The following is a 57523-nucleotide window of genomic DNA, read 5'->3' as shown; positions in this document are numbered from 1 at the left end:
TTGATGCTGAAAGGTATGTTTATGGACTGTTTGCTGACCTGATCGAGGAAGAGGAAGCTGCGGAAGAATCTTGATATACCAGCAAATTGGTGTAAAGAACTTTTCTTGACAGGGAAGATGATCGTGTGTAAACTCTTAATGTAAAGGTATTTCACTTAACATGGGGGAATCGAAATGCTTGAGAAAACGAACCGCATGAATTATTTGTATGACTTTTATCAGGCATTGCTGACTCCAAAACAAAGCAGTTATATGGCTTTATACTATCTTGATGACTATTCCCTCGGGGAGATTGCTGAAGAGTATGATGTTAGCCGGCAGGCTGTATACGACAACATCAAACGTACGGAAGCGATGCTCGAGGAGTATGAAAAGAAGCTGTTGTTGTTCGAAAAATTCCAGAGAAGAATCGAGCTGATTTCTAAAATGAAAGAGCTTGCGGGCAATGAAGAGAACAGCCGTACTTTAATTGAAATGATAGCCGAGCTTGAGAAATTAGACTAGGGAGGCACATGATATGGCATTTGAAGGATTGGCCGACCGACTGCAAAATACGATGCAAAAGATCCGCGGAAAAGGCAAGGTCTCCGAAGCGGATGTAAAAGAAATGATGCGAGAGGTCCGTCTGGCTCTTCTAGAGGCTGACGTTAACTTTAAAGTTGTTAAAGACTTTGTCAAAAAAGTCACTGAAAGGGCAATCGGCCAAGAAGTTGTTAAGAGTCTGACTCCAGGACAGCAGGTCATTAAGGTTGTTAAAGAAGAACTTACCGAGCTGATGGGCGGAGAGCAAAGCAAGATCGCTGCCTCCAATCGACCGCCGACAGTCATCATGATGGTCGGACTTCAAGGTGCAGGTAAGACAACTACAACTGGAAAGCTTGCCAATCTTCTGCGCAAAAAATATAACCGAAAGCCTTTGCTTGTAGCGGCGGATATCTATCGTCCTGCTGCCATCAAGCAGCTGGAAACGCTTGGCAAGCAATTGAGCATGCCGGTTTTCTCACTTGGAGACCAGGTCAGCCCAGTTGAAATCGCTAAGCAGGCAATTGCCAAGGCGAAGGAAGACCACAATGATTATGTCCTGATCGATACTGCGGGCCGTCTTCATGTGGACGAAAACTTGATGGATGAGCTTAAGCAGATCAAAGAGCTTTCAAAGCCAGATGAAATCTTCCTTGTCGTCGATGCGATGACAGGTCAGGATGCCGTCAATGTTGCCCAGAGCTTCAATGAACAGCTAGGCTTGACTGGTGTCGTCCTGACAAAGCTTGACGGTGATACACGAGGTGGTGCCGCGCTGTCAATCCGCGCTGTTACCAATACTCCTATCAAGTTTGTTGGTCTTGGTGAAAAGCTTGATGCTCTCGAAGCATTCCACCCAGAAAGGATGGCTTCAAGGATCCTGGGCATGGGTGACGTCCTGACGCTGATTGAAAAAGCTCAGGCAAACGTCGATGAAGAAAAAGCGAAAGAGCTCGAGAAAAAAATGCGCACAGCATCATTTACCCTTGATGACTTCCTGGACCAGCTTGGTCAGGTGAAGAAGATGGGGCCATTGGATGAAATCCTGAAAATGATGCCGGGTGCGAATAAGATCAAGGGCATGAACAATCTTCAAATCGATGAGAAGCAAATCTCGCATGTTGAGGCGATCATTCAGTCAATGACGGCCAACGAAAAGACTCATCCGGAAATCATCAACGCCAACAGGCGGAAACGGATCGCGAAGGGTAGCGGTACATCCATCCAGGAAGTTAACCGCCTGCTCAAGCAATTCGAAGACATGAAAAAGATGATGAAGCAGATGACGAACATGCAGCAAAAAGGCAAGAAAAAGGGCGGTTTCAAGATGCCGTTCAACCCTTTTTAACTTGTAATTTCAGGTATTTTCAGTCTGTAAAGAAAAAACCCTTTACAAGCTGTTTTCAATTTGGTATTATTCTATCTTGTGTGAAACTATTCGGAGGTGCTTATTTAAAATGGCAGTAAAAATTCGTTTAAAGCGTATGGGAGCTAAAAAGTCTCCTTTCTATCGTATCGTAGTAGCTGATTCACGTTCACCACGTGACGGCCGTTTCATCGAGTCTGTAGGAACTTACAACCCGGTTGAACAACCAGCAAAGGTTGAACTTAACGAAGAGTTGGTTCTTAAGTGGTTGAACGACGGTGCAAAACCATCTGATACAGTGCGTAACTTGTTCTCTAAGCAAGGTATCATGGAAAAATTCCACAACTCAAAGCTTAGCAAGTAATTGTGGACATGCCCATGAAAGAATTAATCGAGACGATCGTGAAGCCACTTGTTGATTTTCCTGAAGATGTCCATGTAAATGAACATGAAGAGGATCAGCGCGTTACCTATAAGCTTTCCGTTAACAAAAGTGATATGGGCAAAGTAATTGGTAAGCAGGGACGCGTTGCAAAGGCGATTCGAACAGTAGTCTATGCAGCAGGCTCATCACAGCAAAAGAAGATTTTCTTGGAAATCGTCGAATAACAATCATCTGCGCAAGCAGGGTATAGAAAATTCTATAGTTGATTGTACTAAAAAGGGAGGGGTAACCCTCCTTTTTTCTATTTCCAGAGAATTAAGGTATAATGAATTACCGTAGAGCACAGAGTTATATTGGTGTCCGGGCAGATTTAGTTAACGACTTATTCATTAGAGCGAGTGATTCAATAGGAGAATGAGTTATTGCAACATGAAAGAGAATACTAGGATAGAAAATGTGTCTCAATACGGGTTATTGGAACACAAAATCAAAGGGCTGGTCGAAAAAGGTGTCTTAATACAGGTAATTGGAACACGAAACTAGATGACCGTTTGAAAAAAGTGTCTTAATACAGGTAATTGGAACACGAAACTAGATGACCGTTTGAAAAAAGTGTCTCAATACGGGTTATTGGAACACAAAATCAAATGGCTGGTCGAAAAAAGTGTCTCAATACAGGTAATTGGAACACGAAACTAGATGTCCGTTTGAAAAAAGTGTCTTAATACGGGTTATTGGAACACGAAACCAAATGGCTGGTCGAAAAAAGTGTCTCAATAAAGCCTGTATGAACACGAAACCAAAATAACCGTTCTAAGAAGAACGAAAATGGTGCCCCAATAACTTCATGCTTCTTAATAAACCGAGTGTCCGGAACAAGTCATAAGGATAAAAGCATTGGCGCAGCCATAAAGGAAAATGCTTTGCCAGCTTGGCTTTAAGGAGGAAATGCTTTGAAGGTACTGCAAACAATCGTTGTCAAACAGGTACTGACAGAAGAGAGCAAGGAAAGAATCCACCAAAAATATCACTCCAGAAAGCTCCAGCTGCAGAAGGAATGCGATCAATTGAGATTTGAATTGAAGAAGCTCGAAAAATCCAGGAAGTTTCCGCCTGAAACATTGAAGAAGCATTTTGAGCAAGAAATTAAAGTCCATAAAGAAAAAATCAAGCTCCTGGATTTTCAAATAGAACAACTACATATTCTTCCGCTTGGGAGTGAAATTAAAGAAACGGAGCTGCAAGGGATTGTCGAGGTTGGTGTTGGCGACCAATGGGATGAGTTTCTTTCAGGAAAGACTATTATTGTGAAAGATGGTATCGTGGCCGAAATACGCGAGAGGTGATTGGATAATGGAAAAGTATTTTAATGTCGGAAAGATTGTTAATACACATGGCATCCGCGGGGAAGTTAGAGTGATATCAAGGACTGACTTTCCGGAGGAACGGTATAAGATAGGGAATACTCTATTCTTATTCATGCCCGGTTCAAAGGAGCCGGAGGAATTGGTAGTGAAAAGCCATAGGACCCATAAGAATTTCAACCTGCTGACATTTGAAGGCTTCGACAATGTCAATCAGGTAGAGAAAATGAAGGGCGGCATCCTTAAGGTTCCAGAGACACAGCGCGGCATCCTTGCGGAAGGCGAATTTTATTTCCAGGATATTATTGGCTGCAACATGGTAACGACTGACGGTGAAGAACTTGGCAAGGTAATTGAAATCCTCACTCCGGGTGCCAATGACGTCTGGGTTGTTAAGGGAGCAAATGGCAAGGAACTCCTGATTCCATATATCGAGGACATCGTGAAAAAGGTAAACATCAAGGAAAAGATTATTGAAATTGAGCCAATGGAAGGGCTGCTTTCATGATAAACATCGATGTCCTGTCTATTTTTCCAGAAATGTTTGAGGGTGTGTTTGGCTCTTCAATCTTGAAAAAGGCTGCTGAAAAAGGAGCTGCCGGGTACAATGTCGTCAATTTCCGTGACTTTGCCGATAACAAGCACCAGACAGTGGATGACTATCCATATGGCGGCGGTGCTGGCATGGTGTTAAAGCCTCAGCCGATTTTCGATGCCGTATCCAATTTAAAGGAGCGCGCAAAAAGCACTTCCCCAAGGGTAATCCTTATGTGCCCTCAGGGTGAACGGTATACGCAGAGGAAAGCGGAAGAGCTGGCAAAGGAAGATCATTTGATTTTTATTTGCGGCCATTATGAGGGGTATGATGAGCGAATTCGGGAACATGTCATCACTGACGAGATTTCAATCGGAGATTATGTCCTGACCGGCGGGGAGCTTGGCGCGATGGTTGTCATCGACAGTGTCGTGCGCCTGCTTCCAGGTGTACTTGGCAGCGAAGAGTCCCATATCCAGGATTCTTTCAGCACTGGTCTGCTTGAGCACCCCCATTATACAAGACCGGCAGACTTCCGCGGATTGAAGGTCCCGGATGTTCTGGTCTCTGGCAACCATAAGTTGATCGATGAGTGGCGGACAAAGGAGAGCTTAAGAAGAACCCTGCAGCGCAGGCCAGATCTTTTTGATGAGGCAGAGCTGACAGAACAGCAAAAAAAATGGCTTGATGAACTGATAAAAATGATTGAATAATATTGCAGTCAGGCCCTGTTTATGTTAAGATACTTCTTGTGGCTAAAAGCAAACGTGCTGAATGCCACTTATAACAATGTTCCGCTGCAATGAAAGTGTGCAAGAGCATTCGTGGGAGGAGTTGAATACGATGCAACAATTAATCGAAGAAATCACAAAAGCACAACTTCGCACTGATCTTCCATCTTTCCGTCCTGGTGACACTGTACGTGTACACGTTAAGGTTGTTGAAGGAACTCGCGAACGTATCCAGTTGTTTGAAGGTGTAGTGATTAAGCGTCGTGGCGGTGGAATCAGCGAAACTTTTACAGTACGTAAAGTTTCTTACGGAGTAGGCGTAGAGCGTACTTTCCCTGTTCACACACCAAAAATTGCGAAGCTTGAAGTTATCCGCCGCGGTAAAGTCCGCCGTGCGAAACTTTACTACCTGCGTAACCTGCGTGGTAAGAAAGCTCGTATCAAAGAAATTCGATAAGAATGAATGTCAAAAAGGAGCTTGCCTAGCCAAGCTCCTTTTTCATTCAGTTTCTTTTCCTGGCGAAATGCTAATAAAATGAAACCGCATATGGGCTCTTTTCAAGGAGCGTTTAAATTAGTGTGGCATACATACTCGTAAAAACCAGGTGCCGGTTTTTACTTTGGTCGTACCTAGAACAAAGTTTTCGAAAAAGAGCTTTATTAAATTTATTTTAAAAAATTATCGCCCATCGTGTTTATCTTGTCTGACTTATGTAAAATAAAGTTATGTACTCAAACAACATTTATATCGGAATGGTGGGAAAAGAATGGCCGAGAAAAAGAAGAATGAACTATGGGAATGGACGAAGGCACTCCTGATTGCTGTCGTGCTGGCAGCAGTTATTCGATACTTTTTATTTGCTCCAATAGTGGTAGACGGATTATCCATGATGCCTACGCTCCATGACCAGGACCGGATGATCGTTAACAAGCTCAGCTATAAAATTGGGGAGCCAGAAAGATTCGATATCATCGTCTTTCATGCACCCGAGAACAAAGATTACATAAAAAGAGTAATCGGCCTTCCAGGCGATAAAGTAGAATATAAAAATGATACGCTGTATGTGAATGGGAAAGCATACGAAGAACCATACTTGGAAGAATATAAAGAACAAGTGATTGATGGACCGCTGACAGATCCATTCACACTGGAAGAGAAGATCGGCAGGGAGACTGTTCCTGAAGGCCATCTTTTCGTCATGGGCGATAATCGCCGTTTCAGCAAGGATAGCCGCCACATTGGCACTGTACCATTTGATGAGGTGCTGGGCAAGACTAGCATCATCTACTGGCCAATTGAGGATATACGTACGATAGACTAGGGAATAATAGCACTCCAAAAGGCATACGAAAGTTTACATAATAGATGGGAGGTGACTGCTTTGACGATCCAATGGTTTCCAGGCCATATGGCGAAGGCTCGCAGAGAGGTCACGGAAAAATTAAAGCTCGTGGATGTCATTTATGAATTGGTGGATGCGCGGATCCCGTATTCGTCCAGAAATCCTATGATTGATGAAATCATACAGCACAAACCAAGAATCGTTTTACTGAATAAAGCGGATATGGCCGATAAAGCTGTTACAGAACAATGGCTGCGGTATTACCGTAAAAAAGGTATCACGGCTCTTGCGATCAACTCTCAGGCCGGTACTGGGCTTAAGCAAATCGTCCAGGAGTCCAAGGTCCTCCTGAAGGACAAGTTTGACCGCCTGAAGTCAAAAGGGGTCAATCCGAGGGCAATTCGGGCGATGATTGTCGGAATCCCTAACGCTGGGAAATCGACGCTGATCAACAGGCTTGCCGGAAAAAATATTGCCCAGACCGGTAACAGGCCTGGCGTCACAAAATCACAGCAATGGATCAAAGTGGGCAAGGAGCTGGAACTGCTCGATACTCCGGGAATTCTTTGGCCGAAGTTTGAGGACCAGGAAGTAGGTGCAAAGCTTGCAGTAACAGGAGCAATCAAGGATACAATCCTTAATCTTCAGGATTTGGCCGTATATGCTTTAAGATTCCTGGAAAAGCATTATCCAGAACGCCTCCAGGAGAGATATAAGCTTTCCGAGCTCCCCGAGGAGATTGTGGAGCTCTTTGATCAGATTGGCGATTTCCGCGGCTGCAGGATGCCCGGGGGATACGTTGATTATGACAAAGTCGCAGAGCTTGTGATCAGGGAAATACGAACAGAAAAACTAGGTCCGCTATCCTTTGAACGACCTGAGGATTTAAACTCTGTGGATGAGATAGAAAGTTAAACCCCAAAAATAAAGGTCCTGAGCTCAGGGCCTTTATTTTTGGTTTAAACTGCCGATACATAATAAAGAAGTATTTTAGGAGAAAATTTTCATGGAGAAATATACAATTGGTGAAATTGAACATCAGCTATTCGGGGAAGAGGAAATAAACAAGGAATTCCTGAAAAGCTTAAAAAAAGACAGCCGCAAAGGCGTGCAAAAACTTGTCTTAAAATGGGAAAAACAGGAAGAGTTGAAGAAGCAAGTCCATGAGCAATTCATCAACATGACTTCCTTTGAAAGGAAATACCGATCCGAAGGTTTCCGGAATATTGCTGGAATCGATGAGGCCGGACGGGGACCGTTAGCCGGGCCAGTCGTTGCAGGTGCCGTCATCCTGCCGGAGAGTTTTTATCTTCCAGGTCTCAATGATTCTAAAAAACTGTCAGAATCAAAAAGGGATGAATATTTTGAGGTCATCATGGCTGAAGCTCTTGCTGTCGGAGTCGGAATAATCAGTGCCGGGGAGATAGATGAAATCAATATTCTCCAGGCCAGCAAAAAAGCGATGCTTACTGCTGTCAACCAATTAGGGGTCACTCCCGATTATTTATTGATAGATGCCGTAAAGCTGGACACACCTTATCCGTATGAAGCATTGATTAAAGGTGATTCCAGAAGCATATCCATCGCGGCAGCTTCCATTATTGCCAAAGTAACAAGGGACAGGCTGATGAAAGAACTAAGTTTGGATTATCCCCAATATGGATTCGGGGCAAATATGGGGTATGGAACCGCTGAACACTTGAATGCCCTCAGAGAGTATGGTGTGACGGAGCACCACAGGAAGACTTTCGCTCCTGTAAGAGAGTGCATTCAGTAAAACTTGCAAAGCAGGTGGACCATGGAAACTGGAGCGCTTCAAGGCCTATTTAACCAGAAAACAACACAACAAATAACAACAGCTGAATTCCGGCCCGGACAAATTATCAATGGAAAAATCCTGAAGCTGTACCCTGAGCAGGTAGCTGAAGTGCAGATCGGGAACCAAAAAATGATTGCCCAATTAGAAGCGCCATTGTCAGCAAATCAACGTTATTGGTTCCAGGTACAGCCTGGAGATGGGAAGGTCCATTTAAAGGTGATTGGTTCAGGTACTGAGGATAAGGGCCAGCCGGGAAGCCTGGCAAAGATCCTTGGAGAATTTTCAATCCAGCCGACAAAGGAAAACATTGAGCTGGTACGCTTTTTTATTAAGGAGCAGCTACCGGTAAACCGTGAACTTTTAAAGCAGGCATCAGAGTGGTTAAGTTCGGTGGATTCACGCAGTGCCGGCCAGGATGCCATGAAGTTGATCCTGACGAGGGGCATTCCAGTTACACAGGCGGCGTTTGAGGCCGTGTATACCACCACAAAAGAACAATCACTTGTCCTCTTGATGGACAAGCTTGAAAAGGCCTTAGATCCAGCGTTGAATTCAGATGCAGGTGCAAGTCTCAAAAAACTACTGAATGAAATGCTTCCGTCCAATAAAATACTGACTTCTGAAGCAGCCCTGAATAATTTAGCAGCAATCTGGCTTAAACAGGACGGCAAGGAGAGTCAAGGTGCTCTCGAACTGCTAAAACAGCTTGGGGCGATTAGTTCAAGAGGCAGTGAAAGCCTTGTTTTGCAACAGATGCTTGCGAAGCTTCAAAGCTATGGCACATCCGGAGATGAACTTCCAGAAGGGCTGAATTATGTTAAAAATATCATTACCCATATTAACAATGGAGAAAGGTCCTTAGCCATACAAATGATTTCAAGCTTGATTCCTGAAAAAAACCTTTCTGTCAATGAGCTTGTAGAATCACTTAAAATGCTATTCTACCGAGCGCCGGGAAAAGAATCGGAGTTTCAGCAAGGACTCCAGGCTTTCAAACAGATATTGTCGATGGTGAGTGATGGAGAATCTCTGTCCATCCTGCTGGGAGGAAAGGATGGGTGGAGACAAGCTGGAATGGACATGCTTAAGGCCGCGGGCCAGCCTCAATCTGGCAATTTAACAGGCTTGCATGCACAGCTGCTTTCAGAAGCAATCAGCAAGGCAGAACAGCCACCGCCACTGCAGGAAGCAGGCACGGCGCTGCTCGCTGATACGAAGATAAAAAAATTCCTGTCATCACTTGGCCTGTCTTACGAATACCAGCTTGGCGAAGTTTTAAAAGATGGAGAGACTGGCAGGGCACAAGTATCGGAGACACTTAAATCCCTGGTGCTTCGCCTATTGAACGAGAATCCCCCACCTGCTGTCAAAGAGGCTTCAGAGCTGCTTTTGAACAAACTAACAGGGTTCCAGCTGCTTTCGCAGGAAGCTGGACCGATCCAGCAGCTTGTCGTGCAAATCCCCTTTGTATTAGGTGAAAAAATGACAGAGCTTACAATGCAATGGAGCGGAAAAAAAACCAGCGATGGAAAAATAGACGCTGATTTTTGCCGTGTACTCTTTTACCTAAAGCTTGAAAATCTAAATGATCTAATTGTTGATATGCAAGTGCAGAATCGCGTCATGAGTGTCCAGATTTTCAACGAAAATGCAGCACTGAAAAAAATGTCAGAACAAATGATGCCGGTGTTGAAATCAAAATTAGCGGAAATTAATTATCATTTGTCCTCGGTTCATTTCCATGTCCCTGGAAAATCACAGTCAGGGAAAAACCAGCGCAGTCTGTCCGACTTTTACAGCCAAAAAGAATATAGCGGAGTGGATATTAAAATATGAAACCACCAAAGCATACAAGGAAATCAGCAGTTGCCCTGGGATATAATGCTGGAAGTATGGACGCACCCAAAGTGATGGCGAAGGGGAAAGGAATCCTGGCTGAACAAATCATAGAAAAGGCGAAGGACCATGATATTCCCATCCAGGAAGATCCATCACTAGTTGAAGTGTTGAGTCAGCTTGAATTAAATGAGCGGATACCAGAGGAGCTATATCAAGCAGTAGCCGAAGTATTTTCCTTTGTCTATCATTTGGATAAACAAGCAGGAAAACAAAAATAATAATATCACAAACCAGAATATCCAGTATAGTTTTTTTAGCGTGTTTTTTCATAGCAAAAGCCGGGAAATACAGTCTTTCCGGCTTTTTGTCTGGGCAGGTATTTGCCCGGATGTTTTTTTGCAATATTTATAACGGGGAAATATTTAAATCATAATGGTAGACAATCAATATTTCATTATATAAAATGAAAGCGCAGTCTATTTTTTAAAAATTTAAATGAATTATATTTTCTACTTAGGAAATTGTATTTTCAGGTTTCTGGAAATATTGAGTTTTCCTAATAGATAGGAGGATGGGAAATGAATGTCCATGAGTATCAAGGAAAAGAAATCCTCAGAAAATATGGGGTAAAAGTACCGAATGGAAAGGTTGCTTTTACAGTCGATGAAGCTGTTGAAGCAGCTAAAGAGCTTGGGTCATCAGTAGTTGTCGTAAAAGCCCAAATCCATGCTGGCGGAAGGGGTAAAGCCGGCGGTGTCAAGGTTGCAAAGAACCTTGATGAAGTACGTACATATGCATCTGAGATTCTGGGCAAGACGCTGGTTACTCACCAGACTGGTCCGGAAGGCAAGGAAGTAAAACGCCTGTTGATTGAGGAAGGCTGTGACATCAAGAAGGAGTACTATATAGGCCTTGTGCTTGACCGTGCTACTTCACGTGTTGTCCTGATGGCTTCTGAAGAAGGCGGAACGGAGATCGAAGAGGTTGCTGAAGCAACTCCTGAAAAAATCTTCAAAGAAGAAATCGATCCTGTATTAGGCCTTATGCCATACCAGGCTCGCCGTATCGCTTTCAACATCAACATCCCTAAAGAACTAGTCAGCCAGGCTGTAAAGTTCATGATGGGCTTATATAACGCTTATGTCGAAAAGGATTGCTCAATCGCTGAAATCAACCCATTGGTTGTGACTGGTGACGGACAGGTAATGGCACTTGACGCTAAGTTGAACTTTGATTCAAACGCGCTATACCGCCAGAAGGATGTCCTTGAGTACCGCGACCTTGAAGAAGAAGATCCAAAAGAAATCGAAGCATCGAAGTATGACCTGAGCTATATTTCTTTAGATGGAAACATTGGCTGCATGGTTAACGGTGCCGGTCTTGCGATGGCAACGATGGATATCGTGAAGCATTATGGCGGAGACCCTGCAAACTTCCTTGATGTTGGGGGCGGCGCTACTGCTGAGAAAGTAACGGAAGCATTCAAAATCATCCTTTCAGATCCTAACGTAAAAGGAATCTTTGTTAATATCTTCGGCGGCATCATGAAGTGTGATGTAATCGCTACTGGTGTCGTGGAAGCTGCCAAGCAGGTTGGACTTGAGGTTCCGCTTGTCGTTCGCCTTGAAGGTACGAACGTTGATCTTGGAAAACAGATTCTTAATGAGTCTGGCTTGAATATCATTGCTGCTGAATCAATGGCAGACGGCGCTGAAAAAATCGTTTCATTAGTTAAGTAGGATCGAAAGGAGAGAATTTGACGTGAGCGTATTCATTAATAAAGATACAAAGGTCATTGTTCAAGGGATTACGGGTTCTACTGCCCTTTTCCATACAAAACAAATGCTTGAATATGGTACAAAAATTGTTGGAGGAACATCTCCAGGCAAGGGCGGTACAGAAGTTGAAGGCGTGCCTGTATTCAATACTGTACATGAAGCTGTTGATGCAACAGGTGCTAATGCGTCTGTAATCTATGTTCCGGCTCCATTTGCTGCGGATGCGATCGTTGAAGCTGTTGATGCCGAGCTTGATTTGGCAATCTGTATCACTGAGCATATTCCGGTATTGGATATGGTAAAGGTGAAGCGTTACATGGAAGGCAAGAAGACTCGCCTTGTAGGACCTAACTGCCCGGGTGTCATCACTCCTGATGAGTGCAAGATTGGAATCATGCCTGGATATATCCATACAAAAGGCCATGTCGGCGTTGTATCACGTTCTGGAACGTTGACTTACGAAGCAGTACACCAATTAACACAAGCTGGAATCGGACAGTCTACAGCTGTAGGTATCGGCGGAGACCCAGTTAACGGAACAAACTTCATCGATGTCCTGAAGGCATTCAATGAAGATCCGGACACATATGCGGTTATCATGATCGGTGAAATCGGCGGTACAGCTGAAGAAGAAGCAGCTGAATGGGTCAAGGCAAACATGACTAAGCCTGTTGTCGGCTTCATCGGCGGAAGAACTGCACCTCCTGGAAAGCGCATGGGCCATGCTGGTGCGATCATTTCAGGCGGAAAGGGTACAGCAGACGAAAAGATCCGTGTAATGAACGAGTGCGGCATCCAGGTTGCTGAAACGCCATCCGTAATGGGTGAAACTCTGATCAAGGTTTTGAAGGAACAAGACCTTTACGATCAGTGCAAAACACACTAGAATATAAAACCAGACAGTCCCTCCCTACAGAGGGGCTGTTTATTAATCCCAGGGGGAAGCAAATGGATGAATTGAAAATGAAACTAATCCGTCTTGTCCATAGCAGAAATGCGAGTTGGAAAACTATTTATTCTGCACTTAAAGCAAATACTGTACTAGCTGATTATAATACTTCAATGTATTCCTCTATCAATCCTCAAGCGCAACAAGTCAACAGAGACCATCAATTTATTTCCATCGATAAACTGCTCAATGACTACACCTCAAAGAAAATTCACCTGATCACTATTTTTGACCCCGAATATCCTATTAAGCTTAAGACAATCTATCAGCCACCCTGGATTCTCTTTGCCAGGGGAGATTTATCTTTGTTAAAGAACCCGATGAGCCTTGCTGTTGTTGGTTCAAGGAACGCCTCATCATATGGCATAGAAGCGATCGATTATTTATTTCCCTCATTAATAGAGAAGAACATACAGATTGTAAGTGGTCTTGCAAGGGGGATCGATGCCCATGCTCATAAAGCAGCCATAAAACTGGGCGGGAAAACAATAGGTGTCATAGCTGGAGGATTTAACAATCTTTATCCTAAGGAAAATGTTAAATTGGCAGAGTACATGATGGAAAAACAACTCGTACTGTCCGAATATCCACCAGCAACAATCCCGGCGAAATGGCAATTTCCGATGCGAAACAGGATTATCAGCGGTCTTTCAGGGGGGACACTTGTTATTGAAGCAAGAAAAAAGAGCGGCTCACTGATTACAGCGGATTTTGCATTGAATGAGGGCAGGGATGTTTTTGCTGTCCCTGGAAGTATTTTGACTCCTGATTCCGATGGAGTCCATTATTTAATCCAGCAAGGAGCTAAACTGGTCAAATGTTCTGAGGATATTTTAGAGGAACTTGGTATGTAATGGGGGATAATCGTATAAAATGCAAAAAAAGCCAATTTTAAATTTTTTAAGTATGAGGTTTATCAAAGAGAGAGACGGACAAAGAATGATATAGTGCTAGGCTGCAGCAATAATTGTAAAGGATGGATATGATAGAAAAAGTAAGAAAAAGTTTCGGAAATATACAATTTCAGCAAGTTATTTTTATATTTGAATGAAATTTTACATCAAAAAGGTTGAAATAATTTTCAATCTAGTATACATTTTGCATCAGGTATTTTAAAATTTCTAAAAGAGATGAAACCGTTTACTTACAATGGTTGATTTGACAACTTTAGGATAACTTGATAATAATTAATGTAATTTTATACCTCTAAGGAGGACAATTGGATGTCGGATTTTTTAGTCATCGTTGAATCGCCTGCAAAGGCAAAGACGATTGAGCGTTACCTGGGAAAAAAATATAAAGTGAAAGCCTCTATGGGGCATTTGATAGATTTGCCTAAGAGCCAGATGGGAATCGATACAGAAAATAATTATAATCCTAAGTACATTACGATCAGAGGCAAGGGGCCCGTACTGAAGGAATTGAAAACTGCCGCTAAAAAGGCAAAGAAAGTCTACCTCGCGGCTGACCCCGACAGAGAAGGGGAAGCGATTGCCTGGCATTTGGCCAACAGTCTCGACGTGGATGTCCATTCGGACTGCAGGGTTGTATTCAATGAAATTACAAAGGATGCCATCAAGGAATCTTTTAAACATCCACGGGCAATCAATATGGACCTCGTAGATGCCCAGCAGGCACGCCGAGCTCTGGACAGACTAGTAGGATATAATATCAGCCCGCTGCTTTGGAAGAAGGTCAAGAAGGGACTGAGTGCAGGGCGAGTGCAATCAGTTGCTTTAAGGATGATCATTGACCGTGAGAAGGAAATCGCTGCGTTTGTTCCAGAAGAATATTGGACAATCGGTGCTGAATTCCTGAAAGGCAAAAATTCATTTGAAGCTTCTTTTTATGGAATTGGCAAAGTAAAAGCTGAGTTGAAATCTGAAGAAGATGTCAAAAATATCCTTAAGCAAGTGAAGGGGAATAAATTCACTGTTGAGTCGGTGACGAAGAAAGAACGAAAGCGTAATCCTGCACCGCCTTTCATCACTTCTTCATTGCAGCAGGAGGCAGCCCGAAAGCTCAACTTCAGAGCCAAAAAGACAATGATGCTTGCCCAGCAGCTTTATGAAGGAATCGATCTCGGAAAAGAAGGAACAGTCGGTTTGATTACGTATATGAGAACGGACTCCACGCGAATTTCTGAAGTTGCACAAGGAGAAGCAAGGGAATATATCACAAGTGAGTATGGAGAAAATTTCATACAGACAGAGGCCAGGAAAGAGAAGAAGCAATCCAATGCTCAAGATGCTCACGAAGCAATCCGGCCAACCAGCACAATGAAGGTTCCTGAGAAGATAAAGGAATTCCTCTCAAGGGATCAGTACAGGCTTTATAAACTTATTTGGGAACGGTTCGTCGCAAGCCAGATGGCTCCTGCGATCATGGATACGATGAGCGTTGATTTGAAGAATGGAGAGGTTACTTTCCGCGCGACAGGCTCAAAGGTCAAATTCCCGGGGTTCATGAAGGTTTATGTAGAAGGTTCGGATGACCAGGTGGAAGAAAAGGATAAGTTCCTTCCTGACCTGAGGGAAGGTGACGAGGTCACGAAGAAAGAGATCGAACCGAAGCAGCACTTTACCCAGCCTCCTCCAAGATACACAGAAGCAAGGCTTGTCAGGACGCTAGAGGAAATGGGGATTGGCCGACCATCAACATATGCGCCAACACTGGATACAATCCAGAAGAGAGGCTATGTATCACTTGATAATAAACGGTTCGTGCCGACTGAGCTTGGTGAAGTAATCCATGAGCTGATGCTGGAATTCTTCCCGGAAATCCTGGATCTCGAGTTCACCGCCAAAATGGAGCAGAACCTCGATAATATTGAAGATGGAAAAATCCATTGGGTCAACGTCATTGACGAATTTTACCGTGATTTTGAAAAGCATCTCCAAGTAGCAGAAAAGGAAATGCAGGAAATCGAAATCAAGGATGAACCCGCCGGAGAAGATTGTGATCAATGCGGTTCCGCTATGGTATTTAAAATGGGCCGTTACGGCAAATTCATGGCCTGCAGTAATTTCCCGGAATGCAGGAATACGAAGGCGATCGTTAAGGAAATCGGGGTTAAATGCCCCAAATGTGAAGAAGGCAATATCATTGAGCGCAAGAGCAAAAAACGCCGGATTTTTTACGGCTGCGACCGTTTCCCGGAGTGCGATTTCCTATCATGGGATAAACCACTTGCAAGGAAATGCCCTAAATGCGAAAATATGCTAGTTGAAAAGAAGCTCAAAAAGGGTGTTCAGGTTCAGTGTACGGAATGCGACTATAAAGAGGAACCACAAAGCTAGAGTGAGCCAATGGCTCACTCTTTATCTTTGTAAAGGTGTTACCGGGGCTGACCAAGACGCTTCCGCTTTTCTTTTTTGAAACTTTTTTCTTTTCTTTTCGTAAATGTAAGTGCAAAATGATACAAGTATCAGGGTAAAGTAAATAAGGTTGAGTATATAATAGAAGCTTTATGTCAAGGCAAGTGTTATAATAATTATTTTGAAAAGGCTGATGCTTTTACTTTGCCTGTTTAGATATGGATCAGACAAGGCAATTGGATTTTCAACAAACAATATTTCTAATAGCTACTGGAGGAAATTGAAATGACTGAAGCTACTGTAAATGTCGTTGGTGCCGGTTTGGCCGGAAGTGAAGCTGCATGGCAGCTTGCTGAAAGAGGCATCAAGGTGAACTTATACGAGATGAGACCGGTTAAACAGACCCCGGCACACCATACTGATAAATTCGCTGAGCTGGTTTGCAGCAACTCTTTGAGAGCTAATACTTTAACTAACGCTGTTGGTGTTCTAAAGGAAGAAATGAGGAACATGAATTCTGTCATCATCTCAGCAGCGGACGCATGTGCTGTTCCGGCAGGGGGAGCTTTGGCAGTAGACCGGCACGAGTTCGCTGCGCATGTAACAAGCCGCGTGAAGGAACATCCCAATGTTACAGTATTTAATGAAGAAATCACTGAAATTCCCCAAGGTCCAACCATTATTGCGACGGGGCCACTGACAAGCCAGGCGCTTTCCCAGCAGCTTAAGGAGCTGACAGGGGAAGAATATCTATATTTTTATGACGCGGCAGCCCCAATTATCGAGAAAGACAGCATCGACATGGACAAGGTCTATCTTAAATCCCGATATGACAAAGGCGAAGCAGCTTATCTAAATTGTCCGATGACAGAGGAGGAATTTGACCGTTTTTATGAAGCGTTGATTTCTGCTGAAACAGTTCCTCTTAAGGAATTTGAAAAAGAGATCTTTTTTGAGGGTTGTATGCCAATAGAGGTCATGGGTCAAAGAGGAAGAAAGACAATGCTTTTCGGACCGATGAAGCCGGTTGGGCTCGAGGACCCTAGAACTGGAAAACGCCCTTATGCAGTCGTACAGCTCCGCCAGGATGATGCAGCTGGAACACTTTATAATATTGTGGGCTTCCAGACTCATTTGAAATGGGGACCACAAAAGGAAGTAATTCAACTGATTCCAGGACTGGAAAACGCTGAAATCGTCCGTTACGGTGTCATGCATCGTAATACCTTTATCAACTCACCTAAGGTATTAAAAGCAACATATCAATTCAGGAATAGAGAAGACTTATTCTTTGCGGGACAAATGACAGGTGTTGAAGGTTATGTTGAATCAGCGGCAAGCGGACTGATTGCTGGAATTAATGCTGCCCGTCTTGTAAATGGTGATGAGCCAGTGGAATTCCCTCATGAAACAGCAATGGGCAGCATGGCCAGGTATATAACAACGACTAACGCGAAAAACTTCCAGCCTATGAATGCAAACTTCGGGCTTTTCCCTGATCTTCCCGAAAGAATCAAGGCTAAGCAGGAACGCAATGAGAAGCATGCTTCCAGAGCACTGGAAACAATTCAGAAATTTGTGAAAAATTTGTAATTTCTATTGCTAGGGCTATATAAATATGATACTATTTAGTAGCCCTTGTGAGGTGACAAGATGGAAGCAAATGTGAACAATTCTTTAAACTTATTTATTGAATATTTACAAATTGAAAAAAATTACTCACAATATACAATTGAACATTATCAACATGATATTAGGGAATTTTTTTTGTTCATGTCTGAACAAGGCCTGACCAGCCTGGATGAAGTTGAGTATGCTGATACAAGGATTTACCTGACAAAATTATTTGACCAGCAGCTTTCCAGGAAGTCAGTCGCCCGAAGGATTTCGTGTATGCGCAGCTTTTACAAGTTCTTGCTTCGTGAAAAAATAGCCGGGGATAACCCATTTTCCCTCGTATCCATCCCGAAACTGGAAAAACGGCTGCCAGACTTTTTTTATGAAGAGGAACTTTCCCAGCTATTTAAAGTTTGTGAAACCGAAACCGCGATCGGAAAGAGGAACAAAGCCCTTTTGGAACTGCTTTACGCTACAGGAATCCGTGTAGGTGAGTGCTGTAAAATCATTCTGAAGGATATAGATTTATCTCTTTCTACAGTTTTAATCCATGGAAAAAGGAAAAAGGATAGATATGTGCCTTTCGGAAGTTTTGCTCAGGATGCGATTGAAGACTACATAAAAAATGGAAGACCAGACCTTCTGAAGGATAAGGACGATCATGGCCATTTATTTGTAAATTTCCGTGGCGGCCCTCTTACGGACAGAGGAATCAGGGAAATTTTGAATAAACTGATTGAAAAGTCTGCCCTGACAGGGAAAATCCATCCCCATAAACTGCGCCATTCTTTCGCTACACATATGATGAGCAATGGAGCAGACATGAGGACAGTACAGGAACTAATGGGTCATGCATTCCTGTCTTCAACGCAAGTATATACCCATGTTACGAAAGAGCACTTGCGCAATATTTATATGTCACATCATCCGAGGGCGTAAGCCAAAAGGAGGACGAAGGAATGTCAGAGTTCCATGCCACAACGATATTTGCTGTTCAACATAAGGGCCAATGCGCAATGTCAGGCGATGGCCAGGTGACCTTTGGGAATGCTGTAGTGATGAAACACACAGCTAAGAAGGTTCGAAAGTTGTTTAATGGTAAAGTAATTGCAGGATTTGCCGGTTCAGTTGCAGATGCATTCACCCTGTTTGAAATGTTTGAAGGCAAGCTCGAGGAATACAACGGAAATCTCCAAAGAGCTGCAGTCGAACTAGCTAAGCAATGGAGAAGTGATAAAGTCCTCAGGAAACTTGAAGCAATGTTGATTGTATTGAATGAAACTGATATGCTTCTTATTTCCGGAACAGGGGAAGTCATTGAGCCTGATGATGGCATTCTTGCGATTGGTTCTGGAGGGAATTATGCTTTATCTGCAGGCCGTGCATTAAAACAATATGCTGGGGAACATTTAACAGCGAAAGAAATCGCGAAGTCTTCATTGGAAATTGCTGCTGACATTTGTGTTTACACAAACCACAATATTATCGTGGAAGAACTGTAACGGAAAAGGAGTGTTGAGTGTGAAACAAACGACAAGTTTAACTCCAAGGCAGATCGTGGAAAAGCTGGATCAGTATATTATCGGCCAAAAGGATGCTAAAAAAGCTGTTGCAGTTGCTCTCAGAAATAGATATCGCCGCGGCTTGCTCGCTGAAAATATCCGTGATGAAATCATCCCGAAAAATATCCTGATGATTGGTCCGACTGGTGTAGGTAAAACAGAGATTGCCAGAAGAATGGCTAAGTTGGTAGGCGCTCCTTTCGTCAAGGTCGAAGCGACAAAGTTCACTGAAGTCGGCTATGTTGGCCGTGATGTCGAGTCAATGGTAAGAGATCTTGTTGAAACCTCAATCAGGCTAGTGAAAGAGGAAAAAATGGAGCGTGTAAAGGAACCGGCAGAAGAAAACGCAAATCGCCGTCTCGTTGAACTGCTGGTCCCTTCAGCGAAAAAATCCGTCAATTACAAAAATCCGCTAGAAATGTTATTCGGTGGCAGCCAGCAGCAGCCCGAACAAGAGTCTACTCAATCAGAAGACTTAGGGTTATTTGAAAAGCGTAAAATTATCAAGCAAAAGCTCGATCATGGTGAGCTTGAGGATGAGCTGATAACGGTCGAAGTCGAGGAACAAGCACCTTCCATGTTTGACATGCTCCAGGGCTCGGGAATGGAACAGATGGGAATGAACATGCAGGATGCTTTAAGTGGCTTAGTTCCGAAGAAGCTCAAGAAACGAAAGCTTCCTGTTCGTGAAGCGAGGAAGGTATTAATCAATGAAGAGGCCCAAAAGCTGATTGATATGGATGAGGTAACTCAGGAAGCTACATTTCGTGCAGAGCAGGCAGGCATTATATTCATTGATGAGATTGACAAGATTGCCAGCAAGAATTCTGGAGGATCCAGTGCTGATGTTTCGCGTGAAGGTGTTCAGAGGGACATACTGCCTGTTGTGGAAGGGTCGACTGTTAACACGAAATACGGTCCTGTAAAAACAGACCATATCTTATTCGTCGCTGCTGGTGCATTCCATATGGCAAAGCCTTCTGATCTGATACCTGAATTGCAGGGGCGTTTCCCAATCAGGGTAGAGCTGACTAAGCTGACAGTTGAAGACTTTTACAGGATTCTTGTTGAGCCTGATAACGCGCTTACAAAGCAATACGAAGCTTTATTGGAAACTGAAGGTATACAAATTGAATTTTCTGACGATGCTATTCGTAAGATAGCAGAAGTCGCTTATGATGTAAACCAGAATACGGATAATATCGGAGCCAGAAGGCTGCAGACGATCCTTGAGAAGCTGCTGGAAGACCTCAGCTTTGAAGCTCCAGACATCAATCTGGAGAAGGTAGCGATCACTCCGCAATATGTAGAAGAAAAACTAGGCGCTATCTCAAGAAACAAAGATTTAAGCCAGTTCATATTATAATGGTATCGTTTTAATGCATACTCAATAGGGTAGACAAATAAAGGCTGCCTATTGTGCTGAAGTATTGAAACTAGCCAGAAATTAAAATAAATGTAATATTGTTTGACGCAAATAGGAGGAAGAATCAATGGACTTACTATCAAAAACTAGAAAAATTAATGCCCTGCTCCAAAAAGCTGCCGGCAAACCGGTAAACTTTAAAGAAATGTCAGAGACGCTAAGCGAAGTCATCGAAGCGAATATCTTTGTTGTCAGCCGCAGAGGGAAACTTTTAGGCGTAGGAATCAATCAGCAGATTGAAAACGAGCGCATGGTAAAAATGCTTGAAGACCGCCAATTCCCTGAAGAATACACAAAGAATCTTTTCAATATCCAGGAGACATCACCTAACCTGGATGTGGACAGTGAATATACAGCATTCCCTGTTGAAAACAAAGAACTTTTCAAAAACGGGTTAACAACGATCGTGCCGATCATCGGCGGCGGTGAGCGCCTGGGTACACTGATACTTGCCCGTCTTGAGGAACAATTCCACGATGATGACCTTATTCTTGCAGAATATGGCGCAACCGTGGTAGGGATGGAAATCCTTCGTGAAAAGGCTGAAGAGATTGAAGATGAGGCTCGCAGCAAAGCTGTAGTACAAATGGCAATCAGTTCTCTATCCTATAGTGAACTTGAAGCGATTGAGCACATCTTCGAAGAACTGAACGGAAAAGAAGGCTTGCTTGTAGCTTCAAAAATCGCTGACAGAGTCGGCATCACTCGTTCTGTAATCGTCAACGCACTGCGCAAGCTGGAAAGCGCAGGCGTTATCGAGTCCCGTTCCCTTGGAATGAAAGGAACTTATATCAAGGTTTTAAATGACAAGTTCCTGTTTGAACTTGAAAAGCTTAAGAGCAACTAAATAAAGAATAAAAAAGTCCGCTGATCTTCAGCGGATTTTTTTTTATGTTAAAGACCATCTGGATACACGTAATAAACAACCAAAAGCAAAAGGAGTCAACTGCACAATGTTACAAATTTATTGCGATTCTTTTACACCCCTCCTTCTATCACACGAAAACTAATGATTTCGATAAAGAAAATAATGGAAAAAGGATAAAGAAATCTAGGTATTTTAACCCTTAAGCAATTTAGAAACCAACCAATTTTTACATCGTTATTCCCATCTTTTTTTTAAAACTTTACAAAAATCTGGTGTGAATTAATAAAAATATAAAAAATAGTAAACTGATAGGTCTTTTAGCCTATTTTGAAAAATGAGCATTATGCATGATAAAAATTAACCGAAAGTACATAGACAGATTATTTCAGATTCTTTACAATTAGGAATATAATGACGAAATTCAGCAAAGAATTACAAAATCCAGCAAAATAATCCAGTGTGGCAATTGCGAGGTGCAAAAATTGAAGTTGTTTTCAAATACAGTATCAACCCTCGAACATGCGTTGAACTATTCTTCGGCGAAGCAGAAAGTCATTTCGCAGAATATCGCGAATGTTGATACACCGAATTATAAAGCGAAGGATGTCTCCTTTAAGGCTGTGTTCGGGGATGTTATGGGGCAATCCTTTCAAGCAAATAGATCTGACGCCCGGCATTATGAATTCAGCAGCAGGGCGAGCCGTTTGCCTGGAGTCGTTAATAAGCCGTATGTGAATTATAACGAAAATGGGAACAGTGTTGATTTGGATAAAGAAATGGCCGACCTGGCTACGAACCAAATTTACTATAATGCGCTGACTGAGAGGATTAATGGGAAATTCAACTCTCTCCAAACAGTCATTAGGGGAGGTAAGTAAGAATGAGCATGTTTCATAGCATGAACACAACATCTTCTGCGTTGACTGCCCAGCGCCTCAGGATGGATGTCATCTCTTCGAATATGGCGAACGTCGATTCGACAAGAGGGGTAAATGGAGAGCCATACCGGAGGAAAATGGTTGTCCTTGAACCTAAAGAAGGAAACTTTTCTTCATTCCTTAATAGAGCAATGGGGAAAACAGAAGGAGCCGGGGCAGGAAATGGGGTTAAAGTATCAAGAATTGTAGAGGACAGAGAAAATCCGCTTAAGACGGTATATGATCCTGAACACCCTGATGCTGATCAAGAAGGATACGTTGCTTACCCGAATGTAGATCCTTTAAGGGAAATGGTGGATTTGATAAGCGCTACTCGTTCTTATGAAGCCAATGTCACAGTTTTTAACGCTTCCAAGGGTATGATGATGAAAGCCCTTGAGATCGGTAAATAAGGAGATAACTAAATGAACTCAGCTGGGATTAATTCTGTCAGCCAAATGGTCCAACCATTTCAAACAAAAGTGTCTACTCCCACACATACACCATACGAAGCACAAAAAAGTTTTTCGTCCGTACTTAAGCAATCTATTGAAAATTTAAATAACACACAGCTTCAGTCAGATGCGATGACAAATAAATTGGCTCGTGGGGAAAATGTTGACCTTCATCAGGTAATGATTGCAAGCCAAAAGGCGAGCATTACACTGCAGGCTACAATGGAAGTCAGGAATAAAGTGGTTGAAGCATATCAGGAAATGATGAGAATGCAAGTTTAATAATTAGCTAAAAACTAAGATTAGATCGGTTATTAGCTGTATAAAAAGAAGAGACTTAATAACCGGGGGATTGAAATGAAAGAAACCGTTCAAAAGTATATACATACAATGAAGGATTTCTGGCAAGGGCGCACCAGAAAGCAAAAAATCGGTCTTGGTGCGTCTATTTTCTTTGTTCTAATAGTTGCCGTCCTTACAGCTTATTTCACTACCAGGACCTCTCTTGAGCCACTTTACAGCAATCTATCACCTGCTGAGACAGGGAGCATCAAAGAGAGCCTTGATGCCAGAGGCATACCATCCGAGATTGCCGATGGCGGGAAAACGATCCTGGTACCGGCAGAGTCAGTTGACAGCTTAAAAGTCGAGCTTGCGGCTGAAGGGATTCCTAAGTCGGGCAGCATCGATTATACCTTTTTTAGCCAAAATGCTGGAATGGGTATGACAGACAATGAGTTCTTTGTTCTGAAGCTTGAAGCAATGCAGACAGAATTGGCGAATTTGATGAAGGGGATCGATGGAGTAAACGATGCTAAGGTAATGATTAACCTTCCTGAAAAAGGGATTTTTGTTAGCGATAATGAGCAGCCTGCATCGGCTTCCATCGTACTAAATACAAGCCCAGGCTATCAATTCAAGGAAGACCAAATAAGCGCACTGTATCACTTAGTGGCTAAAAGTGTACCGAACCTTCCTACAGATAATATCGTCATCATGAATCAGTTTTTTGAGTACTTTGATCTAAAAAATGAAAATAATTCCAGTGGGGCATCTTTTGCGTCCCAGCATCAGATTAAACAGCAGATTGAAAGAGACGTCCAAAGACAAGTGCAAAATATGCTGGGAACCCTTATGGGTCACGACAAAGTAGTCGTTTCAGTAACTGCCGATATAGACTTTACCCAGGAAAACAGAGAAGAAAACATCGTAGAGCCTGTTGATCAAGAAAATATGGAAGGAATCGCAATCAGCGCCCAGCGGATTACTGAAACTTTCACAGGGAACGCCGGCCAGGCCGGTGGGATTCCTGAGGGAGGCAATCCCGGTGAAACGACCGGATCCCAATACTTGGAGGGTGCAAATGGTAATGGCGATTATGAAAGAGTCGAAGAAACAATAAATAATGAAGTCAGCCGGATCCGCAAGGAAATTACCGAAAGCCCATACAAGGTGAGAGACCTCGGCATCCAGGTCATGGTAGAACCGCCGACACCGGATGACGAAAGTTCACTGCCGCAGGAAAGAGTAGAAGATATTACAAGAATCCTTGGCACGATTGTCAGGACAACGATTGATAAGGATGCTCTTGGAACGGAGCTGACCGATGAGTTAATAGAAGACAAGGTCGTTGTATCTGTGCAGCCGTTCAATGGAAAGGTTACATTCGAGAATAACGTTGTAGAAAAACTGCCTTGGTGGATATATCTTGTAGGAGGTTTGTTGCTCGCCGCAATCGTAATCCTGCTGCTTCTATTCATGAGATCCAGGAAGAATGCAGTTGAAGAAGAAGAATATGTAATGGAAGAAAAGTATGAGCAAATCCGTGTTCCTGATGTGAACAAGGAATTTGAGACAGAGGGGACAATGAAGAAAAAGCAGCTGGAAAAAATGGCGAAAGAAAAGCCAGAGGATTTCGCGAAATTATTGCGAACATGGATTTCTGAGGATTAGGAGGAGGACCAATGGTGAGGAAAGACCAAAAAGAATTAACAGGAAAACAGAAGGCTGCAATCCTCCTGATCTCGCTAGGGCCAGATGTTTCGGCTTCAGTTTATAAGCATTTAAGTGAAGAAGAAATCGAGAAACTTACACTTGAAATCTCTGGTGTGAAGAAGGTGGACTCGATGGCAAAGGAAGAAATTCTGGAAGAGTTCCACAGTATCGCGCTGGCACAGGATTATATCACACAAGGTGGAATTGGCTACGCTAAAACGGTATTGGAAAAAGCACTGGGAACCGATCAGGCCGCAGTGATTATCAATAGATTGACCTCATCACTGCAAGTGAGGCCATTTGATTTTGCGCGAAAAGCGGATGCCGGACAAATTCTCAATTTCATTCAAAATGAGCATCCGCAAACAATTGCTCTTATACTTTCTTATTTAGACTCGGCACAAGCAGGCCAGATTTTATCTGAACTGCCACAGGATGTCCAGGCTGATATCGCCAGGCGCATAGCCGTGATGGACAGCACATCACCAGAAATCATCAATGAGGTGGAGCAGATTCTTGAAAGGAAGCTCTCTGCAACTGTTACTCAGGACTATACGCAAACTGGCGGTATTGAGGCTGTTGTTGATGTATTGAATGGAGTGGACCGTGCAACCGAGCGCACGATTCTTGATGCCCTGGAAATCCAGGATCCAGAGCTTGCAGAGGAAATCAAGAAGCGGATGTTCGTGTTCGAAGATATTGTCACACTTGATAACCGGGCAATCCAGCGTGTTATCAGAGACTGTGAAAATGAAGATCTCATGCTTGCTCTTAAAGTATCAAGTGATGAAGTGAAAGAAATTGTCTTTAAAAATATGTCTAAGCGGATGGTTGAAACCTTCCAGGATGAAATGGAATTCATGGGTCCTGTAAGACTGCGGGATGTCGAAGAAGCCCAGTCCAGGATTGTAGCAATTATTCGACGTCTGGAAGAAGCCGGTGAAATCGTCATTGCCCGTGGCGGGGGAGATGATATTATTGTCTAGGCTCATCAAATCTCAATACACCAGTACCTTGCCTGCAGAAAAAAAGGTCATTTCCATCCGGATGTTGGAAGCATCAAATCAACATGAGGATCCACAGGTATTCACTCATACAGAAGATGAAAGAAGGAGGATCCTGGATAATGCGGCAGCAGAAGCAGATAACATTGTGTCCAGGGCCATTGAAGAAGCAGAGCAGATCCGTCAGCAAATCTACCTGGAGAAGCAAGAATGGGAGCAGCAAAGTTCCCTCTTAGCCGAAGAATCCAGGCAGCTTGGTTTTGAGCAAGGCTATCAAGAAGGCAAAAACCAGGGTTATGCAGAATATCGTCAAACAATCCTGTTTGCTCAGGAAACAGTTGAAGCGGCGAAACGGGATTACCAGAATCATATTGAATCAGCAGAAAAGGTCATTCTTGATCTCGGAGTGAAAATTGCAGGGAAGATACTTGGTGAAAAACTAGCAGCAGCTGAAGGTTTCCTTACCCTGGTAAAAAGAGCATTAAAAAACTCCAGAGATTATAAGGATATTCAGCTGCATGTACATCCAAAACATTACCAGGACCTGCTTTCTCAAAAAGAAGAACTGATTGCCATCTTTCCAAAGGATATTGATTTTTATATCTACCCGGATGATGAGCTTGAGGAGACTTCGTGCATCATAGAATCAGAAAATGGCAGGATTGACGCAAGTGTAGACAGCCAATTGGAGGAAATCAAAATTAAGCTGTTTGAAATGCTGGAGAGTGAACAATGATGAAGGCCGAGGATTTATTGGAACATGTCGACTTTGTGGATAGTTTTAAACGTTACGGACGTGTAAAAAGAGTTATCGGCTTGATGATTGAATCCCAAGGTCCTGAAAGTTCAATAGGTGATGTGTGCTTTATCCATGTTGGCACTAAGAAAAAGCGGAAAATACAGGCCGAGGTTGTCGGCTTTCAAGATGAAAATGTCATTTTGATGCCGTATACATCCATTCATGATATATCACCTGGAAGTCTGGTTGAAACGACAATGAAACCGCTTGAAATCAAAGCTGGGCCTGGTTTGATCGGGAAAGTAGTTGATTCTCTGGGGGTTCCGCTCGACCAATCAAGCCTGCCAAAAGGATTGGCATCCGTTCCAACAGAACAAGATCCGCCCAACCCTTTGAGCAGGCCGCCAATCTCAGAACCAATCGAAGTTGGAGTCCGGATGATTGACAGCCTGCTCACAGTCGGCAGCGGCCAGCGTGTTGGGATTTTTGCCGGAAGTGGTGTCGGGAAGAGTACGTTGCTGGGAATGATTGCGAGAAATACTAACGCAGACCTGAATGTTATTGGACTTATTGGTGAGCGTGGCCGGGAAGTCAGGGAATTCATAGAACGTGATTTGGGGCCGGAAGGGTTAAAACGTTCAATTGTGGTTGTCGCAACTTCTGACCAGCCTGCATTGATGCGGATTAAAGGTGCCTATACGGCAACAGCCATCGCAGAGTATTTTCGCGACAAAGGTTTGAATGTCATGCTGATGATGGATTCTGTTACACGGGTAGCGATGGCCCAGCGGGAAGTAGGACTGGCAGTTGGCGAACCACCTACCACGAAAGGCTATACTCCTTCCGTCTTCGCCATCCTTTCGAGGCTCCTCGAAAGGACAGGGACAAATGAATTTGGATCAATAACAGGCTTTTATACTGTGCTTGTAGATGGTGATGACATGAATGAGCCGATCGCCGACACGGTGCGGGGAATTCTTGATGGCCACTTTGTATTGGACAGGGACTTAGCCAATAAAGGCCAATACCCGGCAGTGAACGTGTTAAAAAGCATAAGCCGAATCATGAATAATATTGTCTCCGATGATCATGTCAAAGCAGCAGAAAGATTGAGGGAATTATTAAGTACCTATATCAATGCTGAGGATCTGATTAATATCGGCGCATATAAAAAAGGCACATCTGTGGAAATAGACGAAGCAATTATGAGATATCCACAAATCCTTAATTTCTTAAAACAAGGAACCAATGAAAAAGTTTCAATAAATGAGAGTGTCCAGGCTCTATTGCAACTGGTAAGGAAAGGTTGATGGTTCAATGAGATATCAATTCAAGTTTGATAAGATCCTTTCACTCAAAACGAGAGAAGTGGACGAAGCTCAAGTCGTTTACCAGGATTCAGTCAAAAAATTCGAAGAGGCTGCTGACCGACTCTATCATCTGCTGAAGAAAAAAGAGGACATTGAGTGTTTCCAATCAGACCGGCTGCTGGATGGTTTGCCAGTTCAGGAAATACGACACCATCAACAATTTATCGGGAATCTGGAAAAATCGATTGCTCACTATCAAAAAGTCGTGATGAACGCTAGAAATATCATGAACTATCAACAAGTGAAGCTGATGGAAAAAAATCAAGAAGTAAAAAAGTACGAAAAAATCAAAGAGAAAGACCATCTTCAATTTCTTGCAGCTGAAAAATATGCAGAGAGCAGGATGATGGACGAAGTCTCGATTCAGCAATACATGAACCGGGAAATTAGGTGATCGAATGGCGCAGAAAGTGGAGGAAAAGGAAAGTCAAGAAGAAAATAAGTTCCATTGGTTTTTGATGGTGGTTGCCATCCCAAGCATGTTTGCAGTTGTTATTGCTCTGGTTGCTCTTTCGATACTGGGGATCAATATTTTTGAAACTGCGAAGGACATTGGCGGAAAAGTACCATTCATTTCTCAGTATGTGAGTGAAGAGAACCAGCCGTCCACCGAGGAATTTGAAAAGAATATCATCAGCCTTGAAGCAGAAATTAAAGACCGGGAAGCAAAAATGGAACAACTGGAGTCGAAAATCGACAGCAAGGATACACAGCTGAAACGTATGGAACTGGAAAAAGCACAGCTGCAGGCACAAATAGAGGAATTGACTGCGATCCAGGAAGAAAACAAGCGAGCATTCCGGGAAATCGTCAAAACGTATGAAACGATGTCAGCAAAGAGTGCGGCACCGATTATCTCCAATATGGACACGGACGAAGCAGTTAAGATTCTGACAAATATCAAGCCGGAATCACTAGCTGCCATTATGGAAAAACTCCCAGCCGAAGAAGCAGCTAAGTATACAGAATTACTGACGAACGAAACGAACTGAAATTAGTTAATTCCACGAAACTTGAGAGGAGGTGAAAAAAATGGAAATTGGTGGTCTTGGTTTTTTTAATACCATTGCCGCGGGAAAGCAGCAAGTACCTGATAAGACAGAAAAAAATGGGAGTTTTGCCGGGTTGATGTTAACAGTTTTATCGGGGAAAACCAATCAAGCCGCAGCAACTGAAGCAGATAAAGATGGAGAAATGCTTGAGAAACTAAGTTCGCTGGCAGAATTAATCAACGTATCGGACCTTTTAGAGCTGGAAGATGGGATGAAGCTTCTGGATATGCTGAATTCAGATTCTGGAGGTCTATTAAACAAGGTGCTGTCACAACTTGGGATCAATAATGAAGAATTGAAAATTTTTATTCAAAAGTGGTCCGGTGCTGATGGAGAAAAATTGGCGAATGCCTCTGATGAAGAGCTGCTGGCTTCCATTTCGGTGTTATTAACAGGGATAGCCAATCAGCCTGCGGATGAACTATTGGTGAAGTTAGACCAAAGTGATGTACAAGCCTTAAAGGCACTGAAGCTATATGAATTAATGTCCAGATATGCTGATGGTCAAGGTTTTAAAAACTCTGATTCTATAAAGGAATCTTTGAAAAGTCTCGGTGAAGCATTAAAGAACCTTTTGGGAACAAACAACACCAATTCAACTACCGATTATTTACAAAAACGATTTACCCAGTTAGCTGGCGACCTAAACCTTGGTTCGAAAAAAATCTTTTCGGAGGGTAATAGTTTAGTTGACCATAGCTCAGTTTTAAAGACGGACGGTCCAACAGGAACACTTGGTTTCCTGCCACAAATGACCAAGGCTGAACAGCTGGTGTTAACGATGAACAGCCCAGAAAGGCCAGTTTCAGCTGATCAATTAATGAAGCAGTTTGAATCAATCCTTTCAAAATCGCATTTTATGAACAGTGGTGGAACACAAAAATTATTCATCAAGTTATTCCCTGAGCACCTGGGCAGCATCCGGATCGAACTTTTCCAGAGGGACCAAACAATGATGGCAAGAATCATAACCACCTCTGGTACGGCAAAGGAAACGCTCGAATCACAGATTAATGGGCTGAAACAGGCATTTGCTGCGCAGAACCTTTCGGTTGACAGGATTGAAGTGACTCAGCAGCAGGCCCAGCAAGAACGGTTCCTGAACAAGGATTCAGAGCAGCAGCAAAGACAGTCAGACAGAGGGCAGCAAGAAAAGAAAGACGAAAAGGGGGATTTTAATCTCTCCTTTGAAGAGGCACTGCTAAATACTGAAGCTTAGGAGATAGACAATGGTGAATACAATCAATTCTACTTATCTGCTGTCCAATCTTCAAAAGGACAGGAAAGCTGGTTCGGATATTCTCGGAAAAGATGATTTTTTGAAAATCCTGATGACCCAGCTGCAGAATCAGGATCCTTTGAATCCGATGCAGGATAAAGATTTCATAGCACAAATGGCAACATTTTCGACACTTGAGCAAATCACGAATATGGGAAAATCAATCGACCGTTTTGTGCAGGCTGAACAGCAAAACAAAATGATTTCCTATAGCCAGTTTGTGGGCAAGGATATTACCTGGCACAAGATTGAAAGTGCAAATGGTGAGGAAACCGTTAAACAAGGAAATGGAAAAGTTGCCACAGTCCAGTTCAAGGAAGATACCGTTTCTTTTGTACTTGAGGACGGCACGACCCTGGAACCAGCGAATATTTCGCAGATCAATGAGTTATCAAGCGAAAATCATATGCTGCAGGCGAGCATGTTGATTGGAAAGACCATTACCTATCTTGATGAAAATAACCAAGAGAAATCTGCTAATGTCCTGTCTGTTTCATTTAAAAATGGAAAGACATCTTATTTGCTGGACGATGAGAATAACACAAGCATCATTTCTTCACAGATTACAAAAATTCAATAACATAAGGAAGTGATGTAATGGATAAGACGCAGTTCCGTCCAATTCATTCACTGCCTGTTAACAGGAATCACCAAAAACCAGCGAATGCTAACAAGTTAACACAAACACCTTTTTCCTTGCAATTGCAGAGTGCAATCGAATCAAAGAATGGACTGACCATAAGCAAGCATGCAACTGAACGATTGGAGCAGCGAGGAATTAACATATCCCAGGAGCGCTGGAACAGGATTGAGGAAAAAGTTAGTCAGGCTAAAGCCAAAGGCGTGAGTGATTCACTTGTTCTGCTGAAAGACGCGGCGCTGATTGTCAGCGCGAAAAACAACACGGTCATTACAGCCATGGGCAGGCAGGAAGCAGCAGAACAAATATTCACCAATATAAATGGAACGATCGTCATGGAAAATTAAAATAAATAGGCTGGACCTTTACGGAGGCCTGGGCTGTGGACCGATTGAAGCAGCCCCCAAATCGAAAGGAGTTTTAAATAATGCTTCGTTCAATGTACTCAGGAATCAGTGGAATGAAAAACTTCCAAACAAAACTCGACGTAATCGGCAACAATATTGCCAATGTAAATACCTACGGTTTCAAAAAGGGCCGTGTTACTTTTAAGGACACAATGAATCAAACCATTTCCGGTGCTAGTGCTGCACAAAACGGAAAGGGTGGAAAAAATCCTATGCAGGTAGGACTAGGTTCCACTATTGCAACAATAGATACGATTGATACACAATCAAGCTTGCAGACAACAGGAAGATCTCTTGACCTGGCAATTTCAGGTGATGGTTATTTTGTTGTTAAGCAAGGAAATGCACAGTTCTACACTCGGGCAGGTAACTTCTATCTTGATGAGGAAGGGACACTTGTTAATGGTGATGGATATAAAGTTCAATCGAACAATAATGGGGTTCTTGAGGATATTAAAGTGGATGTAAATTCTATTTTGCCAGCCCAGAAGTCAACCGAGTTGAAAATTGATGGGAACTTCCCAACTGGAGTTGCTGGTGACACTGAGCAGCTTCAACAAATAAAGGTAGTTGATAGTGATGGTGAGGAACATACAATTGAGTTAAGTGTTAAATCAACAGGAACTTCAGGTGAATGGAAAATTACACTTCAAGATAGATCTAAAAGTTCTTTAACTGATTTGGTCATTACAATAAAGGATGGGGCGATTACTAATGAAAATGGTACATTAGCTGTTGATGATGGAACAGCCCTTGGTGAGCCAATTCCCCTAGATATTTTACTTGGAAACGTTACTTCAAATGCTGGGAACCTGAATGCTCTATTCTCACCTAACGGAACCACCCAAGGTGCAATAGAAAGCTTCAGCATTGGTCAAACAGGTGAAATCAGCGGTGTCTTCTCAAACGGACGAGTAGAAACTCTGGGTGTTCTAGCTCTAGCCAAATTCAGTAATGCAGCAGGGCTTAGTAAAGTAGGTAATAATATGTTTCAGGACTCAGTTAACTCAGGTACAGCAAATATTGGTACTCCAGGGGATGGGTATGGAAATATAGCATCCGGAGCACTCGAAATGTCTAACGTAGATCTATCAGAAGAATTCACGGAAATGATCACGGCTCAGCGTGGTTTCCAGGCAAATACAAGAATCATTACAACCTCTGATGAAATTCTTCAAGAATTGATTAACCTAAAACGATAGACTAGGAGAGGAGCAGGGCTGAAAGGGAGATCCTTTTAGCCCCTGTGAATTATTGTGATTAAAGTAACGAAATTAAACGGTAAATCATTTAGGATTAATTCATTATTTATCGAAGTAGTAGAAGCTTTTCCGGACACAACAATTACCTTAACCAATGGACGAAAGTATGTCGTAAGGGAAAGTGAAGACGAAGTGAGCAAATTGATCCAGGAATTTTATCAGAGTGTCGGCCTTCTTGGAGGGCGAATGTTGGAGGAACTGAATCATGAAGAATAATAAACTGGTAATGATTATGTCGGTCATGCTGGTAGCCATATTGCTTGTAGGGACGATCGCAGTTGTAGCGGTTATGAAGCTTACAGCTGAAGATGGTGAAAAAGAGCCAAGCATCGATGAGGTGCTGGAGGCTTCCGTAGACATTCCCGAGGTAACAACGAACCTTGCATCAAATGATTTTATAAAAATTTCTTTTAAAATTGAAACAGACGGCAAAAAGGCGAAGGAAGAGCTGGAAAAGAGAGATTTTCAGGTGAAAAACCTGATTATTTATGAACTATCCGAGAAAAAGGCAGAAGAGCTGCAAGGCAAGGAAGGCAAGATGAACCTTGAAGAAGTCCTGAAAACGAAGATAAATGACCTGATGCTTGACGGAAAGGTCAAAAAGGTCTACATAACAGGTTCTCTCCTCCAATAACAGATTGAATTAAATTACCGTAACTATATGGAGGTGAGGAGCATGTCGGGAGATGTATTGTCGCAAAGCGAAATTGATGCTTTGTTATCAGCATTATCAACAGGAGAAATGGATGCGGATGAATTAAAGAAAGAACAAGTAGAAAAAAGGGTTAAAGTTTATGATTTTAGAAGAGCTTTACGTTTCTCGAAAGATCAAATCCGCAGCCTTACCCGAATCCATGAAAACTTTGCCAGGTTATTGACTACTTTTTTCTCCGCCCAGTTAAGGACATATGTAAACATCAGTGTCGCGTCTGCTGACCAGATCCCCTATGAGGAATTCATCCGGTCCATTCCCAAGATGACGATTTTGAATGTATTTGATGTAGAACCACTGGAGGGCAGGATCCTGATGGAGGTCAACCCTAACATTGCATACGCTATGATGGACAGGCTGCTTGGAGGAAAAGGGGCAAGCCATAATAAAGTCGATAGCTTGACAGAAATCGAAACCAGGATCATGTCCAATATGTTTGAGAAAGCATTTGAAAATTTCCAGGAAGCATGGGGTTCGATTTCCGATATCGATCCGCAGCTTTCGGAATTTGAAATCAATCCGCAATTTTTGCAGATGGTTTCGCCAAATGAAACCGTCGTGGTGATTTCTTTGAACACTACGATCGGAGAAGCAAGCGGAATGATTAATATATGCATACCGCATGTAGTACTGGAGCCGATCATTCCTAAATTGTCAGTGAAATATTGGATGCAGTCCGATAAGAAACAAAGCTTGCCAATCGAAAATTCAGTACTGCAGAGTGAAATCCAAAAGGCTGATGTTTCAATTACAGCGGAAATGGGCTCGTCTGAAATCTCGATCCAGGACTTCCTGATGCTTGATATCGGCGATGTAATTGAACTGAATCAGCAAATAGACCAGCCTTTACTGATAAAAGTCGGAGAGATCCCTAAATTTGTTGGACAGCCAGGGAAATTGAACAAAAAGTTAGCCATTCAAGTGTTTGATACATTCAAGGGGGGAGACGATGATGGTGAGCGATGACATGTTATCTCAAGATGAAATTGATGCGCTTCTAAGAGGAACCTCTGAGGAAGCAGAAGAAACAGAAAGTGCAATAAACGTGGATGACTATTTTTCTTTCATGGAAAGAGATGCGTTAGGAGAAATAGGCAATATATCATTCGGCAGTTCAGCCACTGCACTATCAACTTTATTGAACCAGAAGGTGGAAATTAATACTCCTACGGTTTCATTGGTGCATAAATCAAAATTGGAAGATGCATTTCCAGATCCTTATGTGGCCGTACAGGTTCATTACACAGAAGGTTTTACCGGCAGCAATATGCTTGTCATCCAGCAGAATGACGCGGCAATCATAGCAGATTTAATGCTGGGCGGTGATGGATTAAACCCAAGGGATTTACTGGACGAAATCCAGCTGAGTGCCGTACAAGAGGCAATGAATCAGATGATGGGATCTGCGGCTACCTCCATGTCGACAGTCTTTAGCAAAAGAGTGGATATTTCACCTCCCAATATCAATCTGTTGAATGTCATTGAAGGTGAAGGCACTGAATCGATTCCTGAGGATGATATTTTGGTGAAGGTATCTTTCTCGTTAAAAATCGGCAATTTAATAGATTCAAATATTATGCAGCTTTTGCCAGTCACATTCGCTAAAAGTCTGGTTGACGAACTCTTGAATCCAGGAGCAGCCCAGGAGGCAGTACCGGAAAAACCGGCACCAGCTATCCCGCAAAGTCATCCGGTTGAACAAAGCAAAGTTAATCCTATCCAGGAAAACCAAAATAATGCCCATTATCAGCCAGTGCAACAGCCGGAATATCAAGGACATCAGGAGCCGGCTTATTATCAGCAGCCAGCCTATCAAAACGTTCCGCAACAACAAGGCTATTCTCAGCCGATGCCTGCGGGATCACAGCACTTTGGCAATGTGATGACTGGCGCACAGCCTACGGTTCAGCCAGCAGTATTTTCCAGCTTTGAATCATCACAGCCGCAGCCGGCGGAAACAAAGAACCTGGATATGCTGCTTGATATCCCGCTGCAGGTGACAGTTGAACTGGGCAGGACGAAGCGCTCAGTAAGAGACATCCTTGAGCTCGGATCAGGTTCAATTATCGAACTGGACAAGCTCGCTGGAGAACCAGTCGATATCCTGGTTAACAATCGATTGATTGCCCAGGGAGAAGTAGTAGTGATTGATGAGAATTTTGGTGTCCGTGTTACTGATATAATCAGCCAGAGCGATCGCATTAAAAAATTAAAATAATCTTCAGGGGGAATTTCAATGGCGAACAAGATTTTAGTCGTAGACGATGCGGCTTTCATGAGAATGATGATTAAGGACATTTTGACAAAAAACGGCTTTGAGGTTGTCGCAGAAGCAGCAGACGGTGCACAGGCACTTGAAAAATATAAAGAATTCCAGCCTGACCTTGTCACAATGGATATTACCATGCCGGAAATGGATGGTATCACTTCATTAAAGGAAATCAAAAAAATCAATCCGAACGCAAAGGTCATCATGTGTTCAGCAATGGGCCAGCAAGCGATGGTCATTGATGCAATCCAGGCAGGAGCTAAAGATTTCATCGTAAAACCATTCCAGGCAGACCGTGTTATTGAAGCTATTTCCAAAACACTAAGCTAGTGAACTTTTATCATTTAGAGGGTGCGGCAAATTGTTAAGATTAATCCGAACTGCCTCGACAATTCTTTTCATATTAGCTGCTCTGTTCAGTCCAATTGGCTTGGCGAGCGCAGAGCAGCTAAATAAAAGTGTGAAGGATTGTTTGAAAAATCCTGAGTCCTGTGATGATGGACAGGCAGATAATACAACAAACCAATCAGACGATGAAAAATCCCGGGTAGGGGTCAGTTTCCTGGATTTCGTCAGGATGATTCTTGCTACCGCCTTTGTGGCAGCATTAATCTACTTCCTCCTCAAATTCATCAATAAGAAAAGCATGACCTATAAAAGCTCGCAGCTTGTTGAGAATCTTGGAGGCACAAGCCTTGGTGCCAACAGGTCGGTACAGATCGTCAAAGCGGGTAATAAGCTGCTTATTGTTGGTGTGGGAGAAAATATACAGCTTTTAAAAGAAATCGACGACCCGGAGGAGTACAGCCAAGTCATCCAGGACTATAACAATAAAATGGAGCAGCTTGTACAGCCAAGCGATATTGTGACAAAGTTGCTTAAAAGAGCGAAAAGAGATGGCGGCAATCAGCGTTCCGAATTTTCTGCATTGCTGAAGGACCAGCTGAATGATATGGCAAGCGGAAGAAAGAAAATGCTTGAGGAGATACAGAAGAAAGGGTCAGAAAAAAATGAATGAGTTTATGGAGTTTTTCAACAGCAGTACTCCTGAGAGTGTATCAACATCCGTAAAGCTGATGCTCCTGCTGACTGTACTTTCGATTGCGCCAGGCATCTTGATTTTAATGACAAGTTTTACAAGGATCATCATCGTTCTTTCCTTTGTCAGAACGGCGCTTGCAACACAGCAAATGCCGCCTAACCAAGTGTTGGTCGGGCTTGCGATGTTCCTGTCATTCTTTATCATGGCACCTACTTTCCATGAAGTGAATGAACAAGCTCTGACGCCTTTATTTAATGAAGAAATCAATTTGGAGCAAGCCTATGAGCGGGCGTCAGTTCCCTTCAAGGAATTCATGAGCGCGCATACGAGGCAGAAGGATTTGGCGTTATTTCTGGAGTATTCAAAGGCTGAAACTCCTGAATCGATTCAGGATATCCCTTTGACTGCCCTCGTACCTGCATTTGCCATCAGTGAAATCAAAACAGCTTTCCAGATTGGATTTATGATTTTCATCCCTTTTCTGGTGATCGATATGGTAGTGGCTAGTGTCCTTATGTCCATGGGTATGATGATGCTTCCGCCCGTTATGATTTCCCTTCCATTTAAGATTTTACTTTTTGTCATGGTAGATGGATGGTATTTAGTCGTGAAATCATTATTACAAAGTTTTTAAGCAGGTGAATGAAAATGACATCAGAAGCGGTTATCTCGATAGCAGAACGAGGAATTTATACAGTTTTAATGATTTCAGGGCCACTGTTGATTTTAGCACTGGTAGTTGGTTTGATCGTCAGTATTTTCCAGGCAACTACGCAAATCCAGGAACAGACTCTGGCTTTCGTGCCAAAGATTGCGGCGGTGCTGGTCGGAGTCGTTTTCTTTGGTCCATGGATGCTAAGTTATATGCTGAGCTATGCGACGGAGATTTTTTCGAATCTTACTAGGTTTGTAGGCTGATGAAATGTTAGAGTTCATCCCAGCGTTTCCGGCATTCCTGCTGATTTTTGTAAGGGTGACATCCTTTTTCTTGATGATGCCTTTATTTTCATATCGGACGATTCCCGCGTCTCATAAAGTAGGGCTTGGATTCATGCTTTCTATCATAATGTTTACAGCAATAGGAGCCCCTGAAATCGCCATAGACAGCACGTACTTCCTGCTGGTCATCAAGGAGGCAATGGTTGGTTTATTCATAGGCTTCATTGCGGCATTGATGATGGCAGCCATCCAGATTGCCGGGGGATTTATTGATTTTCAGATGGGTTTTGCGATTGCGAATGTCATCGATCCCCAGACGGGGGCACAGAGTCCGCTGATGGGACAGTATTTATATACGATTGCTCTTTTGTTTTTACTGACAGTAAACGGCCATCACCTTTTGATGGATGGTATATTTTACAGTTATGATTTTATCCCGATCGATCAGGTGACCATACCGTTTGGGAATGAAAATATTGCGGAATTCATCATCCTGTCTTTCAATAAAATGTTCATAATCGCCTTCCAGATGTCCTTGCCGGTGGTCGGCAGCTTGTTCTTGGTTGATGTTGCCCTTGGGATTGTAGCAAGGACCGTCCCGCAATTGAATATTTTCGTTGTCGGGCTGCCAGTTAAAATCGGTGTCAGCTTCCTCGTACTTATTGCGGTTATGGGCGTGCTGATCATGGTTATAACAGATCTGTTTTCCACTACCCTTTTGACCATGAGGGGTTTGATGGAATTGATCGGAGGAGCTTAAATGGATTTTTTAAGGTTAGACCTGCAGTATTTTGCCGGTGAAAAAACAGAAAAAGCGACTCCCAAAAAGAGACAGGACGCGCGGAAAAAAGGACAGGTTGCCAAAAGCCAGGATGTCAATACTGCCATTGTCCTTCTTGCTGTGTTTTTGTTTTTGATGTTTTTTGGCAGTGTGATGATGGAGAGACTTATCGGGGTCCTTCGCCATTCCTTGCAAAACTATATGTTTATGGATTTGACTGCGAATAATATCGAATCTATTGTGATTGAAATATTGGCTGAATTGGTCTTCTTCCTGGGTCCTGTCATGATCGTTGCTTTGATCGCAGGGGTTGCTGCCAACTACATCCAAGTCGGTTATATGTTTTCTACTGAAGCAATCCAAATGAAACTTGAGAAAATCAATCCAATCAGCGGCTTCAAGAGGATTTTTTCAATGAGGGCAATCGTTGAATTGCTAAAATCGATCCTAAAAATCACCTTCGTAGGCGTGATCGCTTTCTCAGTCCTTTGGCTGCGATTGGACGAGGTACTTCTCCTCGCTAATAAGAGTGTTGGTGCTGCATTGGCAACCATTGCCGGGCTGACGCTGCAAATGGGCCTTTTTGCTTCCGGAGCATTGCTATTTTTATCATTATTGGATTATCTGTACCAAAAATATGATTATGAGAAAAGTATCCGCATGTCAAAACAAGACTTGAAAGATGAATATAAAAACATCGAAGGTGACCCTCTTATCAAGTCTAAGATTAAGCAGAAGCAAAGAGAGATGGCAATGCGGCGGATGATGCAAGAAGTTCCAAAAGCGGATGTGGTCATTACGAACCCGACACACTTCGCGATTGCATTAAAGTATGACGACCAGAAGGCTGATGCTCCGATCGTTGTGGCGAAGGGTGTCGACTTTGTCGCACAGAAGATTAAATTGATTGCCAAGGAAAATGAGATTATGTCTGTCGAGAACCGTCCGTTGGCGAGGGCGTTATACAGCCAGGCTGAGATCGGTGATGCCATCCCTGAGGAGTTTTTCAAAGCGGTGGCAGAAATCCTGGCCTATGTGTATCAAACAAAAAATAAAGTGCTGTAATTCTTCAGGTATGCAGTGTTTAGGAGAGAAGTAGTATGTCAGCAAGAGACCTGTCCGTCCTGCTTAGTGTCATCTTAATCGTAGCCATGTTGATCATTCCTTTTCCGCCATGGCTGTTAAGTGTCCTAATCATGGTAAACATCTCAATTGCACTTCTGGTGCTGTTGAACACAATGAATATGACTGAACCGCTCCAGTTTTCTGTTTTTCCTTCACTGCTGCTGTTGTTAACATTATTCAGGCTTGGTTTGAATGTTTCGACAACACGTTCCATCCTTTCAAAAGGTGAAGCTGGAGGGGTGGTTGAGACCTTCGGCACATTCGTTGTTGGGGGGAATGTTGTTGTCGGGATGGTAGTGTTCCTGATCTTGATCATCATCCAGTTCATAGTCATCACGAAAGGTTCCGAGCGTGTATCAGAGGTTGCAGCAAGGTTTACCCTTGATGCGATGCCTGGTAAGCAAATGAGTATTGATGCTGATTTGAATGCCGGGATGATTTCTGAACAGCAGGCACGCGAACGTCGTGAAAAAGTAAGTAGAGAAGCAGATTTTTATGGTGCGATGGATGGTGCGAGTAAATTCGTAAAGGGAGATGCCATTGCCGGAATCATCATCGTTCTGATCAACTTGATTTTCGGGATTGTTATCGGCATGACTCAATTAGGGTTAAGCGTTGGTGAATCAGCTGAAAAATTCTCACTATTGACAGTTGGAGATGGGATTGTCAGTCAAATCCCGGCACTTTTGATTTCGACAGCGACGGGTATCGTGGTCACTCGAGCTGCATCTGATGGGAATCTTGGAATTGACATTACTTCACAGCTGCTGGCTTATCCTAAAATGCTGTATGTCGGTGCAGGAACGATTTTCCTGCTTGGACTGTTTACGCCCATCCACGATTTGCTGACAATTCCGATTGCGGCATTGATGGCATTCGGCGGCTACTCCTTCTCCCGTGTTCCTGAGCCGGATAAGCAGCAGCTGCAGGAAATGGAAGAAGACATACAGATGGACGAAATGAAGAGTCCTGAGAGTGTGGTTAATCTATTGAACGTTGATCCGATTGAGTTTGAGTTCGGATATGGTTTGATACCTCTGGCTGACGCTAACCAGGGAGGAGATCTCCTGGACCGGATTGTCATGATCAGAAGGCAGCTGGCCATTGAGCTGGGACTGGTCATTCCAGTAGTCAGAATCCGGGACAATATCCAGCTTCAGCCGAATGAATACAGACTGAAAATCAAAGGGAACGAAATGGCCAGGGGAGAATTGCTTCTCGATCATTATCTGGCAATGAGTCCAGGAATAGATGATGATTCTATTGAAGGCATCGATACAATCGAACCAAGTTTCGGGTTGCCTGCTAAATGGATCACGGAAGAAATGAAGGAGCAGGCAGAAATCTTTGGCTACACAGTAGTCGATCCGCCTTCAGTTGTTTCGACCCACATTACAGAAGTAATCAAGGCTAATGCACACGAGCTGCTGGGCAGACAGGAAACTAAACAGCTGATCGATCATCTTCGTGAAAGCTATCCGATACTGGTTGAGGAAGCGACGCCGAATCCTTTATCAGTCGGGGAAATCCAAAAAGTGCTTGGCAAGCTTCTAAGAGAAAATGTATCAATCAGGAATTTGCCGATTATTTTCGAAACTCTTGCTGATTACGGTAAAGTGACGACAGATACGGATATCCTTGCTGAATATGTTCGCCAGGCGCTGGCAAGACAAATCACGAACCAGTATTCACGCAATGGGGAAACCCTGAAGGTGATTACTCTATCGGGAAGGGTAGAGAAGGTGATTGAGGAAGGTGTTCAGCAAACAGAGCACGGCAACTACCTGTCACTTGACCCGGCAGTTTCTCAGGGGATATTGGAATCGGTGGCAAACCAGGTAGAGCAATTGAGCATAATGGAACAAACACCGATTATACTTTGCTCACCTGCCGTAAGGATGTATGTGCGCCAGCTGACAGAAAGGTATTTCGCACAAATTCCCGTATTGTCGTATAACGAACTTGAAGCAAATGTTGAAGTCCAAAGTGTCGGGGTGGTGAATGTAGAATGAAAGTGAAAAAGTATACAGCTTCATCCATGCCTGAAGCCATGAAACTCGTCAGGGGGGAGCTGGGCAGTGAGGCAGTGATTCTTAATTCCCGTGTCGTCCAGACAGGAGGATTCATGGGCTTTTTTAAGAAAAATAGCATTGAGGTAATTGCTGCCATTGACCCAGACACTGACTTAAATTCAAAGGCAGCCAGTGTGGATCAACCAGGTAAGTTTACTCGCCCTGTGATCCTGAGAGAAGTACCTAAAAAGGATACACCAACTGTTCAGGTGAAACCTGTAACGGAAACACCGGTAAAAGCCGACAAGGATCTTTTGAAAGAAATTTCACAGCTGAAGGAATTGCTAAAGGAATCAGGGAAAATCGAAGGAGTCTCTTTGCCCGAACCAATCAGCAGGCAAATTCAAATCCTGAGGGATATGGATATAAATCAAGAAATCATTGATGAATTGGCTGCAGTTCTTCTTGAAAAATGGTATCTCGGCGGAGCGGCTGCAAGTGAAGCAGAAATAACTGAATGGAGTGGGCTGGCAATTGAACAAAAGCTTTCTCCTCTTCCATTCGAAGGAATTTCTTTTAAAAGAAAATTTGTCAATGTCATTGGACCGACGGGCGTTGGAAAAACGACAACACTGGCGAAAATCGCTGCTGATTGTGTATTGAAGCACCAGAAGAAAGTTGCTTTTATCACCACAGACACCTATCGGATTGCTGCTATTGAGCAGTTGAAAACATATGCGAAAATTCTCGATGTCCCAATAGAAGTTTGCTACAACAAGGATGATTTCAAGACTGCCACAGATAAATTCGCGGACTATGACCTTGTCTTCATCGATACAGCAGGACGTAATTTCAGGAATCAAAAGTATGTCAACGATTTAAAAGATGTCATCGATTTCGGAAGGGATATGGAAACTTATCTTGTCCTGGCATTGACGGCAAAACAAAAAGATATGGAAGAAATCCGGCAGCAATTTTCGCTGATCCATATTGATAAATTCATTTTCACAAAAATGGATGAAACTTCGGTATACGGTGCAATGCTCAATATGGCGTCAAAATTCTCAACTGGAATTGCCTATTTGACCAATGGACAAGATGTGCCAGATGACCTGATCGAGGCAAAGCCAAATATTATTGCAAATACTATTCTTGGAGTCAGCACCTATGAATGACCAGGCAGAAAAATTAAGAAACCGACTTAAAACGAACACTTTCGCCAAGGAAGCGAAAACACTCGCAGTGGTCAGCGGGAAAGGCGGAGTCGGGAAATCGAATTTCTCGCTCAACTTCTCGATTTCCCTCGCCAAAAAAGGCTATAAGGTCTTGCTGTTTGATCTGGATATCGGTATGGGGAATATCGAGATTTTGATGGGGAAAAGTTCTTCACTCTCCATTGCCGATTTTCTTTCAGGAAAATCATCGATGGAGGAGGTAATTTTTCAGGGACCTTACGGTGTCGAGTATATCTCGGGCGGGACAGGCTTAAGCCAATTAGTCAGGATGGACCGTGCAGGCGTCGATTACTTCATCTCTAGTTTAAGTGAAGTTCTAAGAAAGTATGATTATCTTATTTTTGATATGGGAGCCGGCTTGAACGAGGAGACTTTATCAATCCTTCTGTCTGTTAACGAGATATTCGTAATCACTACGACAGAGCCTACCTCCCTGATGGATGCATACGCTACTATGAAATACATCCACCTTTCAGATTCAGAATTGCCTTTCTATTTGGTGGTCAACAGGGCTGGTTCTGTCAAAGAAGGGAATGATACGATGGCTAGACTGGACGATGTCCTTGGGAAATTTTTAGGAAGGACACCTATCAAGCTTGGAATGCTGCCGGATGATAAAACTGTCCAGGAAGCAGTAAAACGCCAGATTCCATTTACAATGTTCAATGAACGGTCACAAGCTTCTAAAGGAATGGCAGCGATAATCGAAAAATATATCAATAATGCGGGCTACAATGCCGAAAAGAGAGATAACAGGAGTTTTACAGCTAGATTGAAGCAATTCCTTTTCGAAAGGTAGTGGTCGAGTGGCAAAAACCAGAGTTCTCATCGTAGATGATTCAGCTTTCATGCGAAAGCTGATCAACGACTTTCTATCAGAACACCCGGAGATTGAGGTTATTGGCATGGCTCGTAATGGGGAGGATGCCATTAAGAAATGCCGGGAATTCCGACCTGATGTCATTACACTTGACGTCGAAATGCCGAAACTAAACGGTTTGGAAGTATTGAAGCTGATAATGAAGGAGCACCCTCTGCCGGTTGTTATGCTTTCTAGCACCACGAAAGAAGGCGCGGATACGACGCTGCAGGCGATTCAGGCGGGTGCTGTGGATTTTGTGGCCAAGCCGTCGGGATCCATTTCAATAGATTTACATAAAGTCAAAACAGAGTTAGTCCAAAAGGTGTTATCGGCAAGCAAAGCTAATATAGCAAAAATAAACTTCCTGGAAGATTCAAATACTGTTGGAAAGAAATTGCAGAGTTCCATAGATTCAGAGATAAAGCCAGCGAACAACGTAACAACCAGGGGATTTAACCAATCCAAAAAGATTGTCTGCATTGGAACTTCTACCGGGGGGCCAAGAGCATTGCAACAAGTTATAACTTCATTGCCAATAGGCTTGGAGGTACCAATCCTTATCGTCCAGCACATGCCGCCCGGTTTTACCAAGTCCCTTGCCAATCGACTGGACTCCTTAAGCCAGATTAGAGTCAAGGAAGCGGAAGATGGCGAGCTTTTACAAAAAGGGACTGCATACATTGCTCCAGGCGGCTTTCACTTAAAGGTTAAGAGTTTAGGTTCATCGCTGGCAATCAGTCTTAGCCAATCACCGCCTCGAAATGGACATCGTCCTTCCGTTGATGTGATGTTCGAGTCTGTCAGTACCATCAAGAACTATTCTAAAATTGCTGTCATCATGACAGGAATGGGGGCAGATGGGTCCAAGGGACTGGTTGAAATGAAAAAGAACGGCATTGTAAAAGCGATCGCCGAATCCCAGGATACGTCAATTGTCTTCGGAATGCCAAAAGCAGCAATAGCAACGAATATGGTTGATGAGGTAGCGAATGTAGAAAACATCGCGCAATCGATCATGAATTATATATGAGTCCGGAGGTGCTGTGCACATGGAATTGAATCAATATCTTGAAGTCTTTATCGAAGAAAGTAAAGAACATTTACAGGCCTGTAATGAACAAGTATTGGAATTAGAGAAAAATCCCCAGGACTTATCAATCATTAATGAAATTTTCAGGTCAGCTCATACTCTTAAAGGGATGTCAGCGACAATGGGTTACGAGGATCTGGCAAGTCTTACACATCAAATGGAAAATGTACTTGATGCGATAAGGAATAACAGACTGACAACAACACCTGAAATAATTGATGTTATTTTCATGGCTGTTGATCACCTTGAGGACATGGTCCAGGCAATAGCGGCTGGAGGCGATGGTAAAAAGGACGTCACTGAAACAGTTGAAAAGTTGAAACTGATTGAAAAAGGGGAACCGCTGTCAGGTCCCGCTAATAAGGAAGTTGCCGCTGCAGCCGTTTTAGAAGCCAAGCAGCAATCTCACTATGATGAATTCGAACTGACTGTTTTAAAACAGTCCAAAGAACAAGGGTTCGGTGTTTATGAAATTGGGATCGCTTTACGGGAAGATTGCTTACTGAAAGCTGCACGAGTCTATATGGTTTTTGAGGTTTTGGAGAAGATTGGTGAAGTAATCAAAGCAAACCCTTCAGTAGAGCAGCTGGAGGAAGAACAATTTGACCATGAATTTTCGATTACTATTGTCTCCAAAGAGGATCCAGAGGATATAAAAGCCAAAATCATGAAGGTTTCTGAAGTTGTAAAAACCGATCTCAGATCATTAGACTTTGATGAAGATAGTAATGACTCAAAAGATGAAGTTTTGGCAATTGAAAATGTCCCTGAAGCAGCGGTTCCAACTTCTTCTGAGCAAACTCAATCCATTGGCTCTGAAGTGGTGCCGGCCAATGAGAAAAAGGGCAGTGCCAAACAGCCGGTGAGCAGCAGCAAAACCATAAGGGTGAATATTGAAAGACTTGATATCCTGATGAATTTATTTGAAGAGCTTGTTATCGACCGTGGCCGATTGGAGCAAATCTCCAAAGATCTGGATAATGGTGAACTTACTGAAACGGTCGAAAGGATGTCCAGGATATCCGGTGACTTGCAAAATATTATCCTTAATATGAGGATGGTTCAGGTAGAAACAGTATTCAACCGCTTCCCGAGAATGATTCGCCAGTTAGCGAGAGACTTAAATAAAAAGATCAACCTCGAAATCGTAGGTGCTGAAACAGAATTGGATCGCACAGTAATAGATGAAATTGGTGATCCGTTGGTGCATCTGTTGAGAAATTCAGTCGACCATGGAATTGAATCTCCTGAAGTACGCAGGGCAAAGGGCAAGAACGAAGAGGGGACAGTGGTGCTTCGCGCTTTCCACAGCGGCAATCATGTATTCATTGAAATTGAGGATGATGGTGCTGGAATCAACAGGGATAAAGTTTTACAGAAGGCAATCAGCAAGGGAATCATTACCGAACAATCTGCGGCTGGGTTTACTGATAAACAAGCATATGAACTAATCCTTTCATCGGGCTTCTCGACTGCTGAGAAGATTTCAGATATTTCAGGACGAGGCGTAGGGTTGGATGTGGTCAAAAATACGATAGAGTCTTTGGGAGGTTCAATCTCAATCGATTCTAAGGAAAATGAGGGAACAATTTTCTCCATCCAGCTTCCTTTGACATTATCAATCATATCTGTGATGTTAGTTGAAATCCAGAAAGAAAAATTCGCGATTCCTTTGTCATCAATCATTGAGACAGCCATAATCAAAGAAACTGATATTATGAATGCGCATAATCAAAAGGTGATTGATTTTAGAGGCAAGGTCGTGCCATTACTGTTCTTAAAGGATATCTTCGAGGTACCGTCAGAACATAGTGAAGATCAATTCCACTCGGTCATCATCGTTCGAAAAGGAGATAAAATGGCTGGCTTGATTGTTGACTCATTCATTGGACAGCAAGAAGTAGTCCTTAAATCATTAGGAAATTATTTAACGAATGTTTTTGCGATCTCCGGAGCAACCATTCTTGGAGATGGACAGGTAGCGTTGATTGTAGATTGCAATGCCTTAATTAAATAGATTCCTTGTTAATCGAATGACGATGATATTTTAGGAGTGAGAGAAGTGGCTGAAAATTTGGTATCTGACTTAAAAGTAATCGTGTTCCAGCTGAATGATAAAGAATACGGTGTTCCTGTAAGCCAGGTAAAGTCGATTGAAAAGATTATGCATATTACAAGGGTGCCTCATACGAATCCTTTTGTAAAAGGGGTAATGAACCTCCGGGGAGTAGTGACTCCGCTATTAGATTTGAGAGTCAGGTTTGGAATGGGAGAACAAGCATACACAGAAGGCACTCGTGTCATTATTGTTTCTATAGATGACAAAGAAGTTGGCTTGATTGTAGATGGAGCAAATGATGTCATAGATATCCCGACAAGCAAGATTGAACCTCCTCCTGAGGTCGTTGGTTTAGAGGCAGAAGGCTATATAGATGGAGTGGCCAACTTGGATAAGAGGTTATTGATTTTAATAGATTTGCACAAAATCCTTGAATCCCGTGAAGTATAAGCTTTGTAAGTGAAGGGAATAGAACTATGACTTTTCTAAAAAGCATTTCGGACGTCCACCTTGACATTTTAAAAGAGGTTGGAAATATTGGAGCAGGACATGCTGCAACGGCCTTATCAACATTATTGAATAAAAAAATTGATATGAAGGTACCCAGAGTCAGGGTCGTATCCTTTGATGAAGTGATGGAACTAGCCGGTGGTGCTGACAATGTCGTAGCGAGCGTATTTCTTCGAATAGAAGGCGATGCCCCGGGAAGCATGTTTTTTATCCTTCCGCTCCCTCAGGCAGAGAAGTATATCGGCCAACTAATAAAAAAACAGTCATTCTCTTTTACAGAAGAACAGGATAATGAGCTGGCACTGTCTGCTCTCCAGGAACTAGGGAATATTTTATCAGGTTCATATCTTTCCTCACTATCAGATTTCACCAAGCTGAGCCTGTATCCATCAGTTCCGGCATTAAGCATAGATATGGTAGGAGCAGTCATCAGCTTCGGACTATTGGAATTATCGCAGGTGAGCGATTATGCGATCGTGATCGATACAGCTTTGGATGAAGAAGATGCTCAGATGCCTGACAGTGTGAATGGACATTTCTTCCTGCTCCCGGACCCTGATTCATTCCATATCATCTTCTCTGCGCTAGGAGTAAGGCTTGATGCATAAAACAGCAGAAATCATCAAAGTTGGTATTGCTGATATGAACATTGTTAAAGTTCCGGATTTAATACGGACCACAGGCCTTGGCTCCTGTGTCGGCGTGGTTTTGTATGATCAGGCAAGAGAAGTTGCGGGCATGGCGCATATCATGCTGCCAGATTCGGCTTTGTCGCGGGCAGAGCCGCTGAATAAAGCAAAATTTGCTAATACTGCCATCAAGGAACTTTTAGATGGCCTGATGAGAGCAGGTGCCAGACCTCCGGGAATAAAGGCCAAGATTGCTGGAGGTGCACAAATGTTCCAGTTTTCCGGAAGCAGTGACATGATGAGAATTGGACCAAGAAATGTGGAAGCAGTTTTAAAGGAATTGAAGGAGCTCAGGGTTCCTGTTATAGCCCAGGATGTAGGCGGAAATAGCGGAAGGACAATCGAGTTTGATCCAAAAACCGGTTTGATGCAGATCAGGACTGTTAATAAAGGGAATAGTGAGATTTAATTCGTTGAATTTGAATTATAAGCAGCTTCCAAGAATAATGCGTGATGCGCGTGAGGAGGATGACAATGGTACGAGGATCCACGTCGGAAGAACAGGTAACATGGGATAAATGGGTACAGTTCCGTGATCCGGATGCAGGTAATTTACTGATAAAAAAATATATGCCACTTGTTTCCTACCATGTGCAAAGAATCTCAGTGAGTCTTCCGAAAAGTGTGTCTAGAGATGATTTAAAAAGCCTTGGCATGATTGGTTTATATGATGCTCTGGAAAAATTCGATCCGAACAGGGATTTGAAATTTGATACATATTCTTCTTTCCGGATTCGCGGAGCAATATTGGATGGATTAAGAAAGGAAGACTGGCTGCCGAGAAGTACCAGGGAAAAAGCAAAAAAGATTGATGCAGCCATTGAGAGACTGGAGCAGCGATATATGCGCAATGCGACCATCGAAGAAATTGCCAGTGAACTGAACATGGATGAGACCGAGATTTACACCACAATAAATGAACATTTTTTTGCGAATGTTCTATCGATAGATGAGCATCCAATTGAAAATGATGAACGGGACAACCAATCATTCGTAATCAAGGATGAAAAAGCTGAAATCCCTGAAGATAAACTTTTAAAGTCTGAAATGCTGGAAGAGATAGCTGAAAAAGTCTCAAAATTAAATGACAAAGAACAACTCGTGTTGAGTTTGTTTTACAAAGAAGAATTAACGCTGACAGAGATTGGACAAGTCATGAATCTTTCAACCTCAAGGATCTCGCAGATTCATTCAAAAGCGATCTTTAAACTGAGAAAATGGCTAGAGACAGCTTAACAGAAGGCAGGAGATCAACTTGGCGACTGAGTATAAGGTAAGGTTATCCCAGGACAGGCTTACTGCTGAAATGATTCTGGATACCGAAAATAAAGAATTGGCTTTTTCCGTAGAGGAATTATTGGATATTTTAGAAGCTGAAAAGATCGTTTTTGGTGTCAAAAAGGATCTGTTAACGCAAATCTCAGAGAACCCTTATTCTTTTGACTATCCAGTCACCATTGCTGCTGGAGAGCCAAAAGTGGATGGTGCAGATGCGTATTTGCGCAACGAACTCCATTATAACAGTCGTCTTGACCATAAAGTTTTTAATTTTCGTTCCGTTATGCTTATTCCCTCAGTGAGAAAAGGTCAGTTGCTGGCTTCTGTGGTCCCGCCTTTGAATGGAACCCAGGGGACAGATGTCACTGGGAGGATGATTCCGGCAAAGCCAGGACGTCCCATCCGGGTGAAGCCGGGAAATAATGTTATGTTTGAATCCGGACAGTTCTTTGCAGTTTGCGATGGGCAAGTCAGCATTACTGATAAAGCAGTCTCAGTCAATCCAGTATTCGAGGTTAAGGGTGATCTGGATTTAAGGACAGGCAATATTGATTTTGTCGGAAATATCACCATTAGAGGGAATGTGCCAAGCGGGTATGAGTTGAAAGCCGGCGGAGATATTGTAGTGGAAGGTCTTGTTGAAGCAGCCAATCTCCAAGCGGAAGGCAATATCATAATTAAAGGCGGCGTGGCCGGTGCGATGAAGGGGAAGGTTAGAGCCGGAGGAAATCTACTGGCGAGTTATCTCAACCAGGCCAATGTTAAAGCGGGACAGGATATAATTGTAAGGTCATCCATACTGCACAGTAAACTGACTGCGTCAGGAAATGTAGATAGCCGTACAGGTACAATCATTGGGGGAACCATCTCTGCCGGGCGGAATATTTTCGTCAAGGAATTAGGCAATGAGCTTTTTACGAAAACAGAGTTAGCTGTAGGCTGGGATCCATTGCTTGAGCAAGCGGAAATTGAAACTCTTCAATCCATCGAAACAGCAAAAGAAAATATTAGAAAACTTACAGAAATCGAAGTGAAGCTGGCCGGAATTGGCAACCGGGCAGGTGGTCTTAAAGCAGAACAGCAGCAAATGATTTCGAAGCAGCGCAATACCAGGCAGAATGTTGAAACTGGTTTAGCGGAATTGGTGGCTGAACTTGAGTTTCTAAAAATGGAAAAGCAGGACAGATTGTACTCATCCTTGTTTGTATTAGAAAGAGTATTCCCAAATACGAAGGTGTTTTTCGGGAAGTATGCGATCCTGACAAACCAGCTTTATAAGAAAGTTAGCTTTCATCTGGAAAATAGCGAGATTTCGATTCACCCAATAGTAGAGAAAGAAAGTCCAATAGTCAGGAAGTGACATGATGAGCCTCAAAGCAATCGAAATGCAGATTGCACTTCCGAGGACACATGATGCCGGCAAGATTCAGGAACAACTTCAGCAGCGAGGACAGCATCTTCAGGAGCATGCGGCACAAAGTGTGACAAAGGAAGATGACTTAAAGCGTAAGACCGTAATTAAAAATAATCAAAAGCAAGAAGCCCGCCTGAATCAGGATGGCAGCCCATCAGGCAAGCAGCAGCATAATAGCCGGCGAGATCAAAAGAACAAGAATGATCAACCCGAACAGCCACACCACCCATATAAAGGGAAGGTGATTGATTACAGCGGATAGAGGGATGTTATGACCACTTTTCTACTACTCTTAAGCCTCATGTTAAACGGCGCAGCAATCTTCGCAATCATCCTATTATATTTACGGCAAAATCGGCTCGCAGAAGCAGAGAAAAAGCAGGGGAAAATCATCAAGGAGATTGAAGAGGTGTTTTCAGCTTACCTTTTTGAATTGAAAGAAGAAAATGATAAATTTCTTGAATTGATGACTGCAACAAACATTCAGAAGCAGTCTGGCGGTAAAAAGGCTGCCCCGATTGAAGCGACAGAAGAAAAGCCGGAAACAGGTGCTGATGAAGCAAGCAAGGAAACGCACCAGCGTCTTGGCAAAGGAATTTCCTATCATGCTGCCAGGAAGGCATACCAGCAGAATCATGAACCAGTTCCAACTGTTTCAAATGATAAAATTTATATGGAATTTCCCGAAGATCATAGTGAATCCAAACAATTAAGCTTTGTTGATCAGGTTGTGAACATGAAAAAACAGGGATTGACGATTGAGGAAATTGCCAGGGATTTGGATAAAGGGAAAACCGAAATAGAACTTTTGCTTAAATTTCGGCAAAATACGCAAGAATAACTTGAATGTCCGTTTTATTTATGCTATATTATCTCATGGTGTTAATACACACGTTCATTGATTCGGTCAGATGGTGCTGTTTCGGCAGTTCCTGGCTGAAGATGATTTGGACGGAGGAAATCAAAACCATTAGGAGGAAACACAATGTCAGTAATTTCTATGAAGCAACTGCTTGAAGCTGGTGTACACTTCGGTCACCAGACTCGCCGTTGGAACCCTAAGATGAAGAAGTATATCTTCACTGAGCGTAACGGCATCTACATCATCGACCTTCAAAAGACTGTTAAGAAGGTTGAAGAAGCATACAACTACGTGAAGGAGCTTGCTGGTAACGGCGGTACTGTTCTTTTCGTAGGTACTAAGAAACAAGCTCAAGATTCTGTTAAAGAAGAAGCAGCTCGTTCTGGTATGTACTATGTTAACCAACGCTGGTTGGGTGGTACTCTAACTAACTTCGAAACAATCCAAAAGCGTATCTCACGTCTTAAGAACATCGAAAGAATGTCTGAAGACGGAACTTTTGAAGTACTTCCTAAGAAAGAAGTAGTTCAATTGAAGAAAGAGCAAGAGCGTTTAGAAAAGTTCTTGGGCGGAATCAAGGATATGAAGGGCCTTCCAGATGCTCTTTTCATCATTGACCCACGCAAAGAGCGCATCGCTGTTGCTGAAGCACGCAAATTGAACATTCCTATCGTGGGAATTGTTGATACAAACTGTGATCCGGACGAAATCGACGTAGTTATCCCTGCGAACGATGACGCGATCCGCGCTGTTAAATTGCTGACTTCTAAAATGGCTGACGCTATTATCGAAGCTAAGCAAGGCGAAGAAACTACAGAAGCTGTAGAAGCTTAATTTAAAATAAGGTGATATAGGGAAGCACCCTTTATCACCTTTTTTTAAGACTTATATTCCATATAACTTCCATTGGGGTTTATATTGGCGAAATCAAGTTAAAATAAAGTATAGTTACATATAACCGAGATTTTAGGAGGAATTTCATTATGGCAATTACTGCACAAATGGTTAAAGAATTGCGCGAAAAAACTGGCGCAGGTATGATGGACTGCAAAAAAGCTCTTCAGGAAACAAATGGTGATATGGACCAGGCGATCGATTTCCTTCGTGAAAAAGGTATTGCTAAAGCTGCCAAGAAAGCTGACCGCATCGCTGCAGAAGGTACTACTTACATCCTTGCAGAAGGAAATGAAGCTGTTATTCTTGAAGTGAACTCTGAAACGGATTTCGTAGCAAAGAACGAAGGCTTCCAGGTTCTAGTTAAGGAAATCGCTGAGCACCTTCTTAAGAACAAGCCTGCTTCTGCTGAAGAAGCTAACGCTCAAACTATGGAAAATGGCGATACAGTGGAAACTCGCATCAACAATGCAATTGCTAAAATCGGTGAGAAGCTTTCACTTCGCCGCTTTGAAGTGAAAACTAAGACTGATAACGATGCATTCGGTGCATACCTTCACATGGGCGGACGCATTGGCGTACTATCCGTTCTTGAAGGAACTACAGACGAAGCAGCTGCTAAAGATGTTTCCATGCACATCGCTGCATTGAACCCTAAATATGTTTCTCGTGATGAAGTTTCCCAGGAAGAAGTTGAACACGAGCGCCAAATCCTTACACAACAAGCTCTTAACGAAGGCAAGCCAGAGAATATCGTTGCGAAAATGGTTGAAGGCCGCCTGAGCAAATATTTCGAAGATGTATGTGTACTTGACCAGCCATTCGTTAAGAATCCTGACCAAAAAGTACGCCAGTTTGTTGAATCAAAAGGCGCAACACTTCGTGAGTTCACTCGTTATGAAGTAGGCGAAGGAATCGAAAAGCGTGAAGATAACTTTGCTGAAGAAGTAATGAACCAAGTAAACAAGAAATAATTTTTACTAGCCTATGTAATTGCAGGGAACACTCCAGTGTTCCCTGTTTTTGGACATAGCTTTAATTAGGCTTTTTCGTCGGCATCTTTGCTGCAGAAAGCCTGAAATTACATATGGAGGTACCCTATGACGAGCCCTAAATACAAAAGAGTTGTTTTAAAGTTAAGTGGAGAAGCATTAGCCGGAGAACAAGGATTCGGCATCAATCCGTCGGTAATTAAAAATGTTGCAGACCAGGTGAAGGAGATTGCGGAACTGGATGTTGAGGTAGCTGTTGTAGTAGGCGGAGGAAACATCTGGAGAGGCAAAATCGGTGAAGAAATGGGCATGGACAGAGCGACGGCAGACTATATGGGCATGCTCGCTACCGTCATGAATTCCCTCTCATTGCAAGACAGCCTGGAGCAAGCGGGAATAGAGACAAGGGTTCAAACTTCCATTGAAATGCGGCAGGTAGCAGAGCCGTACATAAGAAGAAGGGCAATCAGGCACCTGGAGAAAAAGCGCGTGGTCATTTTTGCAGCCGGAACAGGAAATCCGTACTTCTCAACGGATACTACAGCTGCATTGCGCGCTGCTGAGATCGAAGCAGATGTAATCCTTATGGCTAAGAATAACGTTGATGGCGTGTACTCAGCTGATCCGCGTATTGACAAAAATGCTACTAAGTATGAAGAGCTCTCATACCTGGATGTGCTTAAGGAAGGTCTTGCTGTCATGGATTCAACGGCTTCATCCTTGTGTATGGACAATGATATCCCGTTAATTGTATTCTCTATTATGGAAAAAGGTAATATTAAACGAGCAGTAATGGGTGAAACAATCGGAACAACCGTGAGGGGGAAAAACTAATGCCAAAACAAGCAATTGCCAATTTGAAAGAAAGAATGTCTAAAGCGATCCAAGCTTATTCTCGCGAACTTGCCAGCATTCGTGCAGGGAGAGCAAGTGCCTCTCTTCTAGACAGAGTACAGGTGGAATACTATGGGGCTCCAACTCCAGTCAATCAACTTGCTGGCATTTCTGTACCGGAAGCTCGTCTTTTGGTCATCCAGCCTTATGATAAGTCAATCCTTGGTGAGATTGAAAAAGCAATCCTGAAGTCTGATCTTGGCCTGAATCCTGCAAATGATGGATCAATCATCAGGATCGCGATTCCTCAACTGACTGAGGAACGACGCAAGGAACTTGCAAAACAAGTTAAAAAGGAAGCAGAAGAAGCAAAAATCGCTATCCGCAATATCCGTCGTGATGGAAATGAAGATCTGAAAAAGCTTGAGAAAAACGGCGAAATTACAGAGGATGACCTTCGTGGATATTCTGACGATATTCAAAAGCTGACAGACGAACACATTGCAAAAATCGATCAGATTACAAAAGACAAAGAAAAAGAAATTATGGAAGTGTAATCACTGCTTTCGCAGTCAACATCGAAAACCCTCTGTTTTCCAGGGGGTTTTTTCTCTATACATATACCGCTTGAAGGAAAAGATTCTTTTCTCAAACTTTGTTGCAATTAACAACAAAATAGGATTGAATGACCTGTGTTTCTTCACAAAATTAAAGTTTATTATGAGAAAAGAGCTTGCACACTAAATACCGATTTACAAAATGGCTTTTTATCACGTTAAAATTGGCTTTAGGATTTTAACAACAATCTTTACGAAAACAGCCAAGATTTAAAAACAATGAGTTTACGAAAACAGTCTGGATGATAGAATATAATAATATTGGCTGCTGTATTCTGTTTTTCTTCATAAGTACATATTCTGTATATAAGGCTCCTTTTGTATAAGGGCAGGCTGGAATTAAAGAATATTAATGTGAGACCATCCGTTTATAGAGATATCTTTTTTCTTTTTTGGTATGATAGTGGCATATGGAATTGAAGAAGAGAGAAAAAAGAATTACTCTATCGCTTTTAATGAGCAGTCCAGCTTCAGCACCAAATCGATCCCTGGCATAGTCTTAGGGATGAAAGACTCATTGGAGCTAAAGATAATCTTTTGGGGGAGCTGTCACAATGTTAAATAAAATGAATCCGTGGAAGAAGGATCAAAATCCTGCCGGTTTCCGAGATCGTGTACTTCATATTAAAGAACATGAAGTCCCCTCTCATGTTGCCATCATTATGGATGGTAACGGACGCTGGGCTAAAAAGCGTGCTTTGCCCCGGGTTGCTGGCCATCATGAAGGCATGAAGGTTGTCCGTAAAATAACCAAGCTGGCCAATGAGCTTGGTGTCAAGACGCTAACTGTCTATGCTTTCTCTACTGAAAACTGGAAAAGACCGAAAATGGAAGTGGATTTCCTGATGAAGTTGCCCGAAGAGTTTCTTGGCACCTTCCTTCCAGAATTAATTGAAGAAAATGTCCGTGTAGAAATGATTGGTTATATGGATAAGCTTCCTGAGCATACCAAAAGGGCTGTAGGGAAAGCGATGGAAGACACGAAGGATAACACCGGTCTTGTCTTGAACTTTGCCCTCAACTATGGAAGCCGTGGAGAAATCATTGACAGTGTCAAAAGAGTCATAGATGATGTGAAAAATGGTAAAATGGCTGAAAGTGAGTTGACGGAAGAAGTCTTTTCATCTTACTTGATGACTAAGGATTTGGATGATCCCGACTTGTTAATCAGGACTAGTGGAGAAATCCGCTTGAGCAATTTTATGCTTTGGCAGCTTGCATACACGGAGTTCTGGTTTACTGATGTTCTGTGGCCGGACTTTGATGAAGAACACTTTGTCGAAGCAATTGAAGCATTCCAGGGCCGGCAGCGGCGTTTTGGAGGAGTATAAAAAAGGTGTGAATAAATAGATGAAGCAAAGAATCATTACAGCAGTCATAGCAGCAGCTGTTTTTCTTCCAATCGTAATTTTTGGAGGCTGGCCATTTATTGCAATGGTTTACCTAATAGCATCCATTGCATTATATGAAGCATTGAAGATGAAGCATTTAAAGCTTTTCTCGGTTCCGGGCATTTTATCATTGTTGTTATTGTGGATTTTCCTGATACCTGAACAATATAGCGTTCTTCTTGATAAATTAGATTATACAAAACTGGAGCTTTTCTTTCTTGGAGTGCTTTTATATCTGACTTATACTGTCATAACTAAAAATCGCTTCACTTTTGAAGATGTTGCTTTTTCAATCATGTCAATACTCTATGTCGGGATCGGCTTTTATTTCTTCATTGAAACTAGAGAAGAAAGCCTGATCTATGTGTTTTATTCACTATTCATTATCTGGGCTACCGATTCAGGAGCCTATTTTATCGGACGGGCAATTGGCAAACATAAACTGTGGCCCGAAATCAGCCCGAACAAGACCACAGAAGGCTTTTTTGGCGGTGTAGTATCTGCACTCGCAGTTGCTGCCTTGTTCAGTGTGTTCGGGGATATGAAAGTTCCGACTGTCATCCTGCTTATGGCGACAGCATTTTTGTCAGTGTTCGGCCAAATTGGAGACCTTGTTGAGTCAGCACTGAAGAGACATTACAATGTTAAGGACTCAGGCAACATACTTCCAGGACATGGAGGCATGCTTGACCGCTTCGACAGCTTGTTGTTTGTCTGGCCGTTAATCCACCTGTTCCATTTGTTATAATGTCTTGATTTCATTGCAAAAAAAGAGAAGAAATGAATGAATTCGATAATACCGGGTGTGTACCGTTTCCCGTTGGAGATATTAGGAGTGAAATTAGTGAAAAGAATCAGCTTGTTGGGAGCAACAGGATCGATTGGAATCCAGACGCTCGATGTAATCAGGGAGCATCCCGAAGAGTTCAAGCTAGTATCGATGTCTGCTGGAAGAAACATAGAGCTTACCAGGAAAATCATAATTGAGTTCCTGCCAGAACTTGTTTCTGTTCAGGAGAAAGACGATGCTGAACGGTTAAAATCAGAATTCCCGCAGGTGAGGGTTATATTTGGACAAGAAGGCCTAGTGGAAGCTGCTGTTTTTCAAAAGGCGGATATACTTGTCAATTCTGTACTCGGAAGTGTTGGTTTAGGGCCGACATTGGAGGCGATCAGATCAGGCAAGACGATCGCAATCGCGAATAAGGAAACGCTTGTGACTGCTGGACATATCGTGATGGATGCGGCAAGGCGGCATAATGTATCCATCCTCCCTGTAGACAGTGAGCATTCTGCCATTTTTCAGGCATTACAAGGTGAAAGAGAAAAGAATATTGAGAGACTGATCCTTACAGCATCGGGAGGCAGCTTCAGA

The 57523-nt window shown here is 42.8% G+C and carries 65 protein-coding genes (2 of these 65 only partly in view); all 65 read left to right on the top strand.

Features of this window, described 5'->3' with window-relative positions; genetic code table 11:
- Nucleotides 1-74 carry the end of a signal recognition particle-docking protein FtsY gene (gene ftsY / locus J7E37_RS04390; protein WP_214777212.1) on the top strand. 931 nt of this gene lie to the left of the window's left edge, so only the last 74 of its 1005 coding nucleotides appear in the window; the start codon falls outside the window, past its left edge; its stop codon occupies nucleotides 72-74.
- A gap of 100 nt (nucleotides 75-174) precedes the next feature.
- Complete coding sequence (locus tag J7E37_RS04385; RefSeq protein ID WP_215022678.1) at nucleotides 175-504, top strand: putative DNA-binding protein; 330 nt, start codon at nucleotides 175-177, stop codon at nucleotides 502-504.
- 13 nt (nucleotides 505-517) lie between these two features.
- On the top strand, nucleotides 518-1870 hold the full coding sequence (ffh, locus tag J7E37_RS04380; protein ID WP_214777208.1) for a signal recognition particle protein: 1353 nt from the start codon (nucleotides 518-520) through the stop codon (nucleotides 1868-1870).
- 109 nt (nucleotides 1871-1979) lie between these two features.
- Nucleotides 1980-2252, top strand: a complete 273-nt coding sequence (gene rpsP / locus J7E37_RS04375; RefSeq protein ID WP_215022677.1) for a 30S ribosomal protein S16 — start codon at nucleotides 1980-1982, stop codon at nucleotides 2250-2252.
- Between the two features lie 14 nt (nucleotides 2253-2266).
- Nucleotides 2267-2497 carry a KH domain-containing protein gene (locus tag J7E37_RS04370; protein ID WP_023614919.1) on the top strand — a complete coding sequence of 77 codons (231 nt, stop codon included), beginning with the start codon at nucleotides 2267-2269 and terminating at the stop codon, nucleotides 2495-2497.
- Nucleotides 2498-3226: 729 nt separating this feature from the next.
- Nucleotides 3227-3619: a YlqD family protein gene (locus tag J7E37_RS04365; protein WP_214777205.1), complete on the top strand. Its 393-nt coding sequence runs from the start codon at nucleotides 3227-3229 to the stop codon at nucleotides 3617-3619.
- Nucleotides 3620-3626: 7 nt separating this feature from the next.
- Nucleotides 3627-4145 carry a ribosome maturation factor RimM gene (gene rimM / locus J7E37_RS04360; RefSeq protein ID WP_215022675.1) on the top strand — a complete coding sequence of 173 codons (519 nt, stop codon included), beginning with the start codon at nucleotides 3627-3629 and terminating at the stop codon, nucleotides 4143-4145.
- Nucleotides 4142-4885: a tRNA (guanosine(37)-N1)-methyltransferase TrmD gene (trmD, locus tag J7E37_RS04355; RefSeq protein WP_251009435.1), complete on the top strand. Its 744-nt coding sequence runs from the start codon at nucleotides 4142-4144 to the stop codon at nucleotides 4883-4885. The genes rimM and trmD overlap by 4 nt, the downstream gene beginning before the upstream one ends.
- A 130-nt stretch (nucleotides 4886-5015) precedes the next feature.
- Nucleotides 5016-5360 (top strand): 50S ribosomal protein L19, encoded by a 345-nt coding sequence (gene rplS, locus J7E37_RS04350; protein ID WP_079508409.1) that lies wholly within the window; start codon nucleotides 5016-5018, stop codon nucleotides 5358-5360.
- Nucleotides 5361-5670: 310 nt separating this feature from the next.
- Nucleotides 5671-6225, top strand: a complete 555-nt coding sequence (gene lepB, locus J7E37_RS04345) for a signal peptidase I (RefSeq protein ID WP_214777201.1) — start codon at nucleotides 5671-5673, stop codon at nucleotides 6223-6225.
- Between the two features lie 60 nt (nucleotides 6226-6285).
- Nucleotides 6286-7161, top strand: a complete 876-nt coding sequence (gene ylqF, locus J7E37_RS04340; protein WP_214777199.1) for a ribosome biogenesis GTPase YlqF — start codon at nucleotides 6286-6288, stop codon at nucleotides 7159-7161.
- A 91-nt stretch (nucleotides 7162-7252) separates the two neighbouring features.
- Entirely contained in the window at nucleotides 7253-8023 is a 771-nt protein-coding gene (locus J7E37_RS04335; protein ID WP_214777197.1) for a ribonuclease HII, read from the top strand.
- Between the two features lie 21 nt (nucleotides 8024-8044).
- On the top strand, nucleotides 8045-9901 hold the full coding sequence (locus tag J7E37_RS04330; RefSeq protein WP_214777194.1) for a hypothetical protein: 1857 nt from the start codon (nucleotides 8045-8047) through the stop codon (nucleotides 9899-9901).
- Entirely contained in the window at nucleotides 9898-10182 is a 285-nt protein-coding gene (locus J7E37_RS04325) for an EscU/YscU/HrcU family type III secretion system export apparatus switch protein (protein ID WP_214777192.1), read from the top strand. The genes J7E37_RS04330 and J7E37_RS04325 overlap by 4 nt, the downstream gene beginning before the upstream one ends.
- Before the next feature lie 300 nt (nucleotides 10183-10482).
- Nucleotides 10483-11643 (top strand): ADP-forming succinate--CoA ligase subunit beta, encoded by a 1161-nt coding sequence (gene sucC, locus J7E37_RS04320; RefSeq protein WP_214777190.1) that lies wholly within the window; start codon nucleotides 10483-10485, stop codon nucleotides 11641-11643.
- Between the two features lie 22 nt (nucleotides 11644-11665).
- Nucleotides 11666-12568: a succinate--CoA ligase subunit alpha gene (gene sucD, locus J7E37_RS04315; protein ID WP_215022673.1), complete on the top strand. Its 903-nt coding sequence runs from the start codon at nucleotides 11666-11668 to the stop codon at nucleotides 12566-12568.
- A 62-nt stretch (nucleotides 12569-12630) separates the two neighbouring features.
- Nucleotides 12631-13485 carry a DNA-processing protein DprA gene (gene dprA, locus J7E37_RS04310; protein ID WP_214777188.1) on the top strand — a complete coding sequence of 285 codons (855 nt, stop codon included), beginning with the start codon at nucleotides 12631-12633 and terminating at the stop codon, nucleotides 13483-13485.
- Nucleotides 13486-13854: 369 nt separating this feature from the next.
- Nucleotides 13855-15930, top strand: coding sequence for a type I DNA topoisomerase (gene topA, locus J7E37_RS04305; RefSeq protein ID WP_214777187.1), 2076 nt, complete (start codon nucleotides 13855-13857; stop codon nucleotides 15928-15930).
- Nucleotides 15931-16233: 303 nt separating this feature from the next.
- On the top strand, nucleotides 16234-17541 hold the full coding sequence (gene trmFO, locus J7E37_RS04300) for an FADH(2)-oxidizing methylenetetrahydrofolate--tRNA-(uracil(54)-C(5))-methyltransferase TrmFO (RefSeq protein WP_214777186.1): 1308 nt from the start codon (nucleotides 16234-16236) through the stop codon (nucleotides 17539-17541).
- A 60-nt stretch (nucleotides 17542-17601) separates the two neighbouring features.
- Nucleotides 17602-18504, top strand: a complete 903-nt coding sequence (gene xerC, locus J7E37_RS04295) for a tyrosine recombinase XerC (RefSeq protein WP_215022671.1) — start codon at nucleotides 17602-17604, stop codon at nucleotides 18502-18504.
- Nucleotides 18505-18524: 20 nt separating this feature from the next.
- Entirely contained in the window at nucleotides 18525-19067 is a 543-nt protein-coding gene (hslV, locus tag J7E37_RS04290) for an ATP-dependent protease subunit HslV (RefSeq protein ID WP_041964480.1), read from the top strand.
- A gap of 19 nt (nucleotides 19068-19086) precedes the next feature.
- Entirely contained in the window at nucleotides 19087-20493 is a 1407-nt protein-coding gene (hslU, locus tag J7E37_RS04285; RefSeq protein WP_215022670.1) for an ATP-dependent protease ATPase subunit HslU, read from the top strand.
- A 127-nt stretch (nucleotides 20494-20620) separates the two neighbouring features.
- Entirely contained in the window at nucleotides 20621-21400 is a 780-nt protein-coding gene (gene codY / locus J7E37_RS04280) for a GTP-sensing pleiotropic transcriptional regulator CodY (RefSeq protein ID WP_167831756.1), read from the top strand.
- Between the two features lie 503 nt (nucleotides 21401-21903).
- Nucleotides 21904-22299 carry a flagellar basal body rod protein FlgB gene (flgB, locus tag J7E37_RS04275; RefSeq protein WP_215022668.1) on the top strand — a complete coding sequence of 132 codons (396 nt, stop codon included), beginning with the start codon at nucleotides 21904-21906 and terminating at the stop codon, nucleotides 22297-22299.
- Nucleotides 22300-22301: 2 nt separating this feature from the next.
- A complete protein-coding gene (flgC, locus tag J7E37_RS04270; protein WP_215022667.1) occupies nucleotides 22302-22751 on the top strand; it encodes a flagellar basal body rod protein FlgC in 450 nt (149 codons plus the stop codon).
- Nucleotides 22752-22796: 45 nt separating this feature from the next.
- A complete protein-coding gene (gene fliE / locus J7E37_RS04265) occupies nucleotides 22797-23075 on the top strand; it encodes a flagellar hook-basal body complex protein FliE (RefSeq protein ID WP_251009484.1) in 279 nt (92 codons plus the stop codon).
- Between the two features lie 75 nt (nucleotides 23076-23150).
- Nucleotides 23151-24746 (top strand): flagellar basal-body MS-ring/collar protein FliF, encoded by a 1596-nt coding sequence (gene fliF, locus J7E37_RS04260; protein ID WP_215022665.1) that lies wholly within the window; start codon nucleotides 23151-23153, stop codon nucleotides 24744-24746.
- Nucleotides 24747-24757: 11 nt separating this feature from the next.
- Nucleotides 24758-25774: a flagellar motor switch protein FliG gene (gene fliG, locus J7E37_RS04255; RefSeq protein WP_192470394.1), complete on the top strand. Its 1017-nt coding sequence runs from the start codon at nucleotides 24758-24760 to the stop codon at nucleotides 25772-25774.
- A complete protein-coding gene (fliH, locus tag J7E37_RS04250) occupies nucleotides 25758-26528 on the top strand; it encodes a flagellar assembly protein FliH (protein WP_215022664.1) in 771 nt (256 codons plus the stop codon). The genes fliG and fliH overlap by 17 nt, the downstream gene beginning before the upstream one ends.
- Nucleotides 26528-27841 carry a flagellar protein export ATPase FliI gene (gene fliI / locus J7E37_RS04245; protein WP_214777718.1) on the top strand — a complete coding sequence of 438 codons (1314 nt, stop codon included), beginning with the start codon at nucleotides 26528-26530 and terminating at the stop codon, nucleotides 27839-27841. The genes fliH and fliI overlap by 1 nt, the downstream gene beginning before the upstream one ends.
- Nucleotides 27842-27848: 7 nt before the next feature.
- Nucleotides 27849-28295 (top strand): flagellar export protein FliJ, encoded by a 447-nt coding sequence (gene fliJ, locus J7E37_RS04240; protein WP_214738175.1) that lies wholly within the window; start codon nucleotides 27849-27851, stop codon nucleotides 28293-28295.
- A 4-nt stretch (nucleotides 28296-28299) separates the two neighbouring features.
- Nucleotides 28300-28893 carry a MotE family protein gene (locus tag J7E37_RS04235; RefSeq protein WP_215022663.1) on the top strand — a complete coding sequence of 198 codons (594 nt, stop codon included), beginning with the start codon at nucleotides 28300-28302 and terminating at the stop codon, nucleotides 28891-28893.
- 40 nt (nucleotides 28894-28933) lie between these two features.
- Nucleotides 28934-30172, top strand: coding sequence for a flagellar hook-length control protein FliK (locus J7E37_RS04230; protein WP_215022662.1), 1239 nt, complete (start codon nucleotides 28934-28936; stop codon nucleotides 30170-30172).
- 10 nt (nucleotides 30173-30182) lie between these two features.
- Nucleotides 30183-30812, top strand: a complete 630-nt coding sequence (gene flgD, locus J7E37_RS04225; protein WP_215022660.1) for a flagellar hook assembly protein FlgD — start codon at nucleotides 30183-30185, stop codon at nucleotides 30810-30812.
- Between the two features lie 17 nt (nucleotides 30813-30829).
- Complete coding sequence (locus tag J7E37_RS04220; protein WP_214777162.1) at nucleotides 30830-31219, top strand: TIGR02530 family flagellar biosynthesis protein; 390 nt, start codon at nucleotides 30830-30832, stop codon at nucleotides 31217-31219.
- A gap of 80 nt (nucleotides 31220-31299) precedes the next feature.
- On the top strand, nucleotides 31300-32481 hold the full coding sequence (locus J7E37_RS04215; protein ID WP_215022658.1) for a flagellar hook protein FlgE: 1182 nt from the start codon (nucleotides 31300-31302) through the stop codon (nucleotides 32479-32481).
- Between the two features lie 54 nt (nucleotides 32482-32535).
- Nucleotides 32536-32757: a flagellar FlbD family protein gene (locus J7E37_RS04210; protein ID WP_167831742.1), complete on the top strand. Its 222-nt coding sequence runs from the start codon at nucleotides 32536-32538 to the stop codon at nucleotides 32755-32757.
- Nucleotides 32747-33175: a flagellar basal body-associated protein FliL gene (fliL, locus tag J7E37_RS04205; protein WP_214777158.1), complete on the top strand. Its 429-nt coding sequence runs from the start codon at nucleotides 32747-32749 to the stop codon at nucleotides 33173-33175. The genes J7E37_RS04210 and fliL overlap by 11 nt, the downstream gene beginning before the upstream one ends.
- 42 nt (nucleotides 33176-33217) lie before the next feature.
- Nucleotides 33218-34219 (top strand): flagellar motor switch protein FliM, encoded by a 1002-nt coding sequence (gene fliM / locus J7E37_RS04200; RefSeq protein WP_215022657.1) that lies wholly within the window; start codon nucleotides 33218-33220, stop codon nucleotides 34217-34219.
- Entirely contained in the window at nucleotides 34206-35471 is a 1266-nt protein-coding gene (fliY, locus tag J7E37_RS04195) for a flagellar motor switch phosphatase FliY (RefSeq protein WP_215022915.1), read from the top strand. Before fliM ends, fliY begins: the two co-directional genes overlap by 14 nt.
- 18 nt (nucleotides 35472-35489) lie before the next feature.
- Nucleotides 35490-35852, top strand: a complete 363-nt coding sequence (locus J7E37_RS04190) for a response regulator (RefSeq protein ID WP_041967240.1) — start codon at nucleotides 35490-35492, stop codon at nucleotides 35850-35852.
- A gap of 31 nt (nucleotides 35853-35883) precedes the next feature.
- On the top strand, nucleotides 35884-36540 hold the full coding sequence (locus tag J7E37_RS04185) for a flagellar biosynthetic protein FliO (RefSeq protein WP_251009434.1): 657 nt from the start codon (nucleotides 35884-35886) through the stop codon (nucleotides 36538-36540).
- Nucleotides 36533-37198, top strand: a complete 666-nt coding sequence (fliP, locus tag J7E37_RS04180) for a flagellar type III secretion system pore protein FliP (RefSeq protein ID WP_214777152.1) — start codon at nucleotides 36533-36535, stop codon at nucleotides 37196-37198. Before J7E37_RS04185 ends, fliP begins: the two co-directional genes overlap by 8 nt.
- Before the next feature lie 14 nt (nucleotides 37199-37212).
- Nucleotides 37213-37482, top strand: a complete 270-nt coding sequence (fliQ, locus tag J7E37_RS04175) for a flagellar biosynthesis protein FliQ (RefSeq protein ID WP_215022654.1) — start codon at nucleotides 37213-37215, stop codon at nucleotides 37480-37482.
- 4 nt (nucleotides 37483-37486) lie between these two features.
- Nucleotides 37487-38263 (top strand): flagellar biosynthetic protein FliR, encoded by a 777-nt coding sequence (gene fliR, locus J7E37_RS04170; protein ID WP_214777149.1) that lies wholly within the window; start codon nucleotides 37487-37489, stop codon nucleotides 38261-38263.
- Entirely contained in the window at nucleotides 38264-39349 is a 1086-nt protein-coding gene (gene flhB, locus J7E37_RS04165; RefSeq protein WP_214777147.1) for a flagellar biosynthesis protein FlhB, read from the top strand.
- Nucleotides 39350-39384: 35 nt separating this feature from the next.
- Complete coding sequence (gene flhA / locus J7E37_RS04160) at nucleotides 39385-41421, top strand: flagellar biosynthesis protein FlhA (RefSeq protein WP_215022652.1); 2037 nt, start codon at nucleotides 39385-39387, stop codon at nucleotides 41419-41421.
- The gene (gene flhF, locus J7E37_RS04155; protein ID WP_215022650.1) at nucleotides 41418-42596 is read left to right on the top strand and encodes a flagellar biosynthesis GTPase FlhF; all 1179 of its coding nucleotides are present in this window, start codon (nucleotides 41418-41420) and stop codon (nucleotides 42594-42596) included. Before flhA ends, flhF begins: the two co-directional genes overlap by 4 nt.
- Nucleotides 42589-43455 (top strand): MinD/ParA family protein, encoded by an 867-nt coding sequence (locus tag J7E37_RS04150; RefSeq protein ID WP_214777141.1) that lies wholly within the window; start codon nucleotides 42589-42591, stop codon nucleotides 43453-43455. Before flhF ends, J7E37_RS04150 begins: the two co-directional genes overlap by 8 nt.
- Before the next feature lie 7 nt (nucleotides 43456-43462).
- Complete coding sequence (locus J7E37_RS04145; protein WP_215022649.1) at nucleotides 43463-44548, top strand: protein-glutamate methylesterase/protein-glutamine glutaminase; 1086 nt, start codon at nucleotides 43463-43465, stop codon at nucleotides 44546-44548.
- Nucleotides 44549-44567: 19 nt separating this feature from the next.
- Nucleotides 44568-46625: a chemotaxis protein CheA gene (locus J7E37_RS04140; RefSeq protein WP_214777137.1), complete on the top strand. Its 2058-nt coding sequence runs from the start codon at nucleotides 44568-44570 to the stop codon at nucleotides 46623-46625.
- Between the two features lie 45 nt (nucleotides 46626-46670).
- The gene (locus J7E37_RS04135; RefSeq protein ID WP_215022648.1) at nucleotides 46671-47117 is read left to right on the top strand and encodes a chemotaxis protein CheW; all 447 of its coding nucleotides are present in this window, start codon (nucleotides 46671-46673) and stop codon (nucleotides 47115-47117) included.
- A gap of 26 nt (nucleotides 47118-47143) precedes the next feature.
- Nucleotides 47144-47785, top strand: coding sequence for a chemotaxis protein CheC (locus J7E37_RS04130; protein WP_214777135.1), 642 nt, complete (start codon nucleotides 47144-47146; stop codon nucleotides 47783-47785).
- Nucleotides 47778-48275 (top strand): chemotaxis protein CheD, encoded by a 498-nt coding sequence (locus J7E37_RS04125; RefSeq protein ID WP_215022647.1) that lies wholly within the window; start codon nucleotides 47778-47780, stop codon nucleotides 48273-48275. Before J7E37_RS04130 ends, J7E37_RS04125 begins: the two co-directional genes overlap by 8 nt.
- Before the next feature lie 65 nt (nucleotides 48276-48340).
- Nucleotides 48341-49102 carry a FliA/WhiG family RNA polymerase sigma factor gene (locus J7E37_RS04120; protein ID WP_214777132.1) on the top strand — a complete coding sequence of 254 codons (762 nt, stop codon included), beginning with the start codon at nucleotides 48341-48343 and terminating at the stop codon, nucleotides 49100-49102.
- A 19-nt stretch (nucleotides 49103-49121) separates the two neighbouring features.
- Entirely contained in the window at nucleotides 49122-50504 is a 1383-nt protein-coding gene (locus tag J7E37_RS04115) for a flagellar assembly protein A (protein ID WP_215022646.1), read from the top strand.
- A gap of 4 nt (nucleotides 50505-50508) precedes the next feature.
- Nucleotides 50509-50820, top strand: a complete 312-nt coding sequence (locus J7E37_RS04110; protein WP_214777128.1) for a hypothetical protein — start codon at nucleotides 50509-50511, stop codon at nucleotides 50818-50820.
- Between the two features lie 9 nt (nucleotides 50821-50829).
- Nucleotides 50830-51399 (top strand): hypothetical protein, encoded by a 570-nt coding sequence (locus tag J7E37_RS04105; RefSeq protein WP_215022645.1) that lies wholly within the window; start codon nucleotides 50830-50832, stop codon nucleotides 51397-51399.
- Nucleotides 51400-51543: 144 nt separating this feature from the next.
- A complete protein-coding gene (gene rpsB, locus J7E37_RS04100; RefSeq protein ID WP_041967225.1) occupies nucleotides 51544-52254 on the top strand; it encodes a 30S ribosomal protein S2 in 711 nt (236 codons plus the stop codon).
- A 149-nt stretch (nucleotides 52255-52403) separates the two neighbouring features.
- On the top strand, nucleotides 52404-53288 hold the full coding sequence (gene tsf / locus J7E37_RS04095; protein WP_214777124.1) for a translation elongation factor Ts: 885 nt from the start codon (nucleotides 52404-52406) through the stop codon (nucleotides 53286-53288).
- Between the two features lie 126 nt (nucleotides 53289-53414).
- Nucleotides 53415-54140: a UMP kinase gene (pyrH, locus tag J7E37_RS04090; RefSeq protein ID WP_214777123.1), complete on the top strand. Its 726-nt coding sequence runs from the start codon at nucleotides 53415-53417 to the stop codon at nucleotides 54138-54140.
- A complete protein-coding gene (gene frr, locus J7E37_RS04085; RefSeq protein ID WP_214777120.1) occupies nucleotides 54140-54697 on the top strand; it encodes a ribosome recycling factor in 558 nt (185 codons plus the stop codon). The genes pyrH and frr overlap by 1 nt, the downstream gene beginning before the upstream one ends.
- A 614-nt stretch (nucleotides 54698-55311) precedes the next feature.
- Nucleotides 55312-56088, top strand: a complete 777-nt coding sequence (locus tag J7E37_RS04080) for an undecaprenyl pyrophosphate synthase (RefSeq protein WP_214777118.1) — start codon at nucleotides 55312-55314, stop codon at nucleotides 56086-56088.
- Nucleotides 56089-56107: 19 nt separating this feature from the next.
- On the top strand, nucleotides 56108-56896 hold the full coding sequence (locus tag J7E37_RS04075; RefSeq protein WP_215022643.1) for a phosphatidate cytidylyltransferase: 789 nt from the start codon (nucleotides 56108-56110) through the stop codon (nucleotides 56894-56896).
- Between the two features lie 96 nt (nucleotides 56897-56992).
- On the top strand, nucleotides 56993-57523 hold the beginning of the coding sequence (locus J7E37_RS04070) for a 1-deoxy-D-xylulose-5-phosphate reductoisomerase (RefSeq protein WP_215022913.1). Its footprint extends 612 nt past the window's final position; only the first 531 of its 1143 coding nucleotides appear in the window; the start codon lies at nucleotides 56993-56995; its stop codon lies beyond the right edge, outside the window.

Origin of the sequence: Bacillus sp. ISL-39 (assembly GCF_018613295.1) — a bacterium.
Taxonomy (GTDB): Bacteria; Bacillota; Bacilli; order Bacillales; family Cytobacillaceae; genus Mesobacillus.
The sequence above is the reverse complement of the archived record's forward strand: the minus strand, read 5'-3'. Positions and strand labels throughout refer to the sequence as shown.

What these genes read in the sequence shown, in the direction of transcription:
- J7E37_RS04385 (WP_215022678.1), top strand. Translation starts at nt 175, where the DNA reads ATGCTTGAGAAAACGAACCGCATGAATTATTTGTATGACTTTTATCAG.
- ffh (WP_214777208.1), top strand. Translation starts at nt 518, where the DNA reads ATGGCATTTGAAGGATTGGCCGACCGACTGCAAAATACGATGCAAAAG.
- rpsP (WP_215022677.1), top strand. Translation starts at nt 1,980, where the DNA reads ATGGCAGTAAAAATTCGTTTAAAGCGTATGGGAGCTAAAAAGTCTCCT.
- J7E37_RS04370 (WP_023614919.1), top strand. Translation starts at nt 2,267, where the DNA reads ATGAAAGAATTAATCGAGACGATCGTGAAGCCACTTGTTGATTTTCCT.
- rimM (WP_215022675.1), top strand. Translation starts at nt 3,627, where the DNA reads ATGGAAAAGTATTTTAATGTCGGAAAGATTGTTAATACACATGGCATC.
- trmD (WP_251009435.1), top strand. Translation starts at nt 4,142, where the DNA reads ATGATAAACATCGATGTCCTGTCTATTTTTCCAGAAATGTTTGAGGGT.
- rplS (WP_079508409.1), top strand. Translation starts at nt 5,016, where the DNA reads ATGCAACAATTAATCGAAGAAATCACAAAAGCACAACTTCGCACTGAT.
- lepB (WP_214777201.1), top strand. Translation starts at nt 5,671, where the DNA reads ATGGCCGAGAAAAAGAAGAATGAACTATGGGAATGGACGAAGGCACTC.
- J7E37_RS04335 (WP_214777197.1), top strand. Translation starts at nt 7,253, where the DNA reads ATGGAGAAATATACAATTGGTGAAATTGAACATCAGCTATTCGGGGAA.
- J7E37_RS04330 (WP_214777194.1), top strand. Translation starts at nt 8,045, where the DNA reads ATGGAAACTGGAGCGCTTCAAGGCCTATTTAACCAGAAAACAACACAA.
- J7E37_RS04325 (WP_214777192.1), top strand. Translation starts at nt 9,898, where the DNA reads ATGAAACCACCAAAGCATACAAGGAAATCAGCAGTTGCCCTGGGATAT.
- sucC (WP_214777190.1), top strand. Translation starts at nt 10,483, where the DNA reads ATGAATGTCCATGAGTATCAAGGAAAAGAAATCCTCAGAAAATATGGG.
- dprA (WP_214777188.1), top strand. Translation starts at nt 12,631, where the DNA reads ATGGATGAATTGAAAATGAAACTAATCCGTCTTGTCCATAGCAGAAAT.
- topA (WP_214777187.1), top strand. Translation starts at nt 13,855, where the DNA reads ATGTCGGATTTTTTAGTCATCGTTGAATCGCCTGCAAAGGCAAAGACG.
- trmFO (WP_214777186.1), top strand. Translation starts at nt 16,234, where the DNA reads ATGACTGAAGCTACTGTAAATGTCGTTGGTGCCGGTTTGGCCGGAAGT.
- xerC (WP_215022671.1), top strand. Translation starts at nt 17,602, where the DNA reads ATGGAAGCAAATGTGAACAATTCTTTAAACTTATTTATTGAATATTTA.
- hslV (WP_041964480.1), top strand. Translation starts at nt 18,525, where the DNA reads ATGTCAGAGTTCCATGCCACAACGATATTTGCTGTTCAACATAAGGGC.
- codY (WP_167831756.1), top strand. Translation starts at nt 20,621, where the DNA reads ATGGACTTACTATCAAAAACTAGAAAAATTAATGCCCTGCTCCAAAAA.
- flgC (WP_215022667.1), top strand. Translation starts at nt 22,302, where the DNA reads ATGAGCATGTTTCATAGCATGAACACAACATCTTCTGCGTTGACTGCC.
- fliE (WP_251009484.1), top strand. Translation starts at nt 22,797, where the DNA reads ATGGTCCAACCATTTCAAACAAAAGTGTCTACTCCCACACATACACCA.
- fliF (WP_215022665.1), top strand. Translation starts at nt 23,151, where the DNA reads ATGAAAGAAACCGTTCAAAAGTATATACATACAATGAAGGATTTCTGG.
- fliG (WP_192470394.1), top strand. Translation starts at nt 24,758, where the DNA reads ATGGTGAGGAAAGACCAAAAAGAATTAACAGGAAAACAGAAGGCTGCA.
- fliH (WP_215022664.1), top strand. Translation starts at nt 25,758, where the DNA reads ATGATATTATTGTCTAGGCTCATCAAATCTCAATACACCAGTACCTTG.
- fliI (WP_214777718.1), top strand. Translation starts at nt 26,528, where the DNA reads ATGAAGGCCGAGGATTTATTGGAACATGTCGACTTTGTGGATAGTTTT.
- fliJ (WP_214738175.1), top strand. Translation starts at nt 27,849, where the DNA reads ATGAGATATCAATTCAAGTTTGATAAGATCCTTTCACTCAAAACGAGA.
- J7E37_RS04235 (WP_215022663.1), top strand. Translation starts at nt 28,300, where the DNA reads ATGGCGCAGAAAGTGGAGGAAAAGGAAAGTCAAGAAGAAAATAAGTTC.
- J7E37_RS04230 (WP_215022662.1), top strand. Translation starts at nt 28,934, where the DNA reads ATGGAAATTGGTGGTCTTGGTTTTTTTAATACCATTGCCGCGGGAAAG.
- flgD (WP_215022660.1), top strand. Translation starts at nt 30,183, where the DNA reads ATGGTGAATACAATCAATTCTACTTATCTGCTGTCCAATCTTCAAAAG.
- J7E37_RS04220 (WP_214777162.1), top strand. Translation starts at nt 30,830, where the DNA reads ATGGATAAGACGCAGTTCCGTCCAATTCATTCACTGCCTGTTAACAGG.
- J7E37_RS04215 (WP_215022658.1), top strand. Translation starts at nt 31,300, where the DNA reads ATGCTTCGTTCAATGTACTCAGGAATCAGTGGAATGAAAAACTTCCAA.
- fliL (WP_214777158.1), top strand. Translation starts at nt 32,747, where the DNA reads ATGAAGAATAATAAACTGGTAATGATTATGTCGGTCATGCTGGTAGCC.
- fliM (WP_215022657.1), top strand. Translation starts at nt 33,218, where the DNA reads ATGTCGGGAGATGTATTGTCGCAAAGCGAAATTGATGCTTTGTTATCA.
- fliY (WP_215022915.1), top strand. Translation starts at nt 34,206, where the DNA reads ATGGTGAGCGATGACATGTTATCTCAAGATGAAATTGATGCGCTTCTA.
- J7E37_RS04190 (WP_041967240.1), top strand. Translation starts at nt 35,490, where the DNA reads ATGGCGAACAAGATTTTAGTCGTAGACGATGCGGCTTTCATGAGAATG.
- fliP (WP_214777152.1), top strand. Translation starts at nt 36,533, where the DNA reads ATGAATGAGTTTATGGAGTTTTTCAACAGCAGTACTCCTGAGAGTGTA.
- fliQ (WP_215022654.1), top strand. Translation starts at nt 37,213, where the DNA reads ATGACATCAGAAGCGGTTATCTCGATAGCAGAACGAGGAATTTATACA.
- fliR (WP_214777149.1), top strand. Translation starts at nt 37,487, where the DNA reads ATGTTAGAGTTCATCCCAGCGTTTCCGGCATTCCTGCTGATTTTTGTA.
- flhB (WP_214777147.1), top strand. Translation starts at nt 38,264, where the DNA reads ATGGATTTTTTAAGGTTAGACCTGCAGTATTTTGCCGGTGAAAAAACA.
- flhA (WP_215022652.1), top strand. Translation starts at nt 39,385, where the DNA reads ATGTCAGCAAGAGACCTGTCCGTCCTGCTTAGTGTCATCTTAATCGTA.
- flhF (WP_215022650.1), top strand. Translation starts at nt 41,418, where the DNA reads ATGAAAGTGAAAAAGTATACAGCTTCATCCATGCCTGAAGCCATGAAA.
- J7E37_RS04150 (WP_214777141.1), top strand. Translation starts at nt 42,589, where the DNA reads ATGAATGACCAGGCAGAAAAATTAAGAAACCGACTTAAAACGAACACT.
- J7E37_RS04140 (WP_214777137.1), top strand. Translation starts at nt 44,568, where the DNA reads ATGGAATTGAATCAATATCTTGAAGTCTTTATCGAAGAAAGTAAAGAA.
- J7E37_RS04130 (WP_214777135.1), top strand. Translation starts at nt 47,144, where the DNA reads ATGACTTTTCTAAAAAGCATTTCGGACGTCCACCTTGACATTTTAAAA.
- J7E37_RS04125 (WP_215022647.1), top strand. Translation starts at nt 47,778, where the DNA reads ATGCATAAAACAGCAGAAATCATCAAAGTTGGTATTGCTGATATGAAC.
- J7E37_RS04120 (WP_214777132.1), top strand. Translation starts at nt 48,341, where the DNA reads ATGGTACGAGGATCCACGTCGGAAGAACAGGTAACATGGGATAAATGG.
- J7E37_RS04110 (WP_214777128.1), top strand. Translation starts at nt 50,509, where the DNA reads ATGAGCCTCAAAGCAATCGAAATGCAGATTGCACTTCCGAGGACACAT.
- J7E37_RS04105 (WP_215022645.1), top strand. Translation starts at nt 50,830, where the DNA reads ATGACCACTTTTCTACTACTCTTAAGCCTCATGTTAAACGGCGCAGCA.
- rpsB (WP_041967225.1), top strand. Translation starts at nt 51,544, where the DNA reads ATGTCAGTAATTTCTATGAAGCAACTGCTTGAAGCTGGTGTACACTTC.
- tsf (WP_214777124.1), top strand. Translation starts at nt 52,404, where the DNA reads ATGGCAATTACTGCACAAATGGTTAAAGAATTGCGCGAAAAAACTGGC.
- pyrH (WP_214777123.1), top strand. Translation starts at nt 53,415, where the DNA reads ATGACGAGCCCTAAATACAAAAGAGTTGTTTTAAAGTTAAGTGGAGAA.
- frr (WP_214777120.1), top strand. Translation starts at nt 54,140, where the DNA reads ATGCCAAAACAAGCAATTGCCAATTTGAAAGAAAGAATGTCTAAAGCG.
- J7E37_RS04080 (WP_214777118.1), top strand. Translation starts at nt 55,312, where the DNA reads ATGTTAAATAAAATGAATCCGTGGAAGAAGGATCAAAATCCTGCCGGT.
- J7E37_RS04075 (WP_215022643.1), top strand. Translation starts at nt 56,108, where the DNA reads ATGAAGCAAAGAATCATTACAGCAGTCATAGCAGCAGCTGTTTTTCTT.